50 protein-coding genes and 1 tRNA gene (1 of these 51 only partly in view) are annotated in these 56,109 nt (G+C 74.8%); 29 read left to right on the top strand and 22 right to left on the bottom strand.

Annotated features, from left to right (window positions below; all coding sequences use genetic code 11):
* The 6 genes from GA0070603_RS24970 to GA0070603_RS24995 form a co-directional block, all read left to right on the top strand.
* Positions 1–442 carry the 3' portion of a PadR family transcriptional regulator gene (locus tag GA0070603_RS24970; protein ID WP_091318564.1) on the top strand. Its footprint begins 185 nt before the window's first position, so the window shows 442 of its 627 coding nt (coding positions 186–627); its start codon lies off the left edge, out of view; it ends in the stop codon at positions 440–442.
* Positions 443–516: 74 nt separating this feature from the next.
* Positions 517–1,218 (top strand): response regulator transcription factor, encoded by a 702-nt coding sequence (locus GA0070603_RS24975; protein ID WP_046571468.1) that lies wholly within the window; start codon positions 517–519, stop codon positions 1,216–1,218.
* A complete protein-coding gene (locus tag GA0070603_RS24980; RefSeq protein WP_091318566.1) occupies positions 1,215–2,762 on the top strand; it encodes a HAMP domain-containing sensor histidine kinase in 1,548 nt (515 codons plus the stop codon). The genes GA0070603_RS24975 and GA0070603_RS24980 overlap by 4 nt, the downstream gene beginning before the upstream one ends.
* 62 nt (positions 2,763–2,824) lie before the next feature.
* Positions 2,825–4,342 (top strand): trypsin-like peptidase domain-containing protein, encoded by a 1,518-nt coding sequence (locus GA0070603_RS24985; protein WP_091318569.1) that lies wholly within the window; start codon positions 2,825–2,827, stop codon positions 4,340–4,342.
* 134 nt (positions 4,343–4,476) lie between these two features.
* Positions 4,477–5,148, top strand: coding sequence for a BON domain-containing protein (locus GA0070603_RS24990; protein WP_091318571.1), 672 nt, complete (start codon positions 4,477–4,479; stop codon positions 5,146–5,148).
* 130 nt (positions 5,149–5,278) lie between these two features.
* Positions 5,279–6,340: a glycosyltransferase family 4 protein gene (locus tag GA0070603_RS24995; RefSeq protein ID WP_425270464.1), complete on the top strand. Its 1,062-nt coding sequence runs from the start codon at positions 5,279–5,281 to the stop codon at positions 6,338–6,340.
* Between the two features lie 3 nt (positions 6,341–6,343).
* Here the strand turns inward: GA0070603_RS24995 and GA0070603_RS25000 are convergent, their stop codons facing one another.
* Complete coding sequence (locus GA0070603_RS25000) at positions 6,344–7,795, bottom strand: serine/threonine-protein kinase (RefSeq protein WP_091318575.1); 1,452 nt, start codon at positions 7,793–7,795, stop codon at positions 6,344–6,346.
* Positions 7,796–7,970: 175 nt separating this feature from the next.
* On the opposite strand from GA0070603_RS25000, the gene GA0070603_RS25005 reads away from it, so the two are divergent.
* The 6 genes from GA0070603_RS25005 to GA0070603_RS25030 all read left to right on the top strand — a co-directional run bounded on the left by GA0070603_RS25005 (position 7,971) and on the right by GA0070603_RS25030 (position 16,162).
* The gene (locus GA0070603_RS25005) at positions 7,971–8,804 is read left to right on the top strand and encodes a patatin-like phospholipase family protein (RefSeq protein WP_091318577.1); all 834 of its coding nucleotides are present in this window, start codon (positions 7,971–7,973) and stop codon (positions 8,802–8,804) included.
* A complete protein-coding gene (locus tag GA0070603_RS25010; protein WP_091318579.1) occupies positions 8,804–9,826 on the top strand; it encodes a 1-acyl-sn-glycerol-3-phosphate acyltransferase in 1,023 nt (340 codons plus the stop codon). The genes GA0070603_RS25005 and GA0070603_RS25010 overlap by 1 nt, the downstream gene beginning before the upstream one ends.
* Positions 9,827–9,882: 56 nt before the next feature.
* A complete protein-coding gene (gene cutA / locus GA0070603_RS25015; protein WP_091318581.1) occupies positions 9,883–10,203 on the top strand; it encodes a divalent-cation tolerance protein CutA in 321 nt (106 codons plus the stop codon).
* 47 nt (positions 10,204–10,250) lie between these two features.
* The gene (locus GA0070603_RS25020; RefSeq protein WP_091318584.1) at positions 10,251–13,673 is read left to right on the top strand and encodes an SCO7613 C-terminal domain-containing membrane protein; all 3,423 of its coding nucleotides are present in this window, start codon (positions 10,251–10,253) and stop codon (positions 13,671–13,673) included.
* A gap of 120 nt (positions 13,674–13,793) precedes the next feature.
* A complete protein-coding gene (locus GA0070603_RS25025; RefSeq protein WP_091318587.1) occupies positions 13,794–14,846 on the top strand; it encodes a fatty acid desaturase family protein in 1,053 nt (350 codons plus the stop codon).
* Between the two features lie 167 nt (positions 14,847–15,013).
* Complete coding sequence (locus tag GA0070603_RS25030; RefSeq protein WP_091318589.1) at positions 15,014–16,162, top strand: FHA domain-containing protein; 1,149 nt, start codon at positions 15,014–15,016, stop codon at positions 16,160–16,162.
* Between the two features lie 61 nt (positions 16,163–16,223).
* Here the strand turns inward: GA0070603_RS25030 and rocD are convergent, their stop codons facing one another.
* The 3 genes from rocD to GA0070603_RS25045 form a co-directional block, all read right to left on the bottom strand.
* A complete protein-coding gene (rocD, locus tag GA0070603_RS25035) occupies positions 16,224–17,438 on the bottom strand; it encodes an ornithine--oxo-acid transaminase (protein WP_187399754.1) in 1,215 nt (404 codons plus the stop codon).
* A complete protein-coding gene (gene ddaH / locus GA0070603_RS25040; protein WP_187399755.1) occupies positions 17,438–18,253 on the bottom strand; it encodes a dimethylargininase in 816 nt (271 codons plus the stop codon). The genes rocD and ddaH overlap by 1 nt, the downstream gene beginning before the upstream one ends.
* 175 nt (positions 18,254–18,428) lie before the next feature.
* On the bottom strand, positions 18,429–19,067 hold the full coding sequence (locus GA0070603_RS25045; protein WP_091318594.1) for an NAD(P)-dependent oxidoreductase: 639 nt from the start codon (positions 19,065–19,067) through the stop codon (positions 18,429–18,431).
* 104 nt (positions 19,068–19,171) lie between these two features.
* On the opposite strand from GA0070603_RS25045, the gene GA0070603_RS25050 reads away from it, so the two are divergent.
* Positions 19,172–19,534: a winged helix-turn-helix transcriptional regulator gene (locus GA0070603_RS25050; RefSeq protein ID WP_091318596.1), complete on the top strand. Its 363-nt coding sequence runs from the start codon at positions 19,172–19,174 to the stop codon at positions 19,532–19,534.
* Positions 19,535–19,652: 118 nt separating this feature from the next.
* Here the strand turns inward: GA0070603_RS25050 and GA0070603_RS25055 are convergent, their stop codons facing one another.
* Complete coding sequence (locus GA0070603_RS25055; protein ID WP_091318599.1) at positions 19,653–20,360, bottom strand: DMT family transporter; 708 nt, start codon at positions 20,358–20,360, stop codon at positions 19,653–19,655.
* 138 nt (positions 20,361–20,498) lie between these two features.
* Here GA0070603_RS25055 and GA0070603_RS25060 point away from each other — a divergent pair, with 138 nt between their 5' ends.
* The gene (locus GA0070603_RS25060) at positions 20,499–21,308 is read left to right on the top strand and encodes an Fpg/Nei family DNA glycosylase (protein WP_091318601.1); all 810 of its coding nucleotides are present in this window, start codon (positions 20,499–20,501) and stop codon (positions 21,306–21,308) included.
* A 65-nt stretch (positions 21,309–21,373) separates the two neighbouring features.
* On the opposite strand, the gene GA0070603_RS25065 is transcribed toward GA0070603_RS25060, so the two are convergent.
* Positions 21,374–22,213, bottom strand: a complete 840-nt coding sequence (locus tag GA0070603_RS25065) for a helix-turn-helix domain-containing protein (protein ID WP_091318603.1) — start codon at positions 22,211–22,213, stop codon at positions 21,374–21,376.
* A 113-nt stretch (positions 22,214–22,326) separates the two neighbouring features.
* Here GA0070603_RS25065 and GA0070603_RS25070 point away from each other — a divergent pair, with 113 nt between their 5' ends.
* On the top strand, positions 22,327–22,920 hold the full coding sequence (locus GA0070603_RS25070) for an NADPH-dependent FMN reductase (protein ID WP_091318605.1): 594 nt from the start codon (positions 22,327–22,329) through the stop codon (positions 22,918–22,920).
* Between the two features lie 110 nt (positions 22,921–23,030).
* On the opposite strand, the gene GA0070603_RS25075 is transcribed toward GA0070603_RS25070, so the two are convergent.
* The 5 genes from GA0070603_RS25075 to GA0070603_RS25095 all read right to left on the bottom strand — a co-directional run bounded on the left by GA0070603_RS25075 (position 23,031) and on the right by GA0070603_RS25095 (position 29,090).
* Positions 23,031–23,897: an aminoglycoside phosphotransferase family protein gene (locus GA0070603_RS25075; protein ID WP_091318607.1), complete on the bottom strand. Its 867-nt coding sequence runs from the start codon at positions 23,895–23,897 to the stop codon at positions 23,031–23,033.
* Between the two features lie 47 nt (positions 23,898–23,944).
* On the bottom strand, positions 23,945–25,366 hold the full coding sequence (locus GA0070603_RS25080) for a WGR domain-containing protein (RefSeq protein WP_091318610.1): 1,422 nt from the start codon (positions 25,364–25,366) through the stop codon (positions 23,945–23,947).
* A 129-nt stretch (positions 25,367–25,495) separates the two neighbouring features.
* Positions 25,496–26,446: a DUF559 domain-containing protein gene (locus GA0070603_RS25085; protein WP_091318612.1), complete on the bottom strand. Its 951-nt coding sequence runs from the start codon at positions 26,444–26,446 to the stop codon at positions 25,496–25,498.
* A gap of 76 nt (positions 26,447–26,522) precedes the next feature.
* Positions 26,523–27,902, bottom strand: a complete 1,380-nt coding sequence (locus GA0070603_RS25090; RefSeq protein WP_091318615.1) for an FAD-dependent oxidoreductase — start codon at positions 27,900–27,902, stop codon at positions 26,523–26,525.
* A gap of 39 nt (positions 27,903–27,941) precedes the next feature.
* Positions 27,942–29,090: a carboxylate-amine ligase gene (locus tag GA0070603_RS25095; RefSeq protein ID WP_091318617.1), complete on the bottom strand. Its 1,149-nt coding sequence runs from the start codon at positions 29,088–29,090 to the stop codon at positions 27,942–27,944.
* A 159-nt stretch (positions 29,091–29,249) separates the two neighbouring features.
* Between GA0070603_RS25095 and GA0070603_RS25100 the strand changes: the two genes are divergently transcribed.
* The 4 genes from GA0070603_RS25100 (at position 29,250) to GA0070603_RS25115 (ending at position 33,583) form a co-directional block, all read left to right on the top strand.
* Positions 29,250–29,519, top strand: coding sequence for a DUF6412 domain-containing protein (locus GA0070603_RS25100; RefSeq protein ID WP_091318619.1), 270 nt, complete (start codon positions 29,250–29,252; stop codon positions 29,517–29,519).
* A gap of 119 nt (positions 29,520–29,638) precedes the next feature.
* Complete coding sequence (locus GA0070603_RS25105) at positions 29,639–30,382, top strand: YidC/Oxa1 family membrane protein insertase (protein ID WP_091318621.1); 744 nt, start codon at positions 29,639–29,641, stop codon at positions 30,380–30,382.
* Between the two features lie 76 nt (positions 30,383–30,458).
* Positions 30,459–31,883: a carbohydrate-binding protein gene (locus tag GA0070603_RS25110; RefSeq protein ID WP_091318624.1), complete on the top strand. Its 1,425-nt coding sequence runs from the start codon at positions 30,459–30,461 to the stop codon at positions 31,881–31,883.
* A gap of 134 nt (positions 31,884–32,017) precedes the next feature.
* On the top strand, positions 32,018–33,583 hold the full coding sequence (locus GA0070603_RS25115) for a cellulose binding domain-containing protein (RefSeq protein ID WP_091318627.1): 1,566 nt from the start codon (positions 32,018–32,020) through the stop codon (positions 33,581–33,583).
* Positions 33,584–33,596: 13 nt separating this feature from the next.
* On the opposite strand, the gene GA0070603_RS25120 is transcribed toward GA0070603_RS25115, so the two are convergent.
* Together GA0070603_RS25120 and GA0070603_RS25125 are read right to left on the bottom strand one after the other, a co-directional pair.
* The gene (locus GA0070603_RS25120) at positions 33,597–34,259 is read right to left on the bottom strand and encodes a DedA family protein (protein ID WP_091318630.1); all 663 of its coding nucleotides are present in this window, start codon (positions 34,257–34,259) and stop codon (positions 33,597–33,599) included.
* 92 nt (positions 34,260–34,351) lie between these two features.
* Positions 34,352–34,951: a DUF1349 domain-containing protein gene (locus GA0070603_RS25125; protein WP_091318632.1), complete on the bottom strand. Its 600-nt coding sequence runs from the start codon at positions 34,949–34,951 to the stop codon at positions 34,352–34,354.
* Between the two features lie 72 nt (positions 34,952–35,023).
* Here GA0070603_RS25125 and GA0070603_RS25130 point away from each other — a divergent pair, with 72 nt between their 5' ends.
* Together GA0070603_RS25130 and fabG are read left to right on the top strand one after the other, a co-directional pair.
* Positions 35,024–36,676: an alpha-amylase family protein gene (locus GA0070603_RS25130; protein WP_091318635.1), complete on the top strand. Its 1,653-nt coding sequence runs from the start codon at positions 35,024–35,026 to the stop codon at positions 36,674–36,676.
* Between the two features lie 55 nt (positions 36,677–36,731).
* Positions 36,732–37,490, top strand: coding sequence for a 3-oxoacyl-ACP reductase FabG (gene fabG, locus GA0070603_RS25135; RefSeq protein ID WP_091318638.1), 759 nt, complete (start codon positions 36,732–36,734; stop codon positions 37,488–37,490).
* Between the two features lie 42 nt (positions 37,491–37,532).
* Here fabG and GA0070603_RS25140 read toward each other — a convergent pair whose 3' ends face one another.
* On the bottom strand, positions 37,533–37,937 hold the full coding sequence (locus GA0070603_RS25140; RefSeq protein ID WP_091318641.1) for a hypothetical protein: 405 nt from the start codon (positions 37,935–37,937) through the stop codon (positions 37,533–37,535).
* Complete coding sequence (locus GA0070603_RS25145) at positions 37,930–38,325, bottom strand: hypothetical protein (RefSeq protein WP_091318644.1); 396 nt, start codon at positions 38,323–38,325, stop codon at positions 37,930–37,932. The genes GA0070603_RS25140 and GA0070603_RS25145 overlap by 8 nt, the downstream gene beginning before the upstream one ends.
* Before the next feature lie 173 nt (positions 38,326–38,498).
* Between GA0070603_RS25145 and GA0070603_RS25150 the strand changes: the two genes are divergently transcribed.
* On the top strand, positions 38,499–39,395 hold the full coding sequence (locus GA0070603_RS25150; RefSeq protein ID WP_091322295.1) for a Gfo/Idh/MocA family protein: 897 nt from the start codon (positions 38,499–38,501) through the stop codon (positions 39,393–39,395).
* 340 nt (positions 39,396–39,735) lie between these two features.
* Positions 39,736–40,557, top strand: coding sequence for an ErmE/ErmH/ErmO/ErmR family 23S rRNA (adenine(2058)-N(6))-methyltransferase (erm, locus tag GA0070603_RS25155; RefSeq protein WP_091318647.1), 822 nt, complete (start codon positions 39,736–39,738; stop codon positions 40,555–40,557).
* Between the two features lie 6 nt (positions 40,558–40,563).
* Here the strand turns inward: erm and GA0070603_RS25160 are convergent, their stop codons facing one another.
* Positions 40,564–40,755, bottom strand: a complete 192-nt coding sequence (locus GA0070603_RS25160) for a DUF2795 domain-containing protein (RefSeq protein WP_091318650.1) — start codon at positions 40,753–40,755, stop codon at positions 40,564–40,566.
* Positions 40,756–40,836: 81 nt separating this feature from the next.
* Here GA0070603_RS25160 and GA0070603_RS25165 point away from each other — a divergent pair, with 81 nt between their 5' ends.
* Complete coding sequence (locus tag GA0070603_RS25165; protein ID WP_091318653.1) at positions 40,837–42,093, top strand: erythromycin esterase family protein; 1,257 nt, start codon at positions 40,837–40,839, stop codon at positions 42,091–42,093.
* 21 nt (positions 42,094–42,114) lie between these two features.
* Here the strand turns inward: GA0070603_RS25165 and GA0070603_RS25170 are convergent, their stop codons facing one another.
* From GA0070603_RS25170 to GA0070603_RS25180, 3 genes are all read right to left on the bottom strand, one after another.
* The gene (locus GA0070603_RS25170; protein ID WP_091318656.1) at positions 42,115–44,295 is read right to left on the bottom strand and encodes an MMPL family transporter; all 2,181 of its coding nucleotides are present in this window, start codon (positions 44,293–44,295) and stop codon (positions 42,115–42,117) included.
* 32 nt (positions 44,296–44,327) lie between these two features.
* Positions 44,328–44,873 carry a TetR/AcrR family transcriptional regulator gene (locus GA0070603_RS25175; RefSeq protein ID WP_091322296.1) on the bottom strand — a complete coding sequence of 182 codons (546 nt, stop codon included), beginning with the start codon at positions 44,871–44,873 and terminating at the stop codon, positions 44,328–44,330.
* 79 nt (positions 44,874–44,952) lie between these two features.
* Positions 44,953–45,348, bottom strand: a complete 396-nt coding sequence (locus tag GA0070603_RS25180) for a winged helix-turn-helix transcriptional regulator (RefSeq protein ID WP_091318658.1) — start codon at positions 45,346–45,348, stop codon at positions 44,953–44,955.
* Positions 45,349–45,427: 79 nt separating this feature from the next.
* Here GA0070603_RS25180 and GA0070603_RS25185 point away from each other — a divergent pair, with 79 nt between their 5' ends.
* Positions 45,428–46,900 carry an MFS transporter gene (locus tag GA0070603_RS25185; protein WP_091318661.1) on the top strand — a complete coding sequence of 491 codons (1,473 nt, stop codon included), beginning with the start codon at positions 45,428–45,430 and terminating at the stop codon, positions 46,898–46,900.
* On the opposite strand, the gene pdxR is transcribed toward GA0070603_RS25185, so the two are convergent.
* Positions 46,846–48,252 (bottom strand): MocR-like pyridoxine biosynthesis transcription factor PdxR, encoded by a 1,407-nt coding sequence (gene pdxR / locus GA0070603_RS25190; protein ID WP_091318663.1) that lies wholly within the window; start codon positions 48,250–48,252, stop codon positions 46,846–46,848. The genes GA0070603_RS25185 and pdxR overlap by 55 nt on opposite strands.
* Positions 48,253–48,299: 47 nt before the next feature.
* On the opposite strand from pdxR, the gene GA0070603_RS25195 reads away from it, so the two are divergent.
* The 4 genes from GA0070603_RS25195 (at position 48,300) to GA0070603_RS25210 (ending at position 55,034) form a co-directional block, all read left to right on the top strand.
* Positions 48,300–49,073, top strand: a complete 774-nt coding sequence (locus GA0070603_RS25195) for an isocitrate lyase/PEP mutase family protein (protein WP_091318667.1) — start codon at positions 48,300–48,302, stop codon at positions 49,071–49,073.
* 54 nt (positions 49,074–49,127) lie between these two features.
* The gene (locus GA0070603_RS25200; protein ID WP_091318669.1) at positions 49,128–50,087 is read left to right on the top strand and encodes a DNA polymerase domain-containing protein; all 960 of its coding nucleotides are present in this window, start codon (positions 49,128–49,130) and stop codon (positions 50,085–50,087) included.
* Positions 50,088–50,195: 108 nt separating this feature from the next.
* Positions 50,196–53,960: a S8 family serine peptidase gene (locus GA0070603_RS25205; protein ID WP_091318672.1), complete on the top strand. Its 3,765-nt coding sequence runs from the start codon at positions 50,196–50,198 to the stop codon at positions 53,958–53,960.
* A gap of 90 nt (positions 53,961–54,050) precedes the next feature.
* Positions 54,051–55,034: a helix-turn-helix transcriptional regulator gene (locus GA0070603_RS25210; protein ID WP_091318676.1), complete on the top strand. Its 984-nt coding sequence runs from the start codon at positions 54,051–54,053 to the stop codon at positions 55,032–55,034.
* Between the two features lie 59 nt (positions 55,035–55,093).
* Here GA0070603_RS25210 and GA0070603_RS25215 read toward each other — a convergent pair.
* Positions 55,094–55,165 (bottom strand) — tRNA-Arg (locus tag GA0070603_RS25215).
* Between the two features lie 75 nt (positions 55,166–55,240).
* Positions 55,241–55,936 carry a winged helix-turn-helix domain-containing protein gene (locus GA0070603_RS25220; RefSeq protein WP_091318678.1) on the bottom strand — a complete coding sequence of 232 codons (696 nt, stop codon included), beginning with the start codon at positions 55,934–55,936 and terminating at the stop codon, positions 55,241–55,243.
* Positions 55,937–56,109: the final 173 nt, after the last annotated feature.

Raw genomic sequence — 56,109 nt, forward strand, 5'->3', positions numbered from 1 at the left:
CACCGCCGCCGGCGGCCGCAAGGTCTACGAGATCACCGACGCGGGCCGCGCCGAGCTGCGGCAGCGCGCCGAGGAGCTGGCCACCCTGGAATCGGACATCACCGCCTCCGTCGAGGACCTGTCGGCGCTGGCCGGCGAGATCCGCACCGAGGTACGCGGCTCCGTGCGCGACCTGAAGCGGGAGCTGCGCGAGGCGGCCCGGCAGACCCGCCAGGCCCGCTGGGCGCCCCCGCCCCCGCCGACCACCCGCCCGCCGCGCAACGGCGCTCCCGGCCCGGCCGCGGAGTCACCCCTGCTCGCCGAGTTCGACAAGCGGCTGGCCGCGTTCACCGTCGAGGTCGGCGCGCTGGTGCGGGCCGGGCGGCTCACCGACACCCAGCTCCGTACGGCCATCCGCCTGCTCGACGGCGCGCTGGACGGCCTGCGCCGGCTGCTCCGCTAGGCGGCCGGCGGCTCACAGGTTGTTTCCAGGGTCCACCCAGCGCGGCCGCAGCGAAAGCGCGGATGATGGGTGCCATGGTGGCTACCCAGACCGAGGCCCGACTGCTCGTCGTCGAGGACGATCCCAACATCCTCGAACTGCTCTCCGCGAGCCTGCGCTTCGCCGGCTTCGACGTCGCCACCGCGACCAGCGGCAGCGCGGCGCTCAACGCCGCCAAGGACCACCGGCCCGACCTGGTCGTGCTCGACGTGATGCTGCCCGACCTGGACGGCTTCGAGGTCATCCGGATGCTGCGCGAGGGCGGCACGCGCACCCCGGTGGTCTTCCTGACCGCCCGGGACGCCACCGACGACAAGATCCGCGGGCTCACCCTGGGCGGGGACGACTACGTCACCAAGCCGTTCAGCCTGGAGGAGCTGACCGCCCGGATCCGGGCCGTGCTGCGGCGCACCGCCACCGGCGAGCACGCACCCTCCCGGCTCACCTTCGCCGACCTGGAGTTGGACGAGGAGACCCACGAGGTGCACCGCGCCGGGCAGCGGGTGCAGCTCTCGCCGACCGAGTTCAAGCTGCTGCGCTACCTGATGCTCAACGCCAACCGGGTCCTCTCCAAGGCGCAGATCCTCGACCACGTCTGGAACTACGACTTCCGCGGCGACGACAACATCGTCGAGTCCTACATCTCCTACCTGCGGCGCAAGGTCGACAACACCCAGCCCCGGCTCATCCACACCCTGCGCGGTGTCGGGTACGTGCTGCGCAAGCCGGCGGCGTGAACGCCGTCCACGACGCGAAGGGCTGGCTGCGCAGCGTCCCGCTGCGGGTGAAGCTGGTCGCCTCGGTGCTGGCGCTGGTCGCCGTGGCGCTGGTGGTGATCAGCTCGCTCACCGCGTTCTTCCTGCACAGCTACCTGGTCGGCCGGGTCGACGACGAGCTGAACTCCTACCTGGCGCGGGTCGAGCAGTCCTCGCCGAGCGACACGAGCGCGGGCAACGGCCTGCCCAGCGACTACATGGCGGTCTTCGCGACCGCCGGTGGAGGCAAGCTCTACTACGACAAGTCGCTGGCCGAGGAGGATCTGCCCGGCTCGCTGAGCCAGCTCGACTGGTACCAGCAGCACGCCGACCAGGGGGCCTTCACCACCGACGCGGCCGACAAGCACCTGCGCTGGCGGGTGGTGATCAAACAGGTCGCGGACGGGCAGTACATCGCCGTCGGGCAGAACATGACCGACATCGACGTGGCCGTCCGGCAGCTCGTCTGGATAGACCTCCTGGTCGGTGGGGCGGTGCTGATCATCCTGGCGTCCGTCGGGGCGGGCATCGTGCGTACCAGTCTGAAGCCCCTCGTGGAGATCGAGCGGACCGCGGCGGCCATCGCCGGCGGTGACCTGACCCAGCGGGTGCCCGACCCCGAGGAGGGGCGGGCCTGCCCGACCTCCGAGCTGGGCCGGCTCTCCCGGGCCCTCAACGCCATGCTCGCCCAGATCGAGGCGGCGTTCACCGCGCGGGCCGCCTCCGAGGCGGCGGCGCGCAGCGCCGAGGTGAGCGCCCGGGACGCCGCCGCCTCGGCCCAGGCGTCCGAGGCGCGGGCCCGCCGCTCGGAGGAGCGGATGCGGCAGTTCATCGCCGACGCCTCGCACGAGCTGCGTACCCCGCTGACCACCATCCGGGGCTTCGCCGAGCTCTACCGGCAGGGTGCGGCCCGGCAGCCGGAACAGACCGCCGGGCTGCTGCGCCGGATCGAGGACGAGGCGTCCCGGATGGGGCTGCTGGTCGAGGACCTGCTGCTGCTGGCGCGGATGGACCGGGAGCGGCCCATCGCGCTGGCCCCGGTCGAGCTGCCGGTGCTCGCCTCGGACGCGGTCCAGGCGGCCCGGGCCGTGGAGCCGGACCGCGCCGTCACGCTGGAGATCGAGCCCGGCGCCGGTCCGCTGGTGGTGCTCGGCGACGACGCCCGGCTGCGCCAGGTGATCGGCAACCTGATGACCAACGCGCTCACCCACACCCCGCCGGACGCCGCGGTGACCCTGCGGCTGCGGGCGGAGCCGGGGAACCTGGCCGTGGTGGAGGTGGCGGACACCGGTCCCGGCCTCACCCCGGAGCAGGCCGAGCGGGTGTTCGAGCGGTTCTACCGGGTGGACGCGGCGCGTACCCGGCGGGCGGGCGGTCCGACCAGCACCGGGTTGGGGCTGGCCATCGTCGCCGCGCTGGTGGCGGCGCACCACGGCACCGTCGAGGTGGCCGAGACGCCGGGCGGCGGGGCCACCTTCCGGGTGCGGCTGCCGCTGCTGCCCGAGGCGCCCGAGCCCGGCGAGTGACTTTCAGAAAACATTCAGGCCGGTTCCAGGCAGGTCGCAGTGCCAGGGGAGAAGGTGGAGTCATGACCGACCACGAGACCGATCCGCAGCGGTCGCCGGCCCCCGCCGACGCCGAGCCGTCGCACCCGACCGCCGAGCTGCCCCGCGCCGAGAGCGGGCAGTCGGACACCACCGTCACCCCGGCCGTGGCGCCGGTTCCGGCCGACTCCCCGGCCGCCGGAACCACCGCCCCGGCTTCCGCCGTCCCGGCTTCGGCCGCTCCGGCGGAGACGCCGGCCGCGCCCGCCGGCCCGTACGCGCCGCCGGCGGCGACGCCGTACCCGGTCTCCGGGCAGCCGCAGCAGCCGCACCACTGGTACGGGGCGCAGCAGCAGAGCCCCTGGGCCCAGCAGGGCGGCGGCTACCCGTCGCAGGCCGGCGGCCCGGTCCCGCCGTACCAGGCGCAGCAGCCGTATCCGCAGCACCAGCCGCACCAGGTCCACCAGGCCGGGCAGCCGGTCCCGCCGTGGGGCCCGCAGCAGCCGGCGCGGCCCAGCCGGGCCGGCAAGTTCATCGGCGCGGGCGCGCTGGCGCTGGCCCTGATGCTCGGTTCCGGCGTGGCCGGCGGCGCGCTCGCCCTCGCCCTCGACGGCGACCGGACCGTCACCCGCACCTACTCGGCCGCGCCCGTGCTGAACAGCGCCGACCTGCCGAAGATCGCGGCCGCCGTCCAGGACAGCATCGTCACGATCATGACGGACAGCGGTGAGGGCTCCGGGGTGATCCTCAGCGCCGACGGGTACGTGCTGACCAACAACCACGTGGTCGCCTCCGCGAGCGGCGACACCGTGAAGGTCGTCTTCGCCGACGGCAAGAGCGCCCAGGCGAAGATCGTCGGCACCGACCCGAAGACCGACCTCGCGGTGGTCAAGGCCAACGGCGTGAGTGACCTGAAGGCGGCCAAGTTCGGCGACAGCGACGCCATGCAGGTCGGCGACCAGGTGCTCGCCCTGGGCAGCCCGCTCGGCCTTCAGGGCTCGGTCACCGCCGGCATCCTGAGCGCCCGCGACCGCACCATCCAGGCCGGCGAGGGCGGCCAGCAGCAGAACCCGCAGCAGGGCGCCAGCTCGATCTCCGGCCTGCTGCAGACCGACGCCCCGATCAACCCGGGCAACTCGGGCGGCGCGCTGGTCAACACCCGGGGCGAGGTGATCGGCATCAACACGGCCATCGCCACCGCCGGGCAGGGCAGCAACGGCAACATCGGGGTCGGCTTCGCCATCCCGAGCAACAAGGCCAAGGACGTCGCCGAGAAGCTCCAGCGCGGCGAGAAGATCAGCCACCCGTCCCTCGGGGTCAGCGTGGCCGGCGCGGAGGACGGCGGCGCGCTGGTCTCCGACGTGGTCGCGGGCAGCGCCGCCGAGAAGGCCGGGCTCCAGCGCGGCGACGTCATCACCAAGTTCGGCGACAAGGTGATCAACGACTCGAACGACCTGGTCGGCGCCGTGCAGGCCGGCAAGGTTGGGGACCGGGTCGAGGTCCAGTTCAAGCGGAACGGTTCGACCCAGACGGCAACCGTGACGCTCGCCGAGACGTCATAACACCAGACCTGCCTCCTCCACGGGCGGCGGGTGACGGAGCCAAGGGGGTTGGTTCCGTCACCCGCCGCCCTTTTTCGTGTCCTCACCCGCACCGGGTGAGGACGTCTCACCCCGTCCGGCGGCACCCTCGGTGCATGACGACCACCTCCGCCGTCCGTACCGACCAGGACATCCAGCGGGACGTGCTCGCCGAGCTGGACTGGGACGCGCAGACCCGGCCGACCGAGATCGGGGTGACCGTCGCCGACGGCGTGGTCTCGCTCACCGGCCAGGTCGACAGCTACGCCCGGCGCTGGGCCGCCGAGCGCTGCGCGCACCGGGTCCGCGGGGTCCGCGCCGTCGCCAGCGACCTGGAGGTCGAGCTGCCCGCCACCGAGGCGCGCACCGACGCCGACATCGCTATCGCGGCCAGCCGGGCGTTGGAGTGGGACAGCTTCGTCCCCGCCGAGCGGCTCGACGTGACCGTCGCCGACGGCTGGGTCATGCTCCGCGGCGAGGTGGAGTACGGCTTCCAGAGCCGTACCGCCGAGCGGGAGCTGCGCCGGCTGCGCGGCGTACGCGGGGTGACGAACCTGGTCGAGGTGCACCCGCCCACCCCGCCCAGCGACGAGCAGAACCGCCGCGACCTGCAACGCGTGCTGTTCCGGCGGACCGGCACCGAACGCATCGAGGTACGGGTCAGCGGGGACACCGTGGTGCTCGACGGGGTGGTCCGCTCGTGGTGGCAGCGGGAGGAGGCGGAACGGGCGGCCTGGGCCACACCCGGCGTACGGGAGGTGCACGACCGGATCGTGGTGGCCGGCTGAGCCGCCGTTTACCGCCGGACGCGTCGGGAAACCGCCGCCGACCGGTTACGCCGGGGACCATCGGGGAGGACTCGTGGCCGTGAACCAGCCGCCGTCGGACCGCTCACGGGCCGGGCCCCTGCGGATCGCGATGGTGGTTCCGCCCTGGCTGTCCGTCCCACCTCCCGGCTACGGCGGGCTGGAGCAGGTGGTGGCCGGGCTGGTGGACGCGCTTGTCGACCGCGGTCACGCGGTGACCCTGTTCGGCGCCGGCCGGGAGAACGGCACCGCCGCCGACTTCGTCTCCACCTGCGCCGACCTCCAGTACGAGCGGCTGGGCGAGTCCCTGCCCGAGCTGGCCCACCTGGCCCACGTCAACCGGCTGGTGGACCCGGCCGACTTCGACCTGGTGCACGACCACACCACCATCGGCCCCATGGTCGCCGGCCAGCGCCGGGTGCCCACCGTGGCCACCGTGCACGGCAACCCCGTGGGGGAGTACGGCACCGTGCTGAGCAACGCCGACCACGGGGTGGGCCTCGTGGCGATCTCGCACGCCCAGCACGCGTCCAACCCGGACCTGCCCTGGGTGGGCACCGTGCACAACGCCATGCCGCTGCGCGACTTCCCGCACAAGCGGGCGCCGGGACCCGGGCCGGTGCTCTGGCTCGCCCGGTTCAGCCCCGACAAGGGACCGGACGTGGCGATCCGCGCCTGCCGGGCGGCCGGCCTGCCGCTCACCCTTGCCGGCAAGTGCAACGAGCCGGCCGAGCGCCGCTACTTCGAGCAGGTGGTCGAGCCGATGCTGGACGACGACGTCACCCTGGTGTTCAACGCCGACCGGGCCGCCACCCTGCGGCTGCTGGTCGACGCCCGCTGCCTCATCATGCCGATCCAGTGGGCGGAGCCGTTCGGCATGGTGATGGTGGAGGCCATGGCCACCGGCACGCCAGTGGTGGCGCTGCGCCGGGGCGCCGTACCGGAGCTGGTCCGCGACGGGGTCACCGGGCTGGTCTGCGACCGCGCGGAGGAGCTGCCGGGGGCGCTGCGGGCGGCGGCCCGCCTCGACCCGGCCGACAGCGTCGCTCACGTGGCGGAGCACTTCTCGGTGGAGCGGATGGCCGCCGGCTACGAGGCGGTCTACCGGAACTTCCTGGCCGGCCGGGCCCGGTTCGCCGGGCGGCGCGAGGCCACGCCCGTCGTCGCGCGTTGACCCTCAGGTGCGCCCCGTCGCCAGTTCCGCGGCGGCGGCGTCGAGCTGGCGGGCGTACTCCGGGCTGATGCTGCCCTCGCGCCGGCGGTCGGCGATCTTCCCGCGGAGCCGGTCCACGGCGGCGGTCAGCGCGCCGTCACCGGTCGCGGCGGTGACGTTGCGCAGCAGGTTACGCAGGTCCACACCGACGTCGCCGCGGATCTGCCCGGCGGCCAGCCCGGCCTCGATCAGCCCTTCCACCCGGTGGGCCGCCTCGTCCAGGCTGCCGCCGGCCGGCGTCGGCGCCGCGGCGGTCGCGGTCGGCCGGCGGGTCGGGCCGGGCGGCGCGGTGGTGGCCGGGATGTCCTGGCGGGGTGGCGTGGTGGACGGCACCACCGCGGGCCCGGTGGTCGGGGACACCAACGGCGGCGCCTGCTCGTCCGGCAGCAGGGCGGGCACCAGCAGGGCGGCGCCCGCCACCACCACGACGCCGACCGCCACAAGGGGAAGCGCCCGGCGGCGTCGGGACGCCCCGGCCGGGACGGGCGCGGTGGGCTCGGGCCCGGCCGGCGGTCGCTCCGGGCCGGGCAGCGCCGGCAGGGTCACGGTCGGGGCCAGCATGGTGGCGGCCTGCGGGTCGGCGGGCAGCAGCTGGTCGCGGAGCACTGCCGCCACCTGGTGCGCGGTGGGCCGCCGCCGCGGGTCGCGGGACAGGCAGCGCAGGCAGATCTCCGCGACCGGCGCGGGCAGCCCGGGTACGCCGTCCAGGGTGGGCGCGGCGTCCTCCGCCAGCGCCGTGCCGAGCTGCTCCCAGGTGTCCGCCGGGTACGGCGGCTGCCCGGTCAGCGTCTCGTAGAGCAGCACGCCCAGCGAGTAGACGTCGGTGGCCGGCTGGGCCGGCGCCCCGTCCAGCCGCTCCGGCGCCACGTACGCCGGGGTGCCGAAGGTGCCGCCGTCCTCGTCCTCGTCCGGCGCGCCGACCCGGGTGGCGATGCCGAAGTCGAGCACCTTGGCGCCGACCCGGGTCATCATCACGTTCGACGGGGTGATGTCGCGGTGCACGATGCCCAGCCGGTGCGCGGCGGCCACCGCCTCGGCCACCTGCGCGCCCGTCTCCACGGCCGCCGGCCAGGGCAGCGGCCCCTCGGTGAGCCGGTGTTCCAGCTCCTCGCCGCTGAGCAGCTCCATCACCACGAACGAGGTGATCGAGCCGTCCGGCGCCACCGTCTCGCCGTAGTCGTGCACGGCGGTGACGTGCGGGTGGACGAGCTGGGCGGCGGAGCGGGCCTCCTCGCGGACCATGTCGCGGAACCGGGCGTCGGAGGCGAGCGAGGGGGCCAGCACCTTCACGGCCACCACCCGGTCGAGCACCTCGTCGCGGGCCCGCCAGATCACCGACATGCCGCCGGCCCCGATCTGGTCGATGAGCCGGTACCTGCGGGCCAGCAGCCGGCCGGCGTGCAGCGTCGCCTTCACATCGCACCTGCCTGGGCTTGGGAGCGGTATCAGGTTGCGGGAATGTGTCCGGCCTGTCAACGGCTGTCCGTTCCCGGTCGCGGCCCGCGTCACGCCGGTCGCGCCCGGTGACGGCGGCGACCGGCGCGACCGGCGGCGGCGGGCCGGTTACGAGGCGCGTGCCAGGATGAACGGCATGGCAGGCGGTCCGGTGGCGTTCGTGCTCGGCGGCGGGGGAGTGCTCGGCGCGGTCGAGGTGGGCATGCTCCGTGCCCTGTTCCGGGTCGGTATCCGACCCGACATGGTGCTCGGCACCTCGATCGGCGCGGTCAACGGCGCCCTGGTCGCCGCCGACCCGAGCGAGGCCGTCACCGACCGGCTGGTCCGGCTCTGGGCCTCGCCCGAGGCGAGCGAGGTGTACGGCGACTCGGTCGCCCGGCAGCTGCGCCGCTTCGCCGCGCGCACCCACCTGCACTCGCCCCGGCCGCTGCGCCGGCTGCTGGAGAGCGAACTGGGCGAGGACACCACCTTCGCCGACCTGGCCGTGCCGTTCCGCTGCTGCGCGGCCAACATCGAGCGCGCCGCCGAGCACTGGTTCCACAGCGGACCGGTGGTGCCCGCGGTGCTCGCCTCCGCGTCGGTGCCCGGGCTGCTGCCCCCCACCCAGATCGACGGTCAGCACTACATCGACGGCGGGGTGGTCAACTCGATCCCGGTCGGCGAGGCCGTCGTGGCCGGGGCCACGCAGATCTTCGTGCTCCAGGTGGGCCGGATCGAGCGCGAGCTGACCCCGCCCCGCCGGCCCTGGGAGATCGCCCAGGTGGCGTTCGAGATCGCCCGCCGGCACCGGTTCGCCCGGGAGATGGCGGCGCTGCCGGAGGGGGTGGAGGTGCACGTGCTGCCGACCGGCGGCCTGGAGCCGCGCGAGGACAGCCCGTGGGCGTACCGGGACATCGCGGCGGTGGGGCGGCGGATCAGCCGGGCGTACACCGCCTCCCGCCGCTACCTGGACACCGCCCTGGAGCGCTGATGCCGCTGCCGCCGCGGTGGGTACGCCGGATGCTGCTCGCGCCCGGCGTGGTGCTGCTCGCCGTCGCCGTGGTGACCACCCTGCCGGTCTGGGCGCTGCTGGCCCTGGCCGCGTCGCCGCTGGTGCCGGGGCGGCTGCGCCCGCTGCGGCTGCTCTGGATCGGCACGGTCTACCTGGTCTGGGACGCCGCCGCGCTGCTCGCGCTCTTCGTGCTCTGGGTCGCCTCGGGCTTCGGCGCGCGCAAGCGGTCACCGGCCTTCCAGCGGGCGCACTACGTGCTCGCCGGCCACTTCCTGCGGGTGCTGTTCTGGCAGGCCCGCTGGACGCTGCGGCTGAGCATCGACGTGGTCGGCACCGACCCGGACACCGCCCTGCCCGGCCGCCCCGAGCTGGTGCTGTGCCGGCACGCCGGTCCGGGCGACTCGTTCATCCTGATCCACGCGCTGGTGAACTGGTTCCACCGGGAGCCCCGGATCGTGCTGAAGGAGACCCTCCAGTGGGACCCGGCCATCGACATCCTGCTCAACCGGCTGCCCAACCGGTTCATCGCGCCCGGGCCGGACGGCAGGGAGTCGGCGATCCGGCAGATCGGCCACCTCGCCACCGGCCTGGACGACGACGACGCGTTCGTGATCTTTCCGGAGGGCGGCAACTTCACCCCGAAACGCCGGCTGCGGGCCATCGCCCGGCTGCGCGCCCTCGGCCTGGAGCGGATGGCGCTGCGCGCCGAGCGGATGCAGCACGTGCTCGCCCCGCAGCCGGGTGGGCTGCTCGCCGCCCTCGACGCCGCCCCGGACGCCGGGGTGATCTTCGTGGCGCACACCGGGCTCGACCAGATGCTCACCGTCGCCGACGTGTGGCGCGAGCTGCCGATGGACAAGCGCATCGTCATGCGGTTCTGGTCGGTGCCGCCCGAGGAGGTGCCGGTCGACAAGCAGGAGCGCATCGACTGGCTGTTCGACTGGTGGGCCCGGATCGACAGGTGGATCGCCGCCAACCGGGACGGCGTCGCCGCCGAGTAGCGGCCGGTTCGGTGCGCGTGCAGCGGACCGGCCGGAACGCCACGTAGGGTGCGCTGGTGGAGCAGATCTGCGTGGTGACGACGGTGGTGGACGCCCGCTCGGTCGCGGACGTGCTGGCGGCCGCGGCCGTCGCCGGCCGGCTGGCGGCGTGCGCCCAGGTCGGCGGGCAGGTGGACAGCACCTACTGGTGGCAGTCGGCGATCCAGACCACCGCCGAGTGGTCGGTCCAGTTCAAGACCGCGCCGGACCGGGTGGACGCGCTCGTCGACCAGCTTCGCGCCAACCACCCGTACGAGGTGCCGGAGATCCTGGTCACCCGGGTGGAGAGCGGCAACCCGGACTACGCGGCCTGGGTGCACGACCACAGCCGCCCCTAGGTACGCCTACTCTGTCCGCCCGCTCCGCCGGTCACGATGCTGGCGGGGTGGAGAACACCGGCTACCCCTGCCCCGGCTGCGGCGCCCCCGCCGACCTCGCCTCCGGCTGTCCCGGCTGCGGCCGGCCGCCGTACCCGCCCGCCGCCGAGGTCGTCACGCTGGACCGGGAGATCGCCGGGCTGACGCCGCGGGTCGAGGCGGCCCGGATCGCGTACCAGGAGCTGTCCGGCCGGCTGTCGACGGCCCGGCAGCGGCGCGCCGAACTGGCCGCCCGGATCCGCCTGGAGATCCCGGCGCCGCGCCCGGTCGCGCCCGCGCCGCCGGTGCGCCCGCAGCCGGCCCCCGTCCCGGTACGCCCCGGCGGGGCGGAGACCTCCACCCGCGCGGTGCAGAGCCTGCTCTTCGTCCTCGGTGGACTGCTGCTCGGCACCGCGGCGGTGGTCTTCACGGCGGTCGCCTGGGCCGCGTTCGGGATCGCCGGGCGGGCGCTGATCCTGCTCGCCTTCACCGCCCTCGCCCTCGCCGCGCCCCTGGTGGCCCGGACGCGCGGGCTGCGCGGCACGGCCGAGACGTTCGCCGCCGTGGGCCTGCTCCTGGTGCTCCTCGACGGGTACGCCGCCTGGTCGGTGGACCTGTTCGGGGTGGCCGGCTGGCCGGGCAGCCGGTACGCCGCGCTGGTCGGGGGGATCGGCGCGTCGGTCGCGGCCGGGTACGCGCGGCTGAGCCGGCTGACCGTGCCCTGGTTCGCGGCGCTGCTGACCGCCCAGCCGGTGCTGCCCCTGGCCGCGGTGGCCGCCGAGCCGTCCCCGGCCGGCTGGGCGCTGGTCCTGACCGCGGTGGCGCTGGGCGACCTCGTGGTGGTGGTCGCCCTGCGCGGCCGGGTCGCCCGGAACGCGCCGTCCGCGGTGCTCGCCGGCTGGGTGCTCGCCTGGGTCGGCCACGGCGTCGCGCTCGCCCTGGCGGCCGGCTGCGCGCTCGTGCCCCTGGTCCTCGGGCGGGCGGCCGGCACGCCGCTGCTGGCCGGCGGCCCGCTGCTGGTGGTGGCGCTCGCCCTGTTCGCCGGCGCGCTGGCGGCGGGCGGCCGTACCCACCGGCTGGTCAGCGCCGGGCTGCTGGTGCCGGTCGTGGCCACCGCGCTGATCCGGCCGGTCGCCGCGCTGCGCCCCGGGTTGCTGCTGCTCGCCGCGGGCATCGTGGTGGTCGCGCTGGCCGGCGCGGTCCGGGCGCTTCCGGCGGGGCTGCGGACCGGCCCCCGGCTCGGCGCCTTCCTGGTGGCCGCCGGCCTGGGCCAGGTCGCCACCGTCCTCACCGGGCTGGTCGCCGCGGCCACCGCGGCCGCCGCCCTCCCGCCCTGGCAGGGCGGCCGGACCGCCGAGGTCCCGTCCTGGGGATGGCAGCTCCCGGTGGCCGTGCTGCTCACCGCCGGGGCCGTCGCCCTGCTGGCGCCCCGGGTCGGCCGCCCGCTGGTCGGGGTGGTCGGTGGCGCCCTGGCCGTGCTGGCCGCGCCGGCCGTGACGGCCACCCCGTGGCCGCTGGTGCTGGTCGCCGACCTGGCGGCGGCCACCGCGCTGCTGCTGGTGGTGGTCGCCCGGCCGCGCCGGCGGAACCCGACAGTGGTGGTCACCGCGCTCACCGCGGCCGTCCTGCTCGGGCACGCCCTGCTGGTCGGCTGCGCCGCGCCGGCCGGCGCGGGCGCGGTGCTCGCCGTCCTGGCCGTGCTCGGCGCCGTCGTGGCGGCGCAGGGCCGCCGGGGCCGGGGCGCGCAGCCGGTCATCGCCGGCGTGGCGCTGGCCGTGGCGCTGCTCGCCGTGCCCGCCGGGGTGGCCGTCGCGCTGCTCGGCCTGGGCGCGCCGGCCTGGTGGCAGCTCCGCGCCGGGACGGCCGCCGTCGCGCTGCCGGTGGCCGCCGTCCTCGCCGTCCGTCGCCACTGGCCCGACCTGCACGGGTACGCCTCGGCCGGCCTCGCCGTCGCCCTCGCGGCGGTCGGTCTCGGGCCGCTTGTCGTGCCGGGTGCGGAGTCCATGGCGCTCTACGCCGCCGTCGGCGCGCTGCTGGCGCTGGCCGCCGGAGGCGGCGCCCGGCCCGGTCCCGCCCCGGAGGCGGCCGGGGTCGCGCTGGCCGGCCTGGCGCTCCTCGCCGCCGCCCCGGTCGCCCTCGCGGTGCTGCTGGACCTGCCCGTCCGGCCCTGGTCCGGGGTGCCCGCCGTCGAGCCCGTGCCGGGGGCGGCCCGCGCCGGGCTGGTGCTGGTGCTGCTCGGGGCGGTCGCGGCGGCGTACGCCCGGATCGCGACGCCGGGCCGCCGCGCCGCGGCGGACGCGCCGACCTGGTGGCTGCCCGCGCTGGCCGCGCTGCCGTTCGGCGCGGTGGCCGTGCCGGTGCTGCTGGCGGCGGCCGGCGCGCCCTGGCCGGTGGTGCCCGGCCTGGTCTTCGGGGCCGGGGTGGCCGCGCTGCTGCTGGCCGCGCTGGCGGGTCCGCGCCCGGCGGCGCTGCCGGTCCTGCTGCCGCTGGGGGTCGTCCTCACCGCCCCCGGGCTCGGTGGCCTCCTCGCCACCCGGGCCGGGACCCTGGCCGGGCTGGGCGTGCTGGTCGTCGCGGCCGCCGTGGCGGGGGCGGCCGGCCGGCCGGCCGAGGTCCGGCTCGTCGGCTGGCTGGGCGCCGTGGCGGCGGCCACCGGTTTCGCGGTCACCGCGGCGCTGGCCGGCGGGCTGCCGCTGCGTACCGCCGGGTTCGCGGTGCTGGCCGTCGCGGCGGTGACCCTGCACGCCACGCCGACCCTGCGAACCCGCACCGCCCGCGCGGGCGGGCCGGCAGGGGCCCTGGCGCTGGAGGCGGCGGCACAGGCGGTCGCCCTGCTGGGGCTGCTGCTCACCGTCGGCGCGCTGCGGCACGCGGCGGCGGTCTGCGTGCTGTGGGGCCTGGCCGTGGCGGTCCGGGTGCTGCGCCGGGGCGAGACGCCGGCCCGGCGGTGGGGCTTCGCCGCGGTCGCGGGCGGCAGCGAACTGCTCGGCGGGTGGCTGCTGCTGGCCGCGGGCGGGGTGACGGTGCTGGAGGCGTACACCCTGCCGGCGGCGGCGCTCGCCCTCGGCGCGGGCCTGCTGGCGCTGCGGTCCCGGCCCGGGCTGAACAGCTGGCTGGCGCTCGGCCCCGGCCTCGGCGCGGCGCTGCTGCCGAGCCTCGTCTCGGTGCTGGCCGCGCCGGACCCGCAGCCGGCCCGCCGGCTCGCCCTCGGCCTCGTGGCGCTCGGCGCGGTGCTCGGTGGTGCGACCCGGCGCTGGCAGGCACCGGTCCTGCTGGGCGCGGCGACCCTGGTCCCGCTGGCCCTGCACGAGCTGGCCCGGGGCTGGGACCTGCTGCCCCGCTGGATCTTCCTGGGCCTGGGCGGCCTGGCGCTGATCGCCCTCGCCGCCACCTACGAGCGGCGCCGGCGGGACCTGGCCCGGCTCCGGGCCGCCGTGGGCGGGATGAGGTAGGGCTAGCACCACCCCGAGCTGGGGGGTTGCCAGGATTACGCAGAGCGATCGATCAGCGCAGAATCGGTTACGCAGAGTCGCGCCGCCGGCGTGGCACACCGACCGAGGAGCGGGGATCGGATGACCTCATCGACGTTGACGGCGCCGGCGGCGCGGCGGGGCAGCGACTACGCGCGGCTGTCCCGCCGGGTCGCCGCCGCGGGCCTGTTCGACAGGCGACCCGGCCGGTACGCGGCCCGGATCGGGATCACCCTGGGCGCCTTCCTGGCCGGCTGGGCCGTGGTGGTGGCGGTGGGCGACTCCTGGTGGCAGCTGCCGCTGGCGGCGCTCATGGCGGTGGCCACCACCCAGGTGGCGTTCCTCGGGCACGACGCCGGCCACCGGCAGATGTTCCGCCGGCGCGGCCCCAGTGAGGTCGCCGGCCTGGTCGCCGGGAACCTCGCGGTCGGGCTGAGCTACGGCTGGTGGGTGGACAAGCACAACCGGCACCACGCCAACCCCAACCACGCCGACGAGGACCCCGACGTGGGGGCGGGCGCGCTGGTCTGGACGTACGAGCAGGCGACGGCGACCCGGGGCCTGAGCCGGTGGATGGCCCGGCGGCAGGCGTGGCTGTTCTTCCCGCTGCTGCTGCTGGAGGGGCTGGCGCTGCACGTGGCCAGCGTGCGGGCGCTGGTCGGCCGGGAGCCGGACGGCCGGTGGCGCACCCCGGTCCGGCACCGCGCCGTGGAGGGGCTGCTGCTCGCGGCGCACGCGGTCGGCTACCTCGGCCTGCTGTTCGCCGTGATGTCGCCCGGCCGGGCGCTGCTCTTCGCGGCCGTCCACCAGGGGCTGTGGGGCCTCTACATGGGTTGTGCCTTCGCCCCGAACCACAAGGGGATGCCGATGCCCACCGCCGAGGACGACCTCGACTTCCTGCGCAAGCAGGTGCTCACCTCGCGCAACGTGCGTGGCGGGCGGTTCGTCGACGTGGCGCTGGGCGCGCTCAACTACCAGATCGAGCACCACCTCTTCCCGAACATGCCCCGGGCCAACCTGCGGCGGGCCCGGCCGATCGTCCGCGCCTACTGCGCCGAGCAGGGCATCCCGTACGTGGAGACCGGCCTGTTCGAGTCGTACCGGCAGGCGCTCGCGCACCTGCACGAGGTGGGCCGCCCGCTGCGTCGGGGTTGAGCCCGGCGAGCGGCGGGGGTCGATGGCCGGCGTGCGTCGAGCTGCGCCGGTCGGCCCTGCCGGTAGGGTCGTCGCATGGCAGACCTGCTCACCGCGACGGCGGTGCGAGCCGAGGCGGGGCGGCCGGCCCCGACCCGGCGGACCGACGACACCGTCCGGAGCGCGGCATGAGATTCGAGATCAGCAAGGTGCTCGACGCGATCGAGGGTCGGGTGTGCACCGATCCCTCGCTGGCCCGGGCGGTGGTCGACCTGGCCGAGGTGATCCGCTGGCAGGACCTGGACGGCGGGCGGCCGGCCAGCCTGCTGCGGCTCGGCATGGTGATCGACGCGCTGTCCCGGCAGTTGGAGGAGGACAGCGTCCCGGTCTACGCGATCGTGCACCGGGCCCTGCTCTCCGACGCGGACCTGACCTCCAACGAGCGGATGGTGGTCCGGCGCTGGGCCGACGACGGGTTGGTCGAGGTGCTCGACCAGCCGGGGGACCGGATGCTGGAGGTGGCCGACCTGCTCGGCCTGCCGGTGCTCAGCCGGGTCCGGTTCGACGGGCTGGGCGGCCGCTGGCCGTGGCTCGGCCAGGCCGGCCGGGTGCTCGCCCCGGTGCCCGGCGCCGGCGGCCCGGTCTTCATCGCGCACGTCGGCGGCGGGCAGACCCCGGCCTCCGGCAGCCGCTCGCCGGCCGGCGCGAAACTGCTCGCCCGGCAGTGGCGCTGCCCCGAGCCGGGCTGCGCGCTGTTCGGCGGCGGTGGGGGCGGAGGCGCCTTCGCCGACCTGGCCCGGGTGGACCGCGCCCCGGCCGGGCAGCCGCCACCCACGCTGCGCAACGGCGTGCCCAGCTGCCCCCGGCACGGCACCCGGCTCGGCGACGCCGGGCCGCGGCCGCGTACCGCGGTGCTGGCCGTGCGGATCGGCGGGCTGGTCCGGCGGCGGTTCGTGCTCACCGAGACCCAGCCGGTGCTGGTCGGGCGGGCGCCGGACGCGAACGGCGGCGTCGTGCTCGGCCAGTGGCTCAACGACGAGGCGCGGCGCTGGATCAGCCGCAACCACGTCCGGTTCGAACTGCGGGTGGGCGAGGTGATCGTGACCGACACCAGCACCAACGGCTCGGGTGTGCGGCCGGGCGGCTCGATGGCCGAGCCGGACCGGATCCCGCTGGCCCCGCAGCAGTCCCGGGTGCTGGGCGACGGCGACCTCGTCGAGCTCTACCCGGGCGTGCAGATCGGCCGCGCCGACGAGGTGACAAGCGACGCGAAGTTCAGCCCGACCTCGGTGATGGCCGAGGCGCCGACCATGGCGATGCGGCTGCCGCGTCCCTGACGCGAAACGGAAAGGGCGCCGGGACCGTCGTGGTCCCGGCGCCCTTTCTCAGGTACGCGGATCAGCCGGCCAGCACGGCGGCGAGCTGCGCCACCGCGTGGTCGATCTCCTCCTCGGTGATCACCAGCGGCGGGGCGAGCCGGATGGTCGAGCCGTGGGTGTCCTTGGCCAGGACGCCGCGCTCCATCAGCCGCTCGCAGGCCTCCCGGCCGGTCATGAGCGCCGGGTCGATGTCCAGGCCGGCCCAGAGGCCCCGGCCCCGGACCGCCACCAGGCCCTTGCCCACCAGCCCGCGCAGGCCGGCGTGCAGCCGCTCGCCCAGCTCGGCCGAGCGGCGCTGGAACTCGCCGGTGGCCAGCAGCCGGACCACCTCGGTGGCGACCGCGCAGGCCAGCGGGTTGCCGCCGAAGGTCGAGCCGTGCTGGCCCGGCTTGAGCACCCCGAGCACGTCGGCGTTCGCGGCGACCGCCGAGACCGGCACGATGCCGCCGCCGAGCGCCTTGCCCAGCAGGTACATGTCCGGGACGACGCCCTCGTGCTCGCAGGCGAAGGTGGCGCCGGTGCGACCCAGGCCCGACTGGATCTCGTCGGCGATGAAGAGCACGTTCCGGTCGGTGCAGACCTGGCGGACGCCCGGCAGGTAGCCCTCCGGCGGCACCACGACGCCCTGCTCGCCCTGGATCGGCTCCAGCAGCACGGCCACGGTGTTCTCGTCGATCGCGGCGGTCAGCGCGGCCAGGTCGCCGTAGGGGACCACGGTGAAGCCCGGCGTGTACGGCCCGAAGTCGGCGCGCGCGTCCTCGTCGGTGGAGAAGCTGACGATGGTGGTGGTCCGGCCGTGGAAGTTCCCCTCGGCGACCACGATGTTGGCCTGGCCCGGGGTGACGCCCTTGACCTGGTAGCCCCACTTGCGGGCGACCTTGATGCCGGTCTCCACCGCCTCGGCGCCGGTGTTCATCGGCAGGACCAGGTCCTTGCCGCAGAGCGCGGCCAGCTCGCGGCAGAAGTCGGCGAACTGGTCGTGGATGAACGCGCGGCTGGTCAGGGTGAGCCGGTCGAGCTGCGCGTGCGCGGCCTCGATCAGCTTCGGGTGCCGGTGGCCGAAGTTCAGCGCCGAGTAGCCGGCCAGGCAGTCCAGGTAGCGCCGGCCGTCCACGTCGGTCAGCCAGGAGCCCTCGGCCGACGAGATCACCACGGGCAGCGGGTGGTAGTTGTGCGCCGTGTGACGCTCCGCGTCCCGTACCGCGGAGGGCGTCCGCAGCATGTCGTCGATGATCACTTGATTGCCTTTCCCTGACGGAGTCGCAACGTGCAGCACTTCGGTCCGCCGCCGGCCTTGCGCAGCTCGGACAGGTCGACACCGATGGTCTCGTAGCCCCGGTCGCGCAGCTTCGCGGCCAGGTCGGTGGCCTGCGCGGGCAGCACCACGTGGCGCCCGTCGCTGACCGCGTTCAGCCCCAGCACCTCGGCGTCGGCCATGGTGGCGTGGACCGCGTCCGGGAAGAGCCGGCGCAGCACCGCCCGGCTGCCCGGGGAGAACGCCTCGGGCAGGTACGCCACGGTCCGCTCGTCGAGCACGGTGAGCGCGGTGTCCAGGTGGTAGAAGCGCGCGTCGACAAGCTGCATGGTGATCACCGGGTAGCCGAAGACCTCCTGGAGCTGCGCGTGCGAGGCGTGCGCGGTGCGGAACCCGGTGCCGGCGAGCAGGTGGTCGCCGACCAGCAGGACGTCGCCCTCACCCTCGTTGACGTGCTTCGGGTCGTACATCTCGAAGCCGGCGGCCTCGAACCAGGCCCGGTAGGCGGGCGCCTCGTCGGCGCGCTGCGGGTCGCGGAACTGCACGGCCATGGCCTTGCCGTCGATCACCGTGCCGCCGTTGGCCGCGAAGACCATGTCCGGCAGGCCGGCGACCGGGTCGATCAGCTCGACCTCGTGGCCCAGGTCGAGGTAGGTCTGGCGCAGCTGCTCCCACTGCCGGATCGCCAGGTCGGCGTCGACCGGGGCGGTGGGGTCCATCCACGGGTTGATCGCGTAGTCGACGGCGAAGTACGTCGGCCGGCACATCAGAAAGCGCTGGCGGGTGGCGTCCATCGTCATGTCGTGCTCCCAGGGGTCGGGCGCGCCCGGCCACCGTCGGCCCACGGGCTGGCGCCGTGGTCCAACGGTATGCGGCCCGGGCCGGCGACATCCACCGCGAGAAGTTGCGTACAACGACGGATCGTTGCGTCTGGTCCAGCTCTCCCGGCGGATCGTTGCGTGCACGCACTCAGCCGCGCTCGACCCCCAGGTGCACCCGCCGGTGCCCCGGCCGTTCGATCTCGTCGAGCAGGGCCAGCGCCAGGTCGGCGTACGTGATCCGACTCGCGGCCCGGGCCGGGGCGAACCGGTACCGGCCCGCGGGCGTCCCGCCGTGGTCGAAGTCACCCGCCGGGCTGAGCACCAGCCAGTCGACGTCCGACCCCTCCCGGCGCAGCACCTCGGTTCCGGCCGCGTGGCCCAGGTAGAAGTCCCGGTACTCGGACGGGTAGTCCGGCGTGTCCATGAGCGGCACGCCGTCCGCCGTCGTGAGCACCGAGGCCAGCCCGACCACCACCAGCCGGCCGACGCCGGCCCGACGCGACCCGGCGAGGGTGGCCCGGGCCGCCGCCGGGAAGAAGACGGCCGGCGGCGCGGCCAGGTCGGCGGCGGCGTGCACCGCCGCGTAGTGCCCGGCCATCAGGCCCGCGACCCGCTCGGCGTCGGTGACGTCGCCGGCGGTCACCCGCACCCCGCTGTCGGCCGCCAGATCGGGGTGGCGGGCCGGGTCGCGGAGCACGGCGGTCACCTCGTGGCCCCGGTCGCGCGCCGCCTCCACGGTTGCCCGGCCGGCCCGGCCGCCGGCCCCGAAGACGATGATCCTGCCCATCGACGTACCTCTTCTCGTCGCGCGGGCCGGCGGGGTCGCCGGCCGTCCGCGCGGACGCTATCCGGCGGCCCGGTTTCCACCCGGATACCGACTACGGTGGGCGGATGGCCGTGCCGCTGGACCCGGAGATGTTCGACGAGCTCTGCCCCTCGGACCTGTCGCCGATCCGGTTCGGGGACAAGTGGGCCGGCATGGTGGTCCGCTGCCTGGAGGGCGGGCCCCGCCGCTTCTCCGAGCTGCGGGTGCCGCTGCGCGGCGTCACCGCCAAGGTGCTGACCCGGTCACTGCGCCGGCTCGAGGCCGACGGGCTGGTCCGGCGGAGCGTGCTCGCCGGGCGGGTCGAGTACGCCCTCACCCCGCTGGGACGCAGCCTGCTCGGCCCCATGGAGGTCGCCTGCGCCTGGGCCCGGGAGCACTGGGAGGAGTTGCTCGACGCCCGCGAGGGCATGGCCACGGCCGCCGACTGACCCCGGACGTACTTCGGGGGCGGCGAACCGCCGCCCCCGAAAGAGGTGTGCCCGGCTGGTGAACCACCAGAGCTGATCGGGCGTGCCGGCGCTGCGCCGGCGACCGGGAAACTGCCCGTCAGAAGAGATCCGCAAACTGTGAGTCGAGCCACTCCCGGAACCGGCCCACCCACTCGCCGTCGGTGGTCGGCCAGTCGAACTGGCCGGTCATGGCCACGATGCCGAGCACCACGGCGGCGATGCCGACGATCACGCCGATCAGCGCGTCGGTCTTGCCGGCCACGTGCCGGCGGCGGGTGGCGATCAGGCCGAGCACGGCCAGCACCGCGCCGACCGCGCCGAGGCCGATGCCGTAGCCGGCGAGGGTGCCGGAGAGCACGAAGAGCGCGCCGACCACCGAGACGATCAGGCCGAGGGTGGCGAGCAGGCTGGCCCGGGGCCGCTTCGTGGTGACCGGCTCGACCCGCTCCACCGCCGGGTCCCGGTCGACGGGCCGGTCCGGCCGGCCGTCGTGGTCCAGGTCGACGGTGCGCTCCAGGTCCGGGTCGACGGTCGTGCGGGTGCGCCGGCCGTCCGGGCCGGTCGAGCGGACGGTGGCGGCCCGGTCCGCCGCGGCCCGGTCCGTCGCGCGCCGCTCCGCGTCGGTGGCGCGCTCGTCGTCGGTCGCCGTGGCGGCACTCCGGTACGTGGTCCGCTCCTCGTCGCGGTCGGTCACCACCGGCCGGCCGTCCACCCGGTCGCGGACGCGGTCGCGCTCGTCGACCACCCCGTCGCCGTTCACGTCTTCGGTACGCGCCGGACCGTTCCGGCGGGACAGAATCTTCACTTCGACACCTCCTGAACTCCGGCGCGGAGACCGCGCATGACAGTGGGGAGGTACCCCGACCCGGACCTGTCGACACCCGTCGACGCCCGCCCCGCTCCTGGTCGGCGCCGTCCCGGCCAACGGGCTACCGTTGCCGTCGTGCCAGAGGGACACACGATCCACCGCCTGGCGGCCCGGCACGCCGAGCTGTTCGCCGGCGACAAGGTGCACGCCGCCAGCCCGCAGGGCCGCTTCGTCGAGGGCGCGGCCCGGCTCACCGGCACCGTTCTGGACGGCACCGAGGCGTACGGCAAGCACCTGCTGCACCACTACGCCGGCGAGCTGACCCTGCACCTCCACCTCGGGCTCTACGGCAAGGTCACCGACGGCCCGGGGGAGCCGCCGCCACCGGTCGGGCAGATCCGGCTGCGGCTCAGCAGTGACCGGCACTGGCTGGACCTGCGCGGGCCGACCGCGTGCGAGCTGCTCACCCCGCCCGAGGTGGCCGCGCTGCGCGACCGGCTCGGCCCCGACCCGCTGCGCGCCGACGCCGACCCCGACCGGGCGTACGCCCGGATCCGGCGCAGCGCCACCCCGCTGGCCGCCCTGCTGCTGGACCAGTCCGTGGTGGCCGGCACCGGCCTGATCTTCGTGGTGGAGGCGCTGTTCCGGGCCGGGCTGCCGCCGCTGCTGCCCGGGCGGGAGCTCACCCCGGCCGGCTGGGCGGAACTCTGGGCCGACCTGGTGGCGCTGATGACCGTCGCCGTCGAGCGGGGCCGGATCGACACCGTGCGGGACGGCCACCTGCCGGAGGCCATGGGCCGGCCGCCGCGGGTCGACCGGCACGGCGGCGAGGTGTACGTCTACCGCCGCCCCGGCGCGCCCTGCCACGTCTGCGGCACCGAGGTCAGCCGCGGGGAGCTGGCCGGCCGCAACCTCTACTGGTGCGCCACCTGCCAGTCCCGCTGACCGGCCCGGCACGCCCTCGGTGGTGAACCGGCCGCCGAGCGCGGCCCGGCCAGCCGACGGCCCGGTCAGCCGACGGCGCGGAGGGCGCCGTGGCGGTGGTGCCGGAGCCGCTCGACGGCCTGGGCGGTGGCCTCGTCGGCGGGCAGCAGGACGACCAGTTCCTGCGCGTCGGTGCTCGGCAGTTCCAGCTTCTCCCGGTGCCAGCGCAGCTCGCCCACGGCGGGATGGTCGAGCCGGAGCGGGACCTGTGGCGGCGGCAGGTGCCGTTGGAGCCGCCGGGTGAACTCCGGCCCGGCGACGGGAGCTAGCTGGACCCTGAACCACTCCGAGCTTTCCGCGGAGGGCCCGAGCCACAGGTCGAATGCCTGCTCGTCGGCGACCCGGTCCCAGTCGGGGAACACGCTCCGCGCCCGCGGATCGGTGAACACGTAGCGGGTCAGGTTCGGCTCGTCGGCGTCGAGCAGCCCGATGCCGCCCATGACCAGCTCGAACCCGCTCGTGTGGGCGAGCACGTCGCCGAGCCGGTTGGTGACGAACGCGACCCCCGGTTCGAGCAGCCGGAGGGTCTCCCGCACGGTGGGCCGGACCTCGCGGTTCGGCGGGGCCGGCGGCCGGTGCCCGGGGCAGCCCCCACCGGTGATCTTCGCGAGGTAGCGGAGGTGTTCGCGTTCCCCGGCGTCGAGGCTCAGGCCGTCCGCGAGGGCGTGCAGGACCGAGTGCGAGGGGTTGCGGTCCCGGCCCTGCTCGATGCGGGTCAGGTATTCGACGCTGATCCCCGAGCGGGTGGCCACCTCCGCACGGCTCAGGCCTGGGGAGCGGCGCCGGCCCCGGTCGGGCAGGCCGAAGGACTCCGGCTGGAGGCTGTCGCGCTTGGCGCGGACGAAGTCACCCAGTGGCGTACCCATGGGTCGAAGTCTAGGGCGGGTTCCGGCCGCCCCGGCCGGCGTAGCGTGGCCCTGCGGGGGCCAGCCTCGGTGCGGTCTGGTTGCCGCCGTCGCGGCGGCGGACCGTGGAGCCCATGAACGAGAAGCACAAGTTGGTCATCGTCATCGGAAGCGTCCGCGAGGGCCGGTTCGGGCCGGTCGTCGCGTCCTGGGTCGCCGAGCGGGCGCGCGAGCACGGCGGGTTCGACGTCGACGTCGTCGACCTCGCCGACGTGGAGATCCCGCTCGCGCTGCCGGCCGAGTCACCGAAGTTCGCGGGTGACGCGTACCCGCGCCCGGCGGCCATGGCGCCGCTCACCGCCCGGCTGACGGACGCGGACGCGTTCATCCTGGTCACGCCCGAGTACAACCACAGCTACCCGGCCGCGCTGAAGGCGGCCATCGACTGGCACTTCACCCAGTGGACGGCCAAGCCGGTGGCCTTCGTGAGCTACGGCGGGGCCGCCGGCGGCCGGCACGCCGTCCTGCACCTGGAGAACGTGCTCACCGAACTGCACGCGGTGACGATCCGCGACGGGCTCGCCTTCCCGAACTACTTCACGTCGTGGAAGGACGGTCAGCCGCTCGACGCCGCGGCGTCCGGATACGCCAAAACCCTGCTGGACCAGCTCGCCTGGTGGGCCGGCGCCCTGCGGACGGCTCGCGAGGCGGTCCCGTACCCGGCCTGACCGCCGCGTGTCGTGGCGTGACCGGCCCCCTGGACCGGTCACGCCCGGCCGGCCTGCGAATCTCGCTGGACCGGTCACGCCCGGCCGGCCTGCGAATCTCGCTGGACCGGTCACGCCATGTCGAGCAGCCGGCGAACCGTCTCGACCTGGTGCGGGAAGACCTCGTCCTCGCCGATGCTCCAGGCCAGCGTGTGCACGACCGCCCAGCCGCGCACCCGCTCGCGGTCCAGGTCCAGTTCGGCGGTGAGCCGGTCCAGCCGGTGCCGGAGCGCGCCGGGGGAGCGGCCCAGCTCGGGGCCGCGCACCAGCGGCACCGCCCCGAACTCGCGCTCGCCCACCAGCGGCTTCGGGTCGATGACCAGCCACGGCTCGCGGCCGGCCGCCAGCACGTTGCCGGCGTGCAGGTCCTGGTTGACCAGCACCTGCTCGCCCTGGCTGGGCACCAGGTCGGCGAGCAGCCCGAGCGCGACGTCCAGCAGCCGCCGCTCGAACGGCCGGTTCAGCCGCTCCCACTTCGCCGGCAGCCGCTCGGCCCAGCCGGCGGCCTCCTCGGCGAGCGGCGTGAACGGCGGGCCGGCCGGCACCCAGACCCGGGGCAGCAGACCGACCGCCACGTCGAGTGCCGCCTCGGGCGGCAGCGCGTGCAGCGGGGTACCGGGGACGCAACGCTCGACCAGCAGGGCGCGGCGCTCAGCGTCGTGGGCCAGCAGCCGGATCGCGCCCCGGCCGGCCCAGTGCGCCAGCGCGGTCGCCTCGTGCACGCTGTCGTCGTCCGGGTACTGGAGCTTCAGCACCGCCGGGGTGCCGTCCGGCAGCTCCGCCGGCACGGCCAGCGACGCGAACGCGTACGCGAAGGGCGGGCCGACCCGCAGCTCCCACCGGGCGGCGCAGTCGGCCAGCCGGTCCGGCAGGGTGGCCAGCCAGGCCCGGCCGGCCGGATACCGCTCGGTCCAGCGCAGCCCCTCGGGGATCTCCATCCGGCCATCCTGCGGGCGGGGCGTCGGCGCCGACAACGCGATAACGCTCAGCGGAGCCGGCGGATGTCGCCGTACGCCCGGTAGAAGCCGCCCCGCCCGGCCTCGCGGACCTCGGTGACCAGGTAGCGGGCCCCGGGCTCGCGGATGCCCTTGGGAAACTGCACCGACCAGTCGCGCCGGTAGCCGTCGGAGAGCACGTGGACGCGGAGCCGGCCGCCCTGGTCGACGCACTGCACCACCACGCCGGACCGGTCGTCGGTGGTCACCTCCACGCTGGTCCAGGCGGCCGGCTCGGGCAGCCGGGCCGGGGCCTTCACGTCGACCACCTCCGGCACGCTGCCCGCCTCGGCGGCCCGGATCGCCGGCTCGCTGGCGTCGATGCACGCCAGGTAGCCGCCGGTGGTCACCACGTAGAGCCGCTCCTCGTGGTACTGCATCGAGTACGCCGAGCCGCAGCCGGTGCCCAGCTTCCACAGCCGGTTGCCGGCCTCGTCGAAGCAGTAGATCGAGGAGGCGCTGTCGCCGGCGAAGACGTACCGGCCGCCCTCGGCCGTGGCGCAGGAGAAGACCGCGGCGTCGCACCGGTAGGTCCGCTCGGCCCGGCCGTCCTTGCGCAGCCGCACCACCTCGCGGGTGCCCGTGCCGGCGAACACGGCGTCGCGTTCCTGCCAGCCGAACAGCACCGCACCGGTGCGGGTGTGCCACAGCTCCCGCCCGGTCCGCCAGTCGTAGCCGGTGACCCCCTGCGAGTGGCCGTGGTAGAGGGCGTCGGTGTCGCAGCGCACCATCCAGGCCGAGCGGCCCCGGCCCGGCCGGCGCCACAGGAACTCGTCCTCGTGGTCGACCGCGGCGATGCCGCCCTCGCGGTCGGACACGCCCAGCACGCCGTCGTGGATGTCCAGCCAGTAGATGTCGATGTCGGGGGCGATCGCGTACGCCACCCGGGGCACCTTGCCGGAGAGGTCGTAGACGTTGCCGTCGTCGCAGCCCGCGTAGATCCAGGCGTCGTCGGCGACGATGCACTTCACCCCGTCGGGGAGCCGGACCTGGTGCAGCACCCGGGCGTCGTGGTCGAGCGTGGTGATCACGCCGTGCTCGTTGCCCACCATGCAGGTCTGCCCGTCGATGAAGATGCCGAACGCGGGCGCGCCCGAGGCGTAGCGCCAGAGGACCGGTGCGGTGCGGGCGGTGGAGCGGGTGCTGACGATCTGCCGGCGGGAGACGGCGCGCTTCTGGCGTACGCCGGGGACCGCCGGGGCGTATCCCTTGCGGACCTTCTCGCCGATCTTCTTGGCGGCGGCGGCCCGGGCGCGGGCGTTGTCCGGGAAGCTGCTGCACTTCACCTGGCCCTGGTCGCCGATCCGGCCGTAGCGCACGCTCATCGTGGTGCCATCGACCACCACCTCGTAGAACTTGTGCGCTCCACCGTCCACTTCGGACAGTTCGAGGTACGTCGTCTCCTGCGACATGGGATGCCTCCGAGGGGAAGTGCCGGACCCGGCAACGCGACAGCGCGCACAAGGTAACCGCGCCCCCCGACAAAGAGCTTCGGGTGCGTCTGTTGTCGCTGGGACGACAACAGGTGCACCCGCAACGGGTCAGGGACGCCAGCCGGCCGCGGTGAGGGCGGCGCGGAGTTGCGCCACCACCTCGTCCGGGCGGTGGCGGACGTCGAAGGCGGTGAACCGCAGTATCCGGTCGCCCTCGATCCAGACCCGGTTCTGGCGGCGCAGGTCCGCCGCCCAGTGCCGGACGTCCATGTGGTGCGCGCCGTCCACCTCGACGTGCAACCGCCAGCGTGGCCAGTAGGCGTCCAGGTAGCGCTGCCGGCCGTCGGCGTCCCGCCGGCGTGCCTGCCCGTCCGGCGCCGGCAGGCCGTGGCGGCGGCAGAGCCGGACCAGGTCGATCTCGGACAGGGCCTCGGCGCCGCCGGCCACGTCGCGCAGCGTCTCCCGGATCAGGCCGCGCCGCCGCGCGCGGGGCATCCGCTCCAGCACCGCGCCGATCTCCGCCGGGGTCGCCCGCCGCTGTTGGCAGCCGGCCGCGACGATCTCCTGCGCCTCCTCGTCGGTACGCGCCCACCGTGCCGCGTCCACCAGGGACCGTGCCATGGTCGTCCGGTCCGGACGGCCCCGCTGGTGGTCGGCCGCGGGGAGTTGGCGTACCCGGCGCACCCGGACGGCCGGCAGGCCCAGCGGGAGGCGTCGCAGCAGGTCGGGCGCCCGCCGCTGGTGGGGCACCAGGACGTCCACCGCCTCGTACCGCCAGGTGCCCCGCAAACCGCCGGCACGCGCGGATGCCAGCCCGGCGAGCACCGCCCCCTCGCCCGCCGCCAGCACCGCGACCCACCACTGCTGGTCCTGGCTGAACGGGCCGTCCGGGGCAGCCCGGAGCACCCCGCGGCACACCCGTTGCCAACGGCCGCTGGCCAGCAGGTGCCGCACCTTTCCCGGCGTCAGCTCGGCGACCGCCTGCGCCCAGGTGAGCACCCCGCACTGGGTGAACAGCGTCCACTCCAGCCCCGACGCGTCGTCTCCCGGCACTCGCACCGGTCGATCCCACCGCGCTTCGGGTGCGTTTCTTGTCGCCCCAGCGACAACAACCGCACCCGAAACCCGACAGGGGTCAGCGGCCGGAGTGGGCCAGCGCCTCGACGGCCTTGCGGGCGGCGATCAGCACCGGGTCCCAGACCGGGGCGTACGGCGGCGCGTAGCCCAGGTCGAGCGCGGTCATGTCGTCCACAGTCATGTTGTTCCACAGCGCCACGGCCAGCGTGTCGATCCGCTTGGCCGCCTCGGACCAGCCGACGATCTGCGCGCCCAGCAGCCGGCCGCTGGGCCGCTCGGCGATCAGCTTCACAGTCATCGGCCGGGCGCCCGGGTAGTAGCCGGCCCGGTTGGTCGACTCGGCCAGCACGGTGATGAACTCGAAGCCGGCCGTGGTGGCGTCCCGTTCGCGCAGGCCGGTGCGCCCCACCTCCAGGTCGCAGACCTTCGTCACCGCGGTGCCGATCACGCCGGGGAAGGTCGCGTACCCGCCGCCGATGTTGATGCCGGCGACCCGGCCCTGCTTGTTGGCGTACGTGCCCAGCGGGATGTGCACCGGCATGCCGCTGACCCGGTGCAGCGACTCCACGCAGTCGCCGGCCGCCCAGACACCGGGCACCCCGGGCACCCGCATCCGCCGGTCGACGCGGATCGCCCCGGACGGGCCGACCGGCAGGCCGGCGGCCTCGCCGAGGGCGGTGTTCGGTCGTACGCCCAGGCCCAGCACCACGACGTCGGCCGGCATCGGGCCCTCGTTGGTGACCACGGCGGCGATCCGGCCGTCCCGTTCCTCGAGGCCGGTGACGGTGAGACCGGTGCGGATGCCGATGCCGGTGCCCCGCATCGCCTCGGCCACCAGTTCGCCCATGTCCGGGTCGACGGTCGCCATCGGCTGGTCGGCCTGCTCGACCAGGTCGACCGAGAGCCCGTGGTGCAGCAGCGCCTCGGCCATCTCCACGCCGATGTAGCCGCCGCCGACCACCACCGCGCGGCGGGGCTTCGGCTCGCGGTCCAGCCAGTCGAGCAGCGCGGTGCCGTCGTCGAGGGTCTGCATGCCGAACACCCCGGCCACGCCGCCGCGCGCCCAGTCGGGCTGGATCGGGCGCGCGCCGGTGGCGTACATCAGCGTGTCGAAGCGCTCGCGGACCTCGCCGCCGCCCTCCAGGTCGCGGGCGACCACCTCGCGGCGGTCGAGGTCGATGGCGGTGACCTCGTGCCGCAGCCGGACCTCGATGTCGAAGTCGTCGCGGAAGGTGGCGGGGTCCCGGGCGATGAGCTGGTCGCGCTCCGGCACGAGCCCGCTGACCCAGAACGGGATGCCGCAGGCGGAGTAGGAGGTGAAGTGGCCCCGCTCGAAGGCGACGATCTCCAGGTCGCTCCGGTCGCGGAGGCGCCGGGCCTGGGACGCCGCCGACATTCCGGCGGCGTCCCCGCCGACGACGACCATCCGCTCCGTCACGACGCCATCCTGTCACGGCCGCCGGGCCGGCGGGGGCGCTCAGCCCCGGGTCTGCCGTGCCACGTCCGCGACCACGTCCACGAGCTTGCCGGTACGCGCGAACACCGCCCGCTGCCGTGCCGCGCCGCTGCCGTGCCGGCGCAGCCCGCCCAGCAGGTCGGTCACCTGGTCGAGGTCGCCGTGCCGCGCGAGTTCCGGGCGGACCCGCTCGACCAGCCCGTCGAGCAGTTCCCAGGCCGGGCGCAGCTCGCCGTCGGTGAGGTCGACGCCCTCGCCCTCCAGCCCGTCGTGGGCCGCCCGCCAGTGCGCGGCGACCAGCAGGTGGTGGTCGGTGTTGATGGCCGGCCGCCCCTCGGCGATCTCCGTCCTGGCGGTCGCCACGAGGGCCCGGACCAGGGCGGCGACCAGCACCGCGTCGTCCACCGAGGGGCAGACGTCACCGATCCGGATCTCCACGGTCGGGTACTTGGCGGAGAGCCGGGCGTACCAGTAGAGCATTCCCTCGTCGAGCATCACGCCGCTGGCGATGAGCTGCCGGATCAGCCGCTCGTAGTGTTCGTGCGACTCCAGCCAGGGGGTGGGCGCCACGGAGGGCCAGCGCTCCCACTCGACCGAGCGCCAGCTCGCGTAGCCGGTGTCCTCGCCCTTGGCGAACGGGGAGTTGGCGGTGACCGCGTGCAGGATGGGCAGCCAGGGCCGGACGTGGTTGAGCACCTGCACCCCGGTCTCGGCGTCCGGGACGCCGACGTGCACGTGCATGCCGTTGTTGCCGGGCCCCGGCACCAGCAGCCTGAACCGCTCGATCATGCGGTCGAAGCGGGGCTTGTCCACCACGGGGGGCACGGGTCCGTCCACCGGCCCGGTGCCGATGGCCAGCAGCCGGACGCCGGCCCGCTCGGCGGCGGCGGCCAGTTCGCCGCGGAGCATCGCCAGCGAGTGCCGGATGGAGGACAGCTCCAGGCCGGGCGGGCTGCCGATCTCGATCTGGCTGGTCTGGAACTCCCGTTCCACCTGGCCCCGCAACTCGGCCGGCACCTGCTCCATGACGAGGTCGACGGCGGGCACGGCGGCCCCGGTGTGCGGGTCGACGAGGAGGAACTCCTCCTCCACGCCGACCGTCAGCAGGTCCGTCCCGCCGGGTGCGGCGTTCCGTTCCCGCTCCGCCACTGACCCGCTCATCGACACCACCGTCCGCTCCGTACCGGCCGCGGCACCGTGCCGCCCGGTCGACGCCCTGTTACCCACCGTGTCGGCGTGGGGAAACGCTCGGCACGGCGTGTCGCCGAGCGCGCGCCGCGATCGGGTCCGGGGCGTGACAACGGGTTCTAGGGTGGTCGTGTGGCAGGGATGCTGTTGACCGGGACGTGGGCGTACGCCCTCGCCCTGCTCGCGGACCGCCCGGCCGGCCTGCTCGCCGGCGCGGCGGTGGCCGCCGCGCTGCTGCTCGCCACGCTGCTCGCGCTGCGGGTGCGGGCGCTGCCCGCGCCGCGCGGCGGACCGCGCGCCGTCGCCCTGCGGGCCCGGGCCCGGCACCGCCGGGTGCCCCGGCAGGTCGACCCGGACGCCCCGGGGCGGCCTCGTCCCCGTGCGCCCGGGCTGCTGCCCTCGGCCGCGTAGCCGCCCCGCGTCGGGTCCTCCCTCCGGCGCGCCGCCGCCGCGGCCGGTTCCGTCGTCATCCGTCCCGCCGGGACGCGTCGTCCCGTCGGGGCATCCGGGATCGGACCGAGGGGTTTCCCATGCTCGCCTTCGCACCACTGCACGCCGCGACCTCCGCCGCCGCCACCGTCGTCACCTGGCTCGCCGACACGCTCGCCCCGCTGACCGGCGGCGCCGCGACGGCCGCCGCGATCGTCCTGTTCACCGTCGGGGTCCGGCTGCTCATCTCGCCGCTCACCCTGGCCCAGGTCCGCGGGGAGCGGCGCCGCGCGGCGCTCGCCCCCGAGGTCCGCGACCTCCAGCGCCGGTACGCCGACGATCCCGCCCGCATGCAGAGCGAGTTGTTCGCGCTCTACCGTCGGGCCGGGGCCAGCCCGGTCGCGGGCTGCCTGCCGGCGCTGTTGCAGGCGCCGTTCTTCCTGGTCATGTACCGCCTCTTCGCCACCGGTGACGGGCACACGCGCCTGCTGGACGAGAAGCTCGCCGGCGTACCCCTGGGATGGCACCTCGGTGACGGGCTCACCGGTCCGGTGGTGGCGGTGTTCGGGGTGCTGCTGGCGGCGCTGCTCGTGCTGGCCTGGTGGTCCGCGCGGCGGGCGCGCCGGGCGGCCGCGGCAACGGGCACCATCGCGGGCGCGCCGACCGAGGGCCCGGGCGCCGCGGTGCTGGGTTGGCTGGTGCCGCTGCTGCCCTTCACCACGGTGCTGGTGGGGCTGGTGGTGCCGCTCGCGGCGGTGCTCTACCTGGTCACCACGACGGCGTGGACCGCGCTGGAGCAGGCCGTGCTGCGCCGGCCCCAGCCGGAAGGCATCGACGGGCGTTGACAAGTGCGGGGACGGGCGCGTAGAAAACGCCTCAGAGAGCGCTCTCTCCTGCCCGTCCCCGCAGAGAGGCACCCCGATGAACCCTGTCCCGGCGGCCACGGCCGCCCCCTCCGCCGTGCGCCCGTCGCGCCGGCGGCTCTCCCTGGCGGCCGCCGTGCTCGCCACCACCACCGCCCTCGCCACCGTCACCATGACCGCCCACGCCGCCGTGCCGCCGCCGCCCAGCGGCTGGAGTCTGGTGTGGAGCGACGACTTCACGGGTGCGGCCGGCACCCTGCCCTCCTCGGCCAACTGGATCATCGACACCGGCACCAGCTACCCGGGCGGCCCGGCCAACTGGGGCACCGGCGAGATCCAGACCTACACCTCCAGCACCGCCAACCTGTCCCAGGACGGCGCCGGCAACCTGCGGATCACACCGCTCAAGGACGGCTCCGGCCGGTGGACCTCGGCCCGGATCGAGACGGTCCGCGCCAACTTCAAGCCGCCCGCCGGCGGCGTCCTAGCCCTGGAGGGGCGGATCCAGATGCCCAACGTGACAGGCGCCCAGGCCGCCGGCTACTGGCCGGCCTTCTGGGCGCTGGGCTCGCCGTACCGGGGCAACTACCAGAACTGGCCGGGCATCGGCGAGTTCGACGTGATGGAGAACGTCAACGGGATCAACTCGGTCTGGGGCGTGCTCCACTGCGGCGTCGCCCCGGGCGGGCCGTGCAACGAGTTCAACGGCATCGGCAACTCCCGGGCCTGCCCGGGCAGCACCTGCCAGTCGGCGTTCCACACCTACCGGTTCGAGTGGGACGCCTCGATCAGTCCCCAGCAGCTGCGCTGGTACGTCGACGGCCAACTCTTCCACACCGTCAGCCAGAGCCAGGTGGGTGAGCCGTACTGGGGTCAGATGACCAACCACAACGGCTACTTCATGCTGCTCAACGTGGCGATGGGCGGCGGCTTCCCGAACGGGGTGGCCGGCTCCGCCACGCCCACCGCCTCGACCGTCTCCGGCCGGCCCATGCTCGTCGACTACGTGGCCGCGTACACCCGTGGTGGCGGCGGCACGCCGTCGCCCACCCCGACCACTCCGCCGCCCGGCGGGTCGGTGGACGCGTACTCGACCATCCAGGCCGAGGCGTTCAGCGGGCAGAACGGGGTGCAGGTGGAGTCGTGCAGTGAGGGCGGCCAGGACATCGGCTGGCTGGCCAACGGCGACTGGGCCCGCTACGACAACGTGGAGTTCGGCGCCACGCCGCCGAAGGACTTCGTGGCCCGGGTCGCCTCGGGTGCGCCGGCCGGGGTGAGCGGGCTGGTCGAGGTCCGGGTGGACAGCCCGTCGAACCCGCCGATCGGCAGCTTCGCGGTCGCCAACACCGGCGGCTGGCAGAGCTGGCGCTCGGTGCCGGGCAACGTCGCCGCGGTCACCGGCCGGCACACCGTCTACCTGACCTTCACCAGCGGCCAGCCGGCCGACTTCGTCAACGTCAACTGGTTCACCTTCCGGCGCTGAGCCGGCCGCTCCGGGGGTCCCCGCGGGGGACCCCCGGTTGCCTCTGGACAGAAACAGTTAACAGTCTTAATAATGAGCGCACGTCGACGGTCGTAAATGCCCACCCTCCACCACAACGGTCCCTGGAGGACGCCGTGAGACTCCGCTCCACCCGTATGGCGACGTTCGCCGCCACGCTCGCCGCCGCCCTGGTCGCCGGCACCCTGCTGGCCGCGCCACCCGCCTCCGCCGCCACCGCCGCCTTCGTCCGCACCACCAGTTGGGAGACCGGGTACGAGGGCAAGTTCACCGTCACCAACGACACCTCGACCAGCATCTCCTCGTGGAACGTCCAGTTCGACCTGCCCGCCGGCAGCACCCTCGGCTCGTTCTGGGACGCCCGGCTGACCACCTCCGGGCAGCACGTCACCGCGGTGAACCAGTCCTGGAACGGCACCCTCGCCCCGGGCGCCAGCACCACCTTCGGGTTCAACGTCAACGGCACCGGCAACCCGACCAACTGCACGGTCAACGGCGGCTCCTGCACGGGCGGGGGCGGCGGCACCCCCGGCGCGCCGGCCACCCCCGGCGGCCTCCGGGTCACCGGCACCACAAACACCTCGGTCTCCCTGGCCTGGAACGCCGTCTCCGGCACGGTCACCGGCTACCGGGTCTACGAGGGCGGCACCGTGAAGGCCACCGTCACCGGCACCTCGGCCACCGTCTCCGGGCTGAGCGCCTGCACCGGGCACAGCTACACGGTGGCCGCGTACAACGCCAGCGGGGAGTCCGCGAAGTCCGGGGCGGTGTCCGCCACCACGACCGGCTGCACCGGCGGGGGCGGCGGCGCGATGGCCGCGGCGCCCTACCTCTACCCGGGCTGGGGCGACCCGCCCGCGCCGTCGACGGTGATGGGCGCGACCGGGATCAAGTGGTTCACCATCGCGTTCGTGCTCTCCGGCGGCGGCTGCACCCCGGCCTGGGACGGCAGCGGCCCGCTCACCGGCGGCACGCACGCCAGCACCATCGCCGCGATCAAGGCGGCCGGCGGAGACATCATCCCGTCCTTCGGCGGCTGGAGCGGCAACAAGCTCGGCCCGAACTGCTCCTCGGCCAGCGCGCTGGCCGGCGCCTACCAGCAGGTCATCAACGCCTACGGGCTCAAGGCGATCGACATCGACATCGAGAACAGCGACGAGTTCGAGAACGAGGTGGTGCAGGACCGGATCCTGGACGCCCTGAAGATCGTCAAGCAGAACAACCCGGGGATCCGGACGATCGTCACCTTCGGCACCTCGACCACCGGACCGAACTACTACGGCACCCGCCTGATCAACCAGGCCGCGGCGAAGGGCGCCAACATCGACGTCTTCACCATCATGCCGTTCGACTTCGGCGGCGGCGCGAACATGTACCAGAGCACTGTCAACGCGGCCGAGGGGCTGAAGAACGCGCTGAAGACCGCCTTCGGCTGGTCCGACGCGACCGCGTACGCCCACATGGGCATCTCCGGCATGAACGGCCTCTCCGACCAGCAGGAGCTGACCTCCCCGGCCACCTGGACGCAGATCCGGGACTGGGCGAAGGCCCGCGGGCTCGCCCGCTTCACCTTCTGGTCGGTCAACCGGGACCGGCCCTGCCCGGGCGGCGGGGTGGTCTCCAACTGCTCCGGCATCTCGCAGAACACCTGGGAGTTCACCACCATCACCGCGGGATTCTGATCCCGCGCCGCGGTCAGCGCCCGGCGGTCACCGACTGCCGGGCGCGCCGCCGGCGCACCTTCTTGACCACCCAGCTGACGATCATCACGGCGAAGACCGCGAAGATCGCGTAGTTGAACCAGTCGCTGTACTGGTTGACCCGTTCCCAGCGCGAGCCGAGCGCGAAACCGGCCCCGACGATCAGCGCGTTCCACACCCCGCTGCCCAGCGTGGTGAGCAGGACGAACTCGCCGAGCGGCATGCGGTTGGCGCCGGCCGGCACGGAGACCAGGCTGCGCACCACCGGCACTACCCGGCCGATCAGCACCGCCCACCGGCCGTGCCGCTCGAACCAGCGGTCGGCCTTCTCCAGGTCGTCCCGGTCCACCAGGGGGATGTGGTCCAGCCAGCGCTTCAGCCGTTCCTCGCCGAGGGCCGCGCCGAGCCAGTAGAGCACCAGCGCGCCGAGCAGCGAGCCGGCCGTCGCGGCCAGCACGATGAGCGCGACGTTGAACCGGCCCTCGGCGGCCAGGTAGCCCGCCATGGCCAGCACGACCTCGCTGGGGATCGGCGGGATGATGCTCTCCAGGGCGACCAGCAGGGCCACCCCGACCGCGCCGAACGAGTCGATGACGCTCGCCACCCAGCCGGTCAGCCCGGTGAACTGGTTCGGGTCGACGTTCTGGGCGAGTGCCATGGGCGTCCTTCCGCGTGGTCCCGGGGATCCGTAAGCGGTACCCCGGCCGGCGCCCGGCACACCTGCCGGTGACCGGAGCCACGGCCGCCGGGTCAGCCCTCCGGGTGCAGCGCGGCGTCCGCCGGTCCCCGCCGCCAGCCGGTGAAGCGGACCACCAGGCCGCCCCGGCTGGGCGAGCAGCAGTACGGCCCGGCCGCCGCCTCGGCCTCCGGGTCCAGCGGGGCCACCCGGACCAGCCGCCACGGCTCCGCGTCGGCCCGCGCGCGGACGGTCAGCGCGTCACCGGCCCGGCTGATCCGGACCGTCACGTCCCGCCCCGACCACTCCGGCACCGGCGCCACCGACCAGTCGGACCGCTCGTCGGTGACGACCGCGCCGACCTGCGGCTGCCCGTCGCTGACCTCCACCCCGGCCTTGGTCCACCGCCGCTCGTCCACCCGGACGAGCACCCCGGCCTGGTCGAACTGGGCGGTGTAGTCGAGCCGGAAGCTCACCTCCACGGCACTGTCCACGGGAAACGGGGCGAGCAGCGCCGAGCCGTCGTCGTGCACGAAGCCGTAGCTGGTCCGCCGCCAGAAGTCGCTGCCCCCGCGCGGCTCGACCAGCAGCGCGTCGCCGGCGGAGTCGGCCCGCTCGGGCGGGTTGAGCCAGGTGCCGGCGGACCAGTCGAGGGCGTGGGTGTCGGCGCTCATCCCGGCACCGTACCGGCCGGCTGTCCGGCGGTGGGGTTTGCCGCGGTCGGCAACCGGAGAAGTAAACCGGGCATGGGTGACAGGTGGTATCAGGAGGCGGTGGTCTACTGCCTCGACGTCGACACGTTCGCGGACTCCGACGGCGACGGGGTGGGTGACTTCCGCGGCCTGATCGGCCGGCTCGACTATCTCGCCCGGCTGGGGGTGACCTGCCTCTGGCTGCACCCGATCCACCCGTCGCCGAACCGGGACGACGGCTACGACGTCACCGACTTCTACAACGTCAGCCCGAAGCTGGGCACCCTCGGCGACTTCGCCGAACTGCTGCACCAGGCGAAGAACAAGGGCATCCACGTGATCATCGACCTGGTGGTCAACCACACCTCGGACGAGCACCCGTGGTTCCAGTCCGCCCGCTCCTCGCCCGACTCGCCGTACCGGGACTGGTACGTCTGGAGCGACGAGGCGCCGCCGGACCGCCACCAGGGCATGGTCTTTCCCGGCGAGCAGAACGAGACCTGGAGCTACGACCGGACCGCGAAGGCCTGGTACTACCACCGCTTCTACAAGTTCCAGCCGGACCTCAACGCGGCCAACCCGGAGGTCCGCGCCGAGATCAAGAAGATCATGTCGTTCTGGCTCCAGCTCGGCGTCTCCGGATTCCGCATGGACGCCGTGCCGTTCATCATCGAGCTGACCGAGCCGGGCAACCCGGACTCGCCCAAGGACCTGGAGTTCCTCACCGAACTGCGCCAGCACGTGCAGTGGCGGCGGGGCGACGCCATCCTGCTGGCCGAGGCCAACGTCGAGCCCGACCAGCTGCCGGTCTACTTCGGTGACAGCGGCGGCTCGGCCAACCGCATCCACATGCTCTTCGACTTCATGATGAACGGCCGGCTCATGCTGGCCCTGGCCCGGCAGGACCCGGAGCCGGTCATCGAGGCGCTACGGGACACCCCGGCCCTGCCCGAGGGCGGGCAGTGGGCCACCTTCCTGCGCAACCACGACGAGATCGACCTGTCCCGGCTCACCGCCGAGCAGCGCAACCAGGTGTACGAGCAGTTCGGCCCGGACGAGGACATGCGCCTCTACGGCCGGGGCATCCGCCGCCGCCTGGCCACGATGCTCGGCAACGACCGCCGGCGCATCGAACTGGCGTACGCGCTCCAGTTCTCGCTGCGCGGCACGCCGGTGCTGCGCTACGGCGAGGAGATCGGGATGGGCGAGGACCTGTCGCTGCCCGGCCGGGAGGCGATCCGCACCCCGATGCAGTGGTCGTACAAGGAGAACGGCGGGTTCTCCACCGCCGACCCGGAGAAGCTGGTCCGCCCGGTGATCGACAAGGGCGAGTACGGCTACCAGAAGGTCAACGTGACCGCCCAGCGCAAGGACCCGAGGTCGCTGCTGGGCTGGTTCGAGCGGATGATCCGCACACTCCGGGAGGCTCCGGAGATCGGCTCGGGAAGCACCAGCCACATCGACGTGCCGATGCCGCCCGGCGTGCTCGCGCACCGGGCCGACGGTCCGACCGGGACGATGGTCTTCCTGCACAACCTCGGCACCGAGGACGTGGAGGTCGACCTGAGCATCCTCGCCCCGGAGGCCGACCTGCCGATCGACGTGCTCACCGACCGCAACTACGAGGAGGTCGGCAAGCTCGACCGGTTGAAGCTGAGCGGCTACGGCTACCGGTGGATCCGGATCTGCCGGGGCACCCGGCTCTGACGACCGACCCGGCGTTAAGCTCCTTCGATCGAGCCCAAGTTACCGGGAGGTAATCATGTCGGAGGAGCCCCGCGTCGCCATCGTGACCGGAGCCGCGCGCGGCATCGGCGCGGCCACCGCCCGACGGCTGGCCGCCGACGGCATGGCCGTCGCCGTGGTCGACATCGAGGAGTCGGCGACCAAGGAGACCGTGGACGCCATCGCCGCCGCCGGCGGTCGGGCGCTCGGCGTCGGCGCCGACGTGTCCGACCGGGCCCAGGTGGAGGCCGCCGTGGAGCGGGTCGCCGCCGAGCTGGGTGCGCCGACCGTGCTTGTCAACAACGCCGGCGTGCTCCGCGACAACCTGCTGTTCAAGATGACCGACGCCGACTGGGACACGGTCCTGGGGGTGCACCTGCGCGGCGCGTTCCTGTTCAGCCAGGCCACCCAGAAGCACATGGTCGAGCGGAAGTGGGGCCGGATCGTCAACCTCTCCAGCACCTCGGCGCTGGGCAACCGGGGCCAGGCGAACTACTCGGCCGCCAAGGCCGGGATGCAGGGCTTCACGAAGACCCTCGCCATCGAGCTGGGCCCGTTCGGGGTGACCGTCAACGCGGTCGCGCCGGGCTTCATCGTCACCGACATGACCGCCGCCACGGCGGCCCGCATGAAGGTCGACTTCGAGGCGCTCCAGCAGCACGCCGCCGCCGAGATCCCGGTGCGCCGCACCGGCCGGCCGGAGGACGTCGCGCACACCATCTCGTTCCTGGCCAGCGAGGGCGCGTCCTTCGTCTCCGGCCAGGTCATCTACGTCGCCGGCGGCCCCAAGGACTGACCGCGGCCGAGCCGTCCCGCCCGGCCGGAGCCGGGCGGGCGGTCAGGCCGCGTCGTGCCGGGTGCGCCAGAGCCAGAACAGGCCGAGCACCGGCAGCACCAGCGGGATGTAGCCGTAGCCGCTGCCGAAGCCCGACCAGACCGTCTCGTCCGGGAACAGCTCCTTGTCGGCCAGGCTCAGGATGCCGACGCCGACCACCCCGACCAGCTCCACCGAGCAGCAGGCCAGCGCGACCCGGCGGCCGGTGTGCCCGGCGCGGGCCAGCCCGACCGCCGCCACGATGTAGATCAGCGCGGCCAGCGCGGAGAGCAGGTACGCCACCGGCGCCTCGTCGAACTTCGTGGCGATCTGGAGCCCGGCCCGCGAGGTCGCCGCGATGGCGAAGAGGATGTAGACCGCGATCAGCAGCCGGCCCGGCCCCCGGTTCGTCGCCCGCTGCTCAGCCACCGACGACCTCCCAGGTCTGCTGCAACCGGACCACCACCACGGGGGTGACCAGGCAGACCGCGCAGACGATCGCCGAGCCCCACCGGGTCGGCTCCATCCGGGCCAGCACCCAGGCCAGCGGCGGCAGGCAGACGAGCGTCACCAGGTAACCGAAGAACGCCCCGGGCTCGCCCGGCCGGTCGCCGCCGCCGAGCGCGACGAGCGCCACCACGGTGAGCGCCAGCAGGGCCACCTCCAGCACGGCCAGGCCGACGAACTGGAGTCGGTCCGGCGCCCGGTGGCGTACCGCCGCCACCAGGGCCCAGACCGCGATCAGCAGCGACAGCACGATCGATGCCGTCGCGAGGATGCCGTCCACCGGCGAGCCGGCCGCCGCGGCGGTGGTCATCGACGCCGTCCCGGCGCAGTCGAATTCACCGGCACAGCCTACTAACCGCCGTAGTAGCCACCCCCGACCGGCTCTCCCGCGGGGTCGCGGCGCGCCGGCCGGGCCGGACGACTAGCGTGGATCACGGCCACCGGCGTACGCCGTGGCGCAGGAGCGACAGCAGGGGGTCCGTGGTGCGGTTCGGCTTGTTCGGCACGGGTCACTGGGCGGCGGAGACCCACGCCGCCGCCATCGACGCGCACCCGCGGGCCGAGCTGGCCGGCGTCTGGGGGCGCGACCCGGCGAAGGCGGCCACGCTGGCCACCCGGCACGGCGTACCCGTCTTCGAGGACGTCGACGAGCTGCTGGCCGCCTGCGACGCGATCGCCGTGGCGCTGCCGCCGGACGTGCAGGCCGAGATCGCCGTCCGGGCCGCCACCGCCGGGCGGCACCTGCTGCTGGACAAGCCGCTGGCGCTGAGCCTCGCCGACGCCGACCGGGTGGTCGCCGCCGCGCAGGCGTCCGGTGTGGCCTCGGTGGTCTTCTTCACCCAGCGGTTCCACCCGAACGTCACCGGCTTCCTCGCCTCGACGGCGGCGGCCGGCGGCTGGCAGCACGCCCGGGCGACCATGTTCGCCTCGATCTACCAGCCCGGGAACCCGTACGGGAACTCGCAGTGGCGGCGCGACCGGGGCGCCCTCTGGGACATCGGCCCGCACGCGCTGTCGCTGATCCTGCCGGTGCTCGGCCGGGTCACCCGGGTCGCCGCCATGGACGGCCCGAGCGGCCTGGTGCACCTGCTGCTCACCCACGACGGCGGCGCCACCAGCACACTCTCGCTCACCCTCGACGCGCCGCCCGAGGCGGTCACCCGGGACTTCGTCTTCTTCGGTGAGAACGGCACCGAGACCGTCCCGCCCGGCGACGGCAGCGTGCTCCAGGCGTTCGGCACGGCCATCGACCAGCTTCTAGAGGAGGTCGAGGCGGGCACCCGCGACCACCGCTGCGACGTGCGGTTCGGCCGGGAGGTGGTGGCGGTGCTCGACGCCGCCGAGACCGCCCGCAGCCAGCGGCGCACCGTCGACCTCTGAGTAATTCCGTCGCGGGCCGGCCGGGCCGCCGCTAGCCTCGCCGGCATGTTCACGCATGCCCTGATCGACGTGGCCGTCACGCCGGCCGCGCGGGGGCTCCTCCTGGTCGCCCGCCCGCGGGTCCGGCGTCCGGCCCTGGCCGGCCGGCACGCCCACCGCGCCTGACCTGACCGTCCGCACCGCCGGCCCCTGACCGGGCCGGCCGCCGCCGGCTGCCCACGCGCCCCGCGTGCCCGCCGATCTCCAGGGTCGTCCGAGTCCCGATCCGCTCGGACAGGCCCGGGGTCCCTCGTGCGCCTGTCCGTTCCCGTCGCCGTCCGGCGACAGACAGGACGATCCCGTGGCGCCCCGCCGACCCCGTACCACCGCACGCGACAGGTCCCGTCGCGTACTGTCCCAGAACTTCCTCGCCGACCCGGCCGCCGTCGCGCGGATGGTCCGGGCGGCCCGCCCCGGCCCCGACGACCTGCTGCTGGAGGTGGGCGCCGGTCGCGGCCAGCTCACCCGGCCACTCGCCGCCCGGTGCGGCCGGCTGGTCGCGTACGAGGTCGACCAGGCCGTGCTGCCGGAGCTGACGGCGGCCTGCGCGGACCTGCCGCACGTCGACGTCCGGGCGGCTGACTTCCTGGCCGCCGTCCCGCCCGACGAGCCGTTCGCGGTGGTCGGCAACATCCCCTGGTCGCTGACCGCCGCCGTGGTGCGCTGGTGCCTCGCGGCGCCCGGGCTGCGTTCGGCGACCCTGCTCACCCAGCTCGACTACGCCCGCAAGCGCACCGGCGACCACGGCCGGTGGAGCCGGCTCACCGTGCTCACCTGGCCCGAGCACCACTGGCGGCTGGCCGGCCGGGTGCCCCGGGGCGCGTTCCGGCCGGTGCCGGCGGCCGACGGGGGCATCCTCCGGCTCGACCGCCGCCCCGAGCCGCTGCTGCCCCGCACGGCGCTGCCCGCCTACCGGCGGATGGTCGGGCTCGGCTTCGGCGGGGTCGGCGGCTCGCTGGCCGCCTCCCTGCGCACCGGCCACCCGCGCCGGCGCCTCGACGGGGCGCTGCGGGCCGCCCGGCTCGCCCCGGACACCCCGGTGGGGCTGGTCTGGCCGGAGCAGTGGTTGGTGCTGTTCCGGCTGCTGCACGCCGTGGACCCCGGGGCCGCCGGACGGTGGTGAGCGGGCTCAGACCAGGGTGTTGAGCGCCTCGCCCAGCTCGGCGGGGGTGTTGAACTCCTCCGCCGGCAGCGCCTTGAGCATCTGGAGCATCTCCGTGCTGACGCCGTTCTCCTGGCCCCAGCGGACCAGGTCCGCTCGGGAGACCGGGTAGTCGAGCCCGGCCAGGAACTCCTGCAACTGCACCCCGGTGACGGTCATGCCGGCGGGCTACCCGCTGTGCCGGGCGCCATGCCCGCCGGCGTGGCCGTTTGCCCGGACGGGTCCCGGGTAGCCGCTGGCATGCTGGTACAGCGGCTCGGCGCGCCGAGCGACTTCGACCCGCTGCTGGAACGCGTCCGGGATGCGCGGATCGTCATGATCGGCGAGGCGACGCACGGCAGCTACGACTACTACCGGCTGCGCGAGCAACTGACCCGGCGGCTCATCGCCGAACAGGGCTTCGACTTCGTCGCGGTGGAGGGGGACTGGCCGGACTGCGACCGGGTGAACTGCTCGGTGGTGGGCGCACCGGGCGGGCTGGCCGATCCGCAGACCGCGCTGGAGCGCTTCGAGCGCTGGCCGACCTGGATGTGGGCCAACGCCGAGGTGGCCCGGTTCTGCCGCTGGCTGCGGGCGTGGAATCTGGAACGCCCCGAGGGGGAGCGGGCCGGCTTCCACGGGTTGGACGTCTACAGCCTGTGGGAGTCGATGCAGGCCATCTTCGACTACCTCGGTGAGGAGGATCCGGCCTCGCTGGAGGCGGCGCAGGAGGCGTACCGCTGCTTCGAGCCGTACGGGAAACGGGTCGAGGACTACGGGACGGCCAGCCGCTTCGTCTCGGCCCGCTGCGAGGAGGAGGTGGTCCGGCTGCTGGCGCGTACCCGGGAACAGGCCGCCGCGGACGGCTCGGACCGCTTCTCGGCCTGGCAGAACGCGGAGGTGGTGGCCGGCGCGGAGCGCTACTACCGGGCCATGGTGGGTGGCGGCCCGGAGTCCTGGAACATCCGCGACATCCACATGGCCGACACGCTGGACCGGCTGCTCGACCGCTACGGGCCCCGGGCGCGCGGCATCGTCTGGGCGCACAACACCCACGTGGGCGACGCCCGCGCCACCGACATGGCGGCCGACGGGCTGGTGAACATCGGCCAGCTCGGCCGGGAACGGCACGGCCGGGACGCCGTGGTGCTGGTCGGCTTCGGCAGCTACCGGGGCACGGTGGTCGCGGCGCCGCGCTGGGGCTCGCCGGCCGAGGCCATGGTGGTGCCGCCGGCCCGGGAGGGCTCCGTCGAGCGGCGGCTGCACGAGCTGATGCCGGAACGTGCGGTGCTCGTCTTCGGCGGCGAGGACCAGCCGGAGTGGGTGACCGAGGCGACCGACCACCGGGCCATCGGGGTGGTCTACGACCCGAGCTTCGAGTCCTGGGGCAACTACGTGCCGACCCGCCTGGGCGAGCGCTACGACGCGTTCGTCTGGTGTGACGAGGCGACCGCGCTGCACCCGCTGCCGGCGCTGCCCACGCCGGGCGAGATGGAGACCTACCCGGCCGGCGTCTGACCGGCCGGGCAGGCCCCCGGGTCACACCTGGGCGGGCTCGCGCTCGGCGAGGTGGGCGCGCAGGCCCTCGCCCTCGACGTCCACGTTGGGCAGGATCCTGCCGAGCCAGCGCGGGAGCCACCAGGCGGCGTTGTTCAGCAGCGACATCACCGCCGGGACGATTGTCATCCGGACCACGAACGCGTCGATGGCGACACCGATCGCGAGCGCGAAGCCCATCGACTTGATGACCGGGTCGTCCAGGAAGACGAAGCCGCCGAACACCGAGATCATGATCAGCGCGGCGGCGGTGACCACCCGCGCGCCGTGGCCCATGCCGTTGATCGTCGCCTGTCGGGCCGTGTCCCCGTGCACGAAGTCCTCGCGCATGCGGGAGACCAGGAAGACCTCGTAGTCCATGGCCAGGCCGAACAGGATGCCGATGAGCAGGATCGGCAGGAAGCTGACCAGCGGCCCGGGGGTGTCCAACCCGACCAGGTCGGCCAGGTGGCCCTGCTGGAAGACGGCGACCGTGATGCCGAAGGTGGCCGCCACGGTGAGCAGGAAGCCCAGCGCCGCCTTCACCGGCACCAGGATCGACCGGAACACCAGCATCAGCAGCAGCACCGACAGGCCCACCACCAGCAGGAGGTAGACCGGGAGCGCGTCGGAGAGCTTCTCCGACACGTCGATGCCGATCGCGGTGACGCCGGTGAGCATCACCTCGGCGCCCTGGATGCCGCCGACCTGTCGGCGGATGTCGTGCACCAGTTCCTCGGTCTTCTCGTCGGTCGGCCCCTTCTCCGGGATCACGCCGAGCAGCGCGGTGCGGCCGGACGGGTCGAGCTGCGGCGGGGCGACCGCCACGACCCCCTTGGTCTTCTGGATCAGCGAGGCGACCTGCGGCACGGCGGCCTGGGTGGCCTGCGGAGAGTCGGCGGTGACCACGACCGCGAGCCGGCCGGTGAAGCCGGGGCCGAAGCCCTCCCGGATCAGGTCGTTGCTGACCCGGGCCGGGGTCCCCTCGGCGGCGGTGGCGGCGTCCGGCAGCGCCAGGCGCATGTGCTGGGCCGGGATCGCGAGCAGGCCGAGGCCGAGCAGGCCGACCAGGATCACCGGGATGCGGAACCGGGTCACCCAGTGCGCCCAGCGGAAACCGAAGCCGGAGCGGTCCTCCGAGCCGGTGCCCGGGTCCTCGACCGCCCTGCGGTCGCGCAGCTTGCGCGGGAGCACCTTCCGGCCGGCGAACCCGAGCAGCGCCGGAGCCAGGGTGATCGCGACCAGCACGGCCACGGTGACGGTGCCGGCGGCGGCCAGGCCCATCACGGTGAGGAACGGGATGCCCACCACGGCCAGGCCCGCGAGCGCGACCACGACGGTGGCGCCGGCGAAGACCACGGCGGAGCCGGCGGTGCCGACCGCGCGGCCGACCGCCTCCTCGGGGGAGAGGCCGTCGAGCAGGTTCTGCCGGTGCCGGGAGGTGATGAAGAGCGAGTAGTCGATGCCGACCGCGAGGCCGAGCATCAGGGCCAGGATGGGCGCCGTGCTGGTCAGCTCGACCGCGCCGCTGAGCGCGTACAGGCCGGCCATGCCGACGCCGACACCGATCAGGGCGTTCAGCATGGTCATGCCGGCCGCCACCAGCGAGCCGAAGGTGACGATCAGGACGATCGCCGCGACCAGGACACCGAGCGCCTCGGTGGAGCCGACCTCCGGCTCGGCGTTCAGCACCTCACCGCCGGGGGCGATCTGCCAGCCCTGCGCCTCGGCCTGCGCGCCGACCTTCTCGTACGCCTCGCGCTGCGCGTCGGTCACGTCGTCGGCCCGGCCCTGGAACTGCACCTGGATCAGCGCGTACCGGCCGTCCGGGGTCAGTGCCTGCGCCTGGTACGGGTCGACCGCGCCGATCACACCGGGCAGCGTGGCCGCCTCCTGGGTGACCTGCTTGACGACCGCCTGCCCCTCGGGCGTGGTGAGCTGGCCGGCCCGGGGCGCCTTCACGGCGATGGTGCCGGTGGCGCCGCTGGCCGCCGGGAACCGGTCGGCGAGCAGGTCGAGCGCCTTCTGGGACTCGGTGCCCGGCATCGTGAAGTTGCTCGCCGTCGGGCCCTTCAGGGTGGCCGCGGCGAGGCCGAGGCCGACGAGTACGACGAGCCACACGACGGCCACGAGCCGCCGGCGGCGCAACGATGCCCGGCCGAGCCGGTACAGCAGGGTCGCCATCAGGTTTCCTTGTCCTCGGGGTCGGAGCGGGATCAGGTGACGGGTTCGAGGGCCCGCCGGACCACGGCCAGCAGGGCGGGCCGCAGTTCGTCGTCGGGGATGTCGATGAACTCGCCGCACGTCTCGGCGATGCCGGCGAGCACCACGAGCGCGGCGATCCGCGCGGAGGGCCGGTCGGAGTGGCCGGCGAACGCCGCGATGAGCCGTTCGGAGATCTCCTGGATGTGCGCGAACGCGGGCTGCTGGAGCAGGTCGGGGAACTCGCCCCGGAGCAGCGCGATCTCCCGGCGGAAACGCACCGCCAGGTCGACGAAGCCCTCGCCGGCGATCTCCTGCGCGGCCGCGCCGGTGGCGCCGGCGATCCGGGCGTCGAGCGCCTCCAGCACCGCGATGGCGGGCGCCATCAGCTCGGAGAGGAGGGCTTCCTTGTTGGCGAAGTGGTAGAGCACTGTCGCCTTCGAGCAGCCCACGGCGCGGGCGATGTCCTGGAGCGAGGTGCCCTTGTAGCCGGTGACGGCGAATCGCCGCGCCGCCGCCGCGAGGATCTCGCCGTGGGTCTCGGGTACCGCTCGGGCCATGCCCTCCAGCATGCCTGACCGATCGGTCAGCACCTGACCGATCGGTCAGACGGATTGCGTGGCCTTCGCCACAGCCGTGTCAGCCGACGGGCGCCCCGTGCTCCCGGTCGTACGCGGCTCGCGCCGCGCTGATCCCCTCGCGGTGCCGCTCCGCCCAGCGGGTGAGCGCCACCAGCGACTCGTAGAGCTCCTGGGCCATCGGGGTGGCGGTGTACTCGACCCGGGGCGGCACGGTGGGGTGGACCTGCCGGTGCAGGAGGCCGTCCCGCTCCAGGTTGCGCAGGGTCAGGGTGAGCATCCGGCGGCTGATCCCCTCCACCTGGCGCTCCAGTTCGGTGAAGCGGATCGGGCCCTGGGACGCGGCGATCAGGATGCCGATGCTCCACTTCCCGCCGACCCGGTCCAGCGCCTCCCGCACGGTGCAGGCCCGCGCCTGGTCGGCCTGGATGGACACACACCTGTTCCCCTGGGACATCAAAGTGCCTCCTTCCGCTCCGCCTCATGGTCACAGACGATGGCCTCAGTAACAAACCGTGCACCAAGGAGGCGTTCCGATGACGGGGACCAACCGCTGGCCCGCGCTGCTCGTGCTCTGCGCCGGCAGCCTGATGATCATTCTGGACGGCAGCATCGTCGCCGTGGCGCTGCCCGCCGTCCAGGCCGACCTCGGCTTTCCGGCCGCCGGGCTGGCCTGGGTGGTGAACGCCTACCTGGTCGCCTTCGGCGGGCTGCTCCTGCTGGCCGGGCGGCTCGGCGACCTGCTCGGCCGGCGGCAGGTCTTCCTGGCCGGGGTCGCCCTGTTCACCCTCGCCTCGCTGCTCTGCGCGGTGGCCGCCGGGCCGGGAACGCTGGTCGCCGCCCGGTTCGCGCAGGGCGTCGGAGGCGCGCTCACCACTGCGGTGAGCCTCGGCATGATCGTCCGGATCTTCCCCGAGCCGGCCGAGCGGGCCCGCGCCATCGCGGTGTTCAGCTTCACCGGCGCGGCCGGCGCCTCGCTCGGTCTGCTGGTCGGGGGAGTCCTCACCGACCTGGCCGGCTGGCGGTCGATCTTCCTCATCAACCTGCCGATCGGGGTGGCCATCGTGGCCGGCGCCGTACGCCTGATCGCGCCGGACCGGGGCGCCGGGCTGCGGGCCGGGCTGGACCTCCTCGGCGCGGTGCTGGCCACGGCCGGGCTGATGGCCGCCGTACTGGCCATCGTGGGCGCCGGCGAGCACGGCTGGACCTCGCCGCGCACCCTCGGCGCGGGCGCGCTCGCCGCGGCGCTGCTCGCCGGTTTCGCCGCCCGGCAGCGGCGCGCCGCCACCCCGCTGCTGCCGCCACGGGTCCTGCGCGCGCCCGGCCTGGTCGCCGCCAACGCCACCCAGTTCCTCATGGTGGCCGCCTATTTCGGCTTCCAGTTCCTGCTCGCCCTGCACCTGCAACTCGTCCTCGGGCTGGATCCGGCCGCCACCGGCTTCGCGTTCCTGCCCACCCCGCTGGCGATCGCGGCCGTCTCGCTGGGGCTGGCCGGGCGGCTCATGGCCCGGTTCGGGGCCCGGACCGTACTGGTCGGCGGGCTGGCGCTCGCCGTGGCGGGGTTCCTGCTGCTGGCCCGCCTCCCGGTGGACGCCCGCTACGCCGCCGACGTGCTGCCGGCGCTGCTGGTGTTCGGCGTCGCGGGCGGGCTCACCCTCCCCGCGGTCACCACACTGGCCATGGCCGGCGCGGAGCCCGCCGACGCCGGACTTGCCTCCGGGCTGGCCAACACCACCCAGCAGGTCGGTGGGGCGCTCGGGCTGGCCGTGCTGGCCACCCTGGCGGCCAGCCGTGCCGACGCGCTGCGCGCCGCCGGCACCGACCAGGTCGCCGCGCTCGCCCACGGTTACCGGTCCGCCTTCGCGGTCGCCGCCGGGCTGGTGACCGCCGCCCTGCTGGTCGCCCTCCTCACGGCCCGGGCCACCCGGCGTCCCGCACCCGCCGCCGGGACCGGTCAGGCGTCGAGGTCCTCCAGCACCGCGGCCAGCAGGTCCACGGCGGCCGGGTAGGCGTGCGCCGGCGGGTGGGCGTAGCCGACCACCAGACCGGGAGGCCCACCCGCCGGGTCGTGCCGGTGCGGGGCCAGGCCGCCGACGGCGAGCCCGCGGGCGGCGGCCGCGGCCAGCACCTCGGCCTCGGTCGGGCCGCCGGGTCGCAGGTGGACGGTGGCGTGCAGGCCGGCCGCCACCCCGGCCACCGGCGACCGGCCTCGCAGCCGGTCCAGCAGCAGGTCCCGCCGCTGCCGGTAGCGGCGCCGGACGGTGCGGACCTGCCGGTCGTAGCCGTGCCCGTCGATCAGCTCGGCGAGGGCGAGCTGGCCGATCGTCTCGGTGTGCAGGTCCAGGTGGCGCTTGGCCTCCACCACCGGCTCCACCAGCCGGGCCGGCAGCACCAGCCAGGCCAGGCGCAGCGCCGGCCCCAGCGTCTTCGCCGCCGTGCCCACGTACGCGACCTGCTCCGGTGCGGTGCCCTGAACCGCGCCGACCGGCTGCCGGTCGTAGCGGAACTCGCCGTCGTAGTCGTCCTCGACCACGAGGCCGCCGGTGGCCCGGGCCCATTCCGCCAGCGCGTGCCGCCGGGCCGGGTGCAGGGTCACCCCGCTCGGGAACTGGTGCGCCGGGGTCACCACGGCCGCCCCCACCCCGGCCAGCGGCCCGGCGCCGAGCAGGTCGGTGCGCGCGCCGAGCCCGTCGACCGGCAGCGGCAGCACCGTGCCGCCGTGCCGGCGGACCACCTCCCGGTGGAAGGCCAGCCCGGGGTCCTCCATGGCCACCGTCGGGGTGCCGGCGTCCCGGAGCACCCCGGTCAGCAGCACGAGGGCCTGGACGTACCCGGTGGTGACCACGATCCGTTCCGGGTCGGCCAGCACGCCCCGGGCCCGGCCCAGGTAGCCGGCGAGGGCCCGGCGCAGCTCGGGGCGGCCGCGCGGGTCGCCGTAGCCGTAGGCCTCGGCGGGGGCCACGGCCAGCGCCCGCCGGGTGGCCCGCAGCCAGGCGGTGACCGGGAAGAGCCCGACGTCGGGGCTGCCCGGGCGCAGGTCGTACCGGAAGGTCGGCGGTCCGGGCGGCGGCGCGGCCGGCGGCGGCGCGGCCCGGCGCAGCCCGCTGACCTCCGTGCCCGCGCCGATCCGCGCGACCAGCCAGCCCTCCGCGACCAGCTGGTCGTAGGCGGCGCTCACGGTGCCGCGGGACAGGCCCAGCTCGGCGGCGAGGGCGCGGGTCGCCGGCAGCCGGGTGGCCGGCGGGAGCCGCCCGTCGCGGATGGCGTCCCGCAACGCCCGCTCCAGCCCGGCCCGCCGGCCGCCGGTGGCGTCCAGCTCCAGGTGCAGGTCGACGCCGAAATCGGCCCAGTCCGTCGGCACGGAATTGGAGCTTACGGACGGGCCGCCGGTGCGGCGAGACTGGCCGCATGACCGAGCTGAGCCGGCGGGCCGTCGCGCTGCGCGCGCTGCACCGCCCCGGGGACCCGCTGATCCTGCCGAACGCCTGGGACTCGGGATCCGCCCGGGCGGTGGTCGCGGCGGGCTTCCCGGCCGTCGCCACCAGCAGCGCCGCGGTCGCCGAGGCGCTCGGCCACGCCGACGGCGAGGCCACGCCTGTGGCCGAGATGTTCGCGGCGGTCGGCCGGATCGCCGCGGCCGTGCCGGTCGCGGTCACCGCCGACCTGGAACGGGGGTACGGGCTGCGCCCCGCCGAGCTGGTCGAGCGGCTGCTGGCGGCCGGGGCGGTGGGCGGCAACATCGAGGACTCCGACCCGCGGACCGGGAGGCTGTACGACGTCGAGGAGCAGGCCGACCTGCTCGCCGGGATCCGGGCGGCGTCCCGTGCGGCCGGGGTGGACCTGGTGCTCAACGCCCGCGTCGATGTGCACCTGCGGGCGTACGGCCCGGCCGAGGAGCGGCTCGCCGAGGCGGTGCGCCGGGCCCGCCGCTACCGGGCGGCCGGTGCGGACAGCGTCTACCCGATCCTCCTGGCCGACCCGGCGCAGATCCGCGAGTTCGTCGCCGGGGTGGACGCCCCGGTCAACGTGCTGGCCCGGCCCGGCGCACCGGCCCCGGCGGAGCTGGCCGCCCTCGGCGTGGCCCGGATCAGCTACGGCTCGGGCGTCTACGCGGCCGCCCGCGCCCGCGCCGCCGAACTGCTCGCCACCGTCCGCGCCGGCGGCGACCCGTTCGGATCCTGACCCGCGCCGCCGGGTCGGGTCGCCGGATGGCGGCCGGGACGGCAGGATGGGCGGATGGGCGCCGCTGACGAGACCCGGGACGGGGTGTCGCTGACCAACCTGGACCAGCCGCTGTTCGACGGGGCCGGGGCCACCAAACGCGACCTGGTCGACTACCTCGACGCGGTCCACCAGCGGATCCTGCCCGGGCTGCGGGACCGGCCGCTGTCGGTGGTCCGGGTGCGGCCCGGCCAGGACCCGTTCATGCAGAAGAACCTTCCGAAGTACACACCGGACTGGGTGCGCCGCACCTCGGTCTGGGCGGAGGCCTCGCACCGCAGCATCTCGTACGCCCTCTGCGACGACCGGAGGACACTGCTCTGGTTCGCCAACCAGCGGGCGGTGGAATACCACCCGACGCTGGGCCACGCCGGGGACCCGGAGCACCCCACCCACCTGGTCCTCGACCTGGACCCGCCGGCCGGTGACTCGTACGGCATGGCGGTCCGCACGGCGCTGCTGGTCCGGCAGGCGCTCACCGACGCCGGGCTGGCCGGTGCGGTGAAGACCAGCGGGGCGAAGGGGCTGCACGTCATCGTTCCGGTGGAGCCGGCGACCACCGCCGAGGAGGCCGCCGCGGCGACCCGGGCCCTGGCCGCCCGCGCCGAGCGGCTCGACCCGGCGCTGGCCACCACGGCCTTCATCGTCGAGGACCGGGGCGGCCGGGTCTTCGTCGACTCCACCCGGTCGTACGGTGCGACAGTGGCGGCCGCGTACAGCCCGCGGATCCGGCCCGGCACGCCGGTGTCGTACCCGGTCGGCTGGGCCGACGTCGAGACCGCGACCCCGGCCGACTTCACCGTGAAGACGGTGCCGGCGCTGCTCGGCGACCGGGACCCGTGGGCGGAGGCGCTGCCCGCGCCGCAGCGCCTGCCGGAGGAGTTGGTGGCCGAGGGGCGGAGCATCCCGGTGGCCCGGGTGCAGGCCATGCACGAGGGCAAGCGCCGCGCCAAGGCCCGCCGCGAGGCCGGCTGACCGGCTCTGACCACGGTGTACGCCGGCCCTGGCTGATCGCTGCCAAGTCAGTACCCCGCCATCGGCGAGGTCTTCCGCCGTGCCCGCGAGGGCCGGTATCTCCTTCACATGCTTCCCCGGAAACCCCTGCGCCGAGCCGCCGCCACCGGGTTCGCCGGCGCCGTGCTGGCGACGGCCCTCTTCGGCCCGCCGGCTCAGACCGCCGGCGCCGCCCCGCCGCCCCCACCGTCCCGGCCGGCTCCGGCCAGCACGGTCACCCTCCTCACGGGTGACGTCGTCACGGTCACCGAGATCGGCCCGGGCCGGTACTCGACCGACATCCGGCGCCCGACCGGCGCCCGGGGCGGCGTGCACGCCCGGACCATCGGCAGGGACCTCTACGTCATCCCCGACGAGGTGCTTCCGTACCTCGCGTCCGGGCGGCTCGACCGGCGCCTCTTCGACGTCACGGGCCTGATCGAGGACGGCTACGACGACCGGAGCTCCGACGGCATCCCGCTGATCGTGAGCTACGCCGACCCGGCGTCCGCCCGGCGTCCCGCGCCGGCCGGCGCCATGAAGGTCCGGTCGCTGCCGAGCGTGCGCGGCGCGGCGGTGCGCGCCACCAAGCGCCAGGCCCGCCGGGTCTGGGACGCCGTCACCCCCGACGCCGCCACCGCCACCCGGGCCTCGGCGGACGGGACCCCGGCGTTGGCCGACGGCATCAGCCGGATCTGGCTGGACGGGCGGGTCCACGCCGACCTCGCCGACAGCACCGCGCAGATCGGCGCCCCGGCCGCCTGGGCGGCCGGACGCGACGGCGCCGGCGTGAAGGTCGCCGTCCTCGACACCGGTTTCGACACCGACCACCCCGACCTGGCCGGCCGGGTCAGCGCGAGCGCGACATTCGTGCCCGGCGAGACCGTCGAGGACGGCAACGGCCACGGCACCCACGTCGCGTCGACGGTCGGGGGCAGCGGCGCCGCCTCCGCCGGCCTGGAGCGGGGGGTCGCCCCGAAGGCGGACCTCGTCGTCGGCAAGATCCTGGCGGACGAGGGTTACGGCGCGGACTCCTGGGTGATCGCCGGCATGGAATGGGCCGCCGCCCAGGGTGCCCGGGTGGTCAGCATGAGCATCGGCGGCGACCAGTCGACCGACGGCACCGACCCGCTGAGCGCGGCCGTCAACCAGCTCACCGCCCAGACCGGCGCGCTGTTCGTGGTGGCGGCCGGCAACGCCGGCGCCGAGGGCGTGATCAGCTCACCGGGCGCCGCGGACGCCGCGCTCACCGTGGCCGCCGTGGACTCCGCCGACCAGCTCGCCGACTTCTCCAGCCGGGGGCCACGCTTCGGCGACTACGGCCTCAAGCCGGACATCGCCGCCCCGGGCGTGGACATCGTCGCCGCGAAGGCGGGCGGGACCGCGGCCGATGGCTGGTACCAGTCGATGAGCGGCACCTCGATGGCGACGCCGCACGTGGCGGGCGCCGCGGCGATCCTCGCCCAGCAGCACCCCGACTGGCGTGCCGCCGAGCTCAAGAACGCGCTGATGAGCACGGCGAAGAAGCTGGACGGCCAGACCGCCTACCAGGTGGGCGCGGGCCGGGTCGACATCCCGGCCGGGCTCGGCGCCACGGTGACCGCCACCGGCTCGGTGTACTTCGGGTTCCAGGGCTGGCCCCACGACCACCTCGCGCCCGTCGACCGCACCATCACGTACACCAACACCGGCGACGTGGCGCGGACCCTGCGCCTCGCGGTGACCGGCGAGGTCGCCGGCGGCCCGATGGACGCCGACCCGCACGCCGACGAGGGCAAGCCGGCACCGGGTGTCTTCACCCTGGCCACGGAGACGCTCGTGGTGCCCGCGCACGGCACGGCCTCGGTCACCGCGACCGCGCACCCCGAGCTGGGCGCCGCCGGCCGCCGCTACCTCGGCGAGGTCACCGCGACCGACGGGGGCGCTGCGCTCGCCCGCACCACGCTCGGCCTCTACCTGGAGGAGGAGCGGCACGACCTGACCTTCTCCGTGACCGACCGCGCCGGCCGGTACGTCTCGGCCTTCCTCACCGTGCAGCGCTTCGGCGAGGCCGACCCGTACTTCCTCACCAGCAGCGACACCGGACCCACCACGGTCCGGCTCCGGCCCGGCACCTACAGCCTCTGGGGCTACCTCGACGTGCCCGGCGGCCACGGCCCGGACTCGCGCGGGACCGCCATGCTCGGCGACCCGGAGATCGTGCTGGACGGGGACCGCACGGTGAACCTCGACGCCCGCAGGGCGGTGGAGGCCACCGCCACGGTGCCGGAGCGGACCGAGGACCGGATCGTCATGATGGACTGGTACCGGTCGGACGGCGGCGTGAGCAGCATCGACGACAAGTACATCCTGGCGCCGTGGGTGGACACGATGTACGTCCTGCCGACGAAGCAGGTGACCCGGGGCGCGTTCGAGTACGAGACCCGCTGGCGCAAGGCGTACCCGCTGCTCACCGTCACCGACCGGGGTCGGGAGGTGCGCTTCCTCGGCCAGCCGGGCTCGGCTCTGCACGAGGGCCGCGAGCAGGTCGACGGCGTCTTCGCCGGCCTGGGGCGCCCGGCGGACTACGCGGGCCGCGACGTGCGGGGCAAGGTCGTGCTGGTGAACCGCTCTGACGAGCTGACCAACGCCGAGCGCGCGACGGCGGCAGCGGACGCCGGAGCCGAGCTGCTGATCGTCGTCAACGACGCACCGGAGCCCTACTCGCAGTGGGTGGGTGACGAGGCGGGCGGGCTCAGCCGCGTACCGGTCGTCGGCGTCACCTCCACCACCGGCGCTCCGTTGGTGGAGCGGGCCCGCCGGGGGCAGCTACGGCTGGGGATCGAGGGCACCCCCAGCTCGCCGTACACTTACGACCTGGTCGACCCGCACCCGGGCCGAATCCCGGCCGACCTCGCGTACCGGCCGCGGCCGACGGACCTCGCGACGGTGGAGATGCGGTTCCACGGTGACGCCCCGACCCTGGGCGGCGAGTTCCGGGAGGACTTCCGTCCCTACCGCACCTACTCGGCCGGCTTCCCGCTCTGGCAGGGCATGCGGCGCACCCGGACCGACCACGTCTCCGCCCAGCCGGGCACGACCTGGCGGGAGGCCGCGGTCGGCGGCCGGGAGATGGAGCTGGCCTCGGTCGGGGAGCGGCGGGCCTACCGGGCGGGCACCAGCAGCACCGTCGACTTCTTCGGGCCCGTCACCCGCCCCCGGGACAACGCCTCGTTCTACGCCTCCGAGCGCAACGCGGGCTGGCTGACCTTCAACGTCCAGCCCTGGTCGGACGGGGGCGCCGGCCACGCCGGGTTCATGCAGTGGGGCAGCGACCTCACGCTCACCGTCCGGCGCGACGGGGAGGAGATCGCGAAGGCGGAGGGCTGGGCCCAGGCCACCCTCGAGGGCAACCCGGAGGGTGTCGGCCACTATACGCTGGACCTGGCGGCGAGCCGGGCCGGTTACCGGCTGTCGCCGCGTACCCACACCACCTGGGAGGTGCTGTCCCCGCACGTCGAGGACGTCGACGACCTCGACGTGGTGGCGGTGCTCCAGCTCGACTACGCGGTCCCGACCGACCTGGCCGGGGACGCCCGTGGCGGTCGCCAGCACCTCGCCGTCACCCCGTCCCACCTGCCGGGTGCCGCCGGCGCGGGAACGATCACCGGCACGACGCTCGCCGTGTCGTTCGACGACGGCGCCCACTGGCGGGACGTGACCCTGGTCCGCCGGGGCGGGACCTGGGTGGCAGACTTCGTGGCCCCCGACACCGGTTACGTCTCGCTCCGGGCCACGGCCTGGGACGATGCCGGCAACCGGGTCAGCCAGGAGATCACCCGGGCCTACGGCCTCGCCACCCCCGGTTCGCGGTAGCGAACCGCCGGGAGCGGCGGCCCCGGGGAACCCCCCTCCCCGGGGCCGCCCGCTGTCGGCTCCGACCGCCGAGCACGAGATGAGACAGGCATGCTGGCACCGCTGGGACTCGACTCCGTCGAGGAGGAGATCTACCGGCAGCTCGTCGCGTCCCGGCGGGCGTGCGCCGCGGAACTCGCCGCCGCCACCGGCCGGTCCGACGCGGCGGTCCGGGCCGCCCTCGCCGGCCTGGTCGAGCGCGGGTTGGCCGGTACGCCCGGGGACGCCCCGGTCGACGGCGACCCGGTCTTCGTGCCGGCACCGCCCGCCGTGGCCCTCAGCGCCCTGCTCCGGCAGCGCCAGGACGACCTGCGCCAGGCCGAGTCCGACGTCGCCGCGCTGGCCGAGCAGTATCGCACCGCCGACCTCGCCCCCGGCGTCATCGAGGTGATCGCCGACGTCGACACCGTCCGGCGCCGCTTCTTCCAGATCCAGGAGGCGGCGCGCCACGAGGTGCTCTCCATGGTGCCGCCCGACCTGCGGGTCGTCCCGCACCGGGAGAACACCGCCGAGCAGGCGAGCATGAAGCGGGGCGTCCGCTACCGGGCCCTGCTGGACCGGCGGGCGCTGAGCGCGCCCGACATGCAGGCCGACATCCGCGCCAGCATGGCCCTCGGCCAGGAGATCCGCATCGTCGACGCCGTGCCGGTCAAGATGATGATCGTGGACGGCGAGATCGCCATGCTGCCGCTGCACCACGACGCCGACGGCTCGCCGGCCTCCATCCTGGTGCACCGCAGCGGACCGCTCGCCGCGCTCGTCGCGTACTTCGAGTCGGCGTGGGAGCGGGCGTACCCGCTGCGGCCCGCCCCGGCGCCGGACGAGGTCACCGAGCTGTCCGGCGGCGAGTTGGAGGACGGGCACATGCAGGTGCTGGCACTGCTGCTCTCCGGCCAGACCGACCAGGCCATCGCCACCCAGCTGGAGATCTCGCTGCGGACCGTGCACCGCCGGATCCGCCAGCTCATGAACGCGGCCGGGGTCGACACCCGGGTCCAGCTCGGCTGGGCCGCCGCCCGCAACGGCTGGGCCTGAGGCGGGAGTCCGTAGATGTGAAAAAGCCCGGGCCAGTGGCCCGGGCTTCCTCGTGTCCGTGCCCCCGGCAGGATTCGAACCTGCGCCCCCGCCTCCGGAGGGCGGTGCTCTATCCCCTGAGCTACGGGGGCTCAGCGACCCGAGAAGAGTAGCAAACCCCTCTCGGGATCACCGAATCGGCACCCCGCGCGCCGAACGTCCGCGGATCAGGCGGCGGCCAGGGGGCGACCGCAGCTCGGCAGCGGGTGCAGCACGATGCGGCGCGGCAGCCGGCGGGGCCATTCGTTGCGGGGCCAGGAGCCGTCGACGATGAGGTGCACGGTGCGCTCCTCGGCGCCGCTGAGCCGCAGCACGAAGTCGCGGGGGAGCGGCGGGTCGACCGTGGGGGTCGTGATCATGAAGCGCACCCGGCCCCGGGACGAGACCGCCGAGATCACGTCGGCGGCCGGCATGGTGCCGCGCAGGCGTACGCGGCCGATCCAGTAGACGTCCGCGGCGTGCTCCTGGGCGGCCCGGGTGATCGACGGGTACTCGCTGCGTACCCAGCGCTCGACCGCGCCGACGCAGAGCCCGCAGGCCCGCTCGCGGGGTTCCCGCGGACCCAACCCCCAGGCCCGCAGGTACGCCCCGACAGTGCCGGCGTCCATGGTCAGCTCGAACTGGCGCTCGATGAGTGTGGTCAGGCTCTGTCGCGTCCAGAGCTCCTCGTCCAGGCCGAACTCGTCGGGGTGGACGCCCCGCAGCACGTCGATCAGTTCGAGTTCCTGTTCGCGGCTGAGCGTTCCCGGCTCGCCCTGCCGCAGTCCGCGACGGACGGCTGCCACCGCCCCGTCACCGCCGATGGTGTGGCGTCGGCACCAGCTGGTCACCGACCGCCCTGCGTCTCTGAGTGCAACCCCCACGTCCTGCGCAACGAGCCCGAATCGCAACTGGTCACGATATGTGGGGAGAAAAGTCTCCAAGCAGCGCAATGGGTTGTACGGCCCAAACCGTTATAAAACGGCATAACGGGCGGGAGCGGGATCCGGAGTACGCGAAGGGCCCGCGTCGCGCACGACGCGGGCCCTTCCGTGCG

This window comes from Micromonospora chersina (assembly GCF_900091475.1).
Lineage (GTDB): Bacteria > Actinomycetota > Actinomycetes > Mycobacteriales > Micromonosporaceae > Micromonospora > Micromonospora chersina.

Coding starts and splice junctions, on each gene's coding strand:
- GA0070603_RS24975 (WP_046571468.1), top strand. CDS start 517: ATGGTGGCTACCCAGACCGAGGCCCGACTGCTCGTCGTCGAGGACGAT.
- GA0070603_RS24985 (WP_091318569.1), top strand. CDS start 2,825: ATGACCGACCACGAGACCGATCCGCAGCGGTCGCCGGCCCCCGCCGAC.
- GA0070603_RS24990 (WP_091318571.1), top strand. CDS start 4,477: ATGACGACCACCTCCGCCGTCCGTACCGACCAGGACATCCAGCGGGAC.
- GA0070603_RS24995 (WP_425270464.1), top strand. CDS start 5,279: ATGGTGGTTCCGCCCTGGCTGTCCGTCCCACCTCCCGGCTACGGCGGG.
- GA0070603_RS25005 (WP_091318577.1), top strand. CDS start 7,971: ATGGCAGGCGGTCCGGTGGCGTTCGTGCTCGGCGGCGGGGGAGTGCTC.
- GA0070603_RS25010 (WP_091318579.1), top strand. CDS start 8,804: ATGCCGCTGCCGCCGCGGTGGGTACGCCGGATGCTGCTCGCGCCCGGC.
- GA0070603_RS25025 (WP_091318587.1), top strand. CDS start 13,794: ATGACCTCATCGACGTTGACGGCGCCGGCGGCGCGGCGGGGCAGCGAC.
- GA0070603_RS25030 (WP_091318589.1), top strand. CDS start 15,014: ATGAGATTCGAGATCAGCAAGGTGCTCGACGCGATCGAGGGTCGGGTG.
- ddaH (WP_187399755.1), bottom strand. CDS start 18,253: ATGGACGCCACCCGCCAGCGCTTTCTGATGTGCCGGCCGACGTACTTC.
- GA0070603_RS25045 (WP_091318594.1), bottom strand. CDS start 19,067: ATGGGCAGGATCATCGTCTTCGGGGCCGGCGGCCGGGCCGGCCGGGCA.
- GA0070603_RS25050 (WP_091318596.1), top strand. CDS start 19,172: ATGGCCGTGCCGCTGGACCCGGAGATGTTCGACGAGCTCTGCCCCTCG.
- GA0070603_RS25065 (WP_091318603.1), bottom strand. CDS start 22,213: ATGGGTACGCCACTGGGTGACTTCGTCCGCGCCAAGCGCGACAGCCTC.
- GA0070603_RS25070 (WP_091318605.1), top strand. CDS start 22,327: ATGAACGAGAAGCACAAGTTGGTCATCGTCATCGGAAGCGTCCGCGAG.
- GA0070603_RS25075 (WP_091318607.1), bottom strand. CDS start 23,897: ATGGAGATCCCCGAGGGGCTGCGCTGGACCGAGCGGTATCCGGCCGGC.
- GA0070603_RS25080 (WP_091318610.1), bottom strand. CDS start 25,366: ATGTCGCAGGAGACGACGTACCTCGAACTGTCCGAAGTGGACGGTGGA.
- GA0070603_RS25100 (WP_091318619.1), top strand. CDS start 29,250: ATGCTGTTGACCGGGACGTGGGCGTACGCCCTCGCCCTGCTCGCGGAC.
- GA0070603_RS25105 (WP_091318621.1), top strand. CDS start 29,639: ATGCTCGCCTTCGCACCACTGCACGCCGCGACCTCCGCCGCCGCCACC.
- GA0070603_RS25110 (WP_091318624.1), top strand. CDS start 30,459: ATGAACCCTGTCCCGGCGGCCACGGCCGCCCCCTCCGCCGTGCGCCCG.
- GA0070603_RS25120 (WP_091318630.1), bottom strand. CDS start 34,259: ATGGCACTCGCCCAGAACGTCGACCCGAACCAGTTCACCGGGCTGACC.
- GA0070603_RS25125 (WP_091318632.1), bottom strand. CDS start 34,951: ATGAGCGCCGACACCCACGCCCTCGACTGGTCCGCCGGCACCTGGCTC.
- GA0070603_RS25130 (WP_091318635.1), top strand. CDS start 35,024: ATGGGTGACAGGTGGTATCAGGAGGCGGTGGTCTACTGCCTCGACGTC.
- fabG (WP_091318638.1), top strand. CDS start 36,732: ATGTCGGAGGAGCCCCGCGTCGCCATCGTGACCGGAGCCGCGCGCGGC.
- GA0070603_RS25145 (WP_091318644.1), bottom strand. CDS start 38,325: ATGACCACCGCCGCGGCGGCCGGCTCGCCGGTGGACGGCATCCTCGCG.
- GA0070603_RS25160 (WP_091318650.1), bottom strand. CDS start 40,755: ATGACCGTCACCGGGGTGCAGTTGCAGGAGTTCCTGGCCGGGCTCGAC.
- GA0070603_RS25165 (WP_091318653.1), top strand. CDS start 40,837: ATGCTGGTACAGCGGCTCGGCGCGCCGAGCGACTTCGACCCGCTGCTG.
- GA0070603_RS25170 (WP_091318656.1), bottom strand. CDS start 44,295: ATGGCGACCCTGCTGTACCGGCTCGGCCGGGCATCGTTGCGCCGCCGG.
- GA0070603_RS25175 (WP_091322296.1), bottom strand. CDS start 44,873: ATGGCCCGAGCGGTACCCGAGACCCACGGCGAGATCCTCGCGGCGGCG.
- GA0070603_RS25180 (WP_091318658.1), bottom strand. CDS start 45,348: ATGTCCCAGGGGAACAGGTGTGTGTCCATCCAGGCCGACCAGGCGCGG.
- GA0070603_RS25185 (WP_091318661.1), top strand. CDS start 45,428: ATGACGGGGACCAACCGCTGGCCCGCGCTGCTCGTGCTCTGCGCCGGC.
- GA0070603_RS25195 (WP_091318667.1), top strand. CDS start 48,300: ATGACCGAGCTGAGCCGGCGGGCCGTCGCGCTGCGCGCGCTGCACCGC.
- GA0070603_RS25200 (WP_091318669.1), top strand. CDS start 49,128: ATGGGCGCCGCTGACGAGACCCGGGACGGGGTGTCGCTGACCAACCTG.
- GA0070603_RS25205 (WP_091318672.1), top strand. CDS start 50,196: ATGCTTCCCCGGAAACCCCTGCGCCGAGCCGCCGCCACCGGGTTCGCC.
- GA0070603_RS25210 (WP_091318676.1), top strand. CDS start 54,051: ATGCTGGCACCGCTGGGACTCGACTCCGTCGAGGAGGAGATCTACCGG.